Consider the following 57671-nt stretch of genomic DNA (forward strand, 5'->3'; position numbering starts at 1 on the left):
CGGATCTCCTGACCCCGTGACGTTATCGCCCCGTACGGGCATTAGACTGATGGTGTTCTGGTGAACATCCCCCCAATTTTGTTTCCAGAACACCCCCTGTGGCCCGGCATCACCCCCCCGATGCCGGGCCACACCCCTGCGCTAGCGACAACGAGAAGATCGGCCCCACGGGTGGGGTCCGGCCGCGAGTTGACGCCTCGCCAGTGTGCTGGATAACTCCGTTTTGATCGACAAACCCATCAACCGCAAGAACTTCCGCAGCGAAGAACCTCCCCTCACCCGGCGAGGGCCCCAGCGAAAAGACGCAACGCAATGGCTACTTCGCGATGGACATCTACACCCACCATCACGACCGGCGCCGGCTCACCGACGAGGCAGGTGTCCTCACCCCGGCCACCGCGCTCGGCGACGTGCTCGTCGAACGACTGCGCGGTGCAGATGTGGAGATCTCCGCCCAAAAGCTCTGATGCGCCTCCGCTGACGAGGGACCACACGCTCAGAACTCGCCCACCCAACACCTCCCGATTGCACGCATTGTCTGCATTGCTGGCAATAAGAGCAGTCCTGCCCGACGGTGGCGTTCCTCGGGTGGGTAGCGTGCGCGAAGACCCTGTGGGAATGGAGGTCTCGCGTCAGCGCGATCTGAAGCTCACCGTGCGGCGTCGACGCGTTCTCGTGCGATTGCGGCCGCTTCGGCGACGGATCCGTGGTGGATCGGCCCGTGTCCGGGCAGGAGAATGTCGGCGTCCAACTCTCCGATGATGCGCAGTGACTCCGCGGCCATACCGCGGTCGTGGTCGAACCACTGCGGCAGCAGTTGGGGCCCGGAGACCGTTGAGGTCAGGTGCCCGGTGATCAGGGCGTCCCCGGAGATCACCACACCGCGAGCGGGAAGATGGTAGACGGTGTGACCGGAGGTGTGGCCGGGCACGAGAACCGGGACGGGGGCACCCGGGCAGGTCAGGGCGCCGGGTACGGGCATCGGCGTGGGGGAGTCGACGCCGTACTTGGCCGTGCCACCCAGCCGGACCAGCTTGACCGCCCACGGCAGGACCCCGGGTCGCCAGATATTGCTGAGCACATCCCACGGTGTCGCGACCTCATGGCATTCACGCCGGGCGTGAGCCGCCTCGGCAGGGTGTACCAGTACCGGCGCCCCGTAGGTCTCGGCGAGATACTGTGCGCTGCCGACGTGGTCGACATGCGCGTGGGTGATGAGCACGGCCTCGATGCCGTGAGGATCCCGTCCGATAGCCCGGATCGATCCCTCGACGTCGTCACGCTGCCCCGGGTACCCGGTGTCGATCACGGTCACCGCGTCACCGTCTGTGAGCAGTACCCAGTTGACCATCTCGGAGTGCACAAAGAACACGCCGTCGGCGATTTCGACGGGCTTCATCGGGTGACCACCGTCGACACGCCGAAGTGTCGCGCGTCAGTCCTGATCTGCGCGCCGCCCAACCCTCGGCGATAGGCCATTCCGTCGTGTTTAACGAGCGTTTCGTGCACCGATCCGACCCCCATACAGTTTCTCCTCCTGCGCGCTTGCTCCAGCGGGCAGGGTACGTGGTCAACCGTGTCGAGGTGAACTGACGCGGCGTAGCAGGGTCGATCCGACGCCGAGTCGACGGCCCGGTCACCGTGTCAGCGCAACCGGCGTGGGCTACTCGACGGTTTCAAGTGTGGAATGCTATTTGCCCGCGATTTCAATGCGCCTGGTAGGACGTGCCTGAGGAGATCGTGGCGTTCGTGTTCGCGTGATGGGACTGTGGGCACTTGTTCTGGTCAGCGTCGGCGGCACGGGCCTTCTTCTCTCAGATGCCTGGCATGCGGGAGTGACATCCTGCGGAGCCATGCGGAGCACGTGATCGCGCGGGCGGTCTACGGCCATGTCGGGACGCGCGACGACGGTCGCCATGCCACGTGCCGTCACTGCCTCGCCGAGTCGGCACTGAATCCCATCGGCTCCCGACGACGCAGATCGTTCTCGCTGCGGCCGCTGCGTCGAAGACGTCCTACCGATTGGCCGCGGGGACGTCGACGTGAGGTTTTCGCGCGCACGATCGGCAATGAATGTGCGCGAGATCCGCCGCTAGGCAGCGGCATGTGGGCATTGCCGTCGCAAGCCAACAGTTCCTTGCGGTTCGAGGAGGGACGCACGATGTTCCGGGACGTGTCGTGTCCCCAGCTAGAGGGATCCTCCAAGGATTACCGAACCTTGCAATCTATCGCTGTAGTGTTGGAACGTGTGGACCGCTACCAGACCCCCGAACGTGTATGCGGGCATTACAGCACGCCGTTGTATGGTCCATCCGAGGGAAGTCTCGCGCCGCCGTGCGTCGTGTCGCGGCCGGTCGACAGCCGTACTACAAACCGAACTGCCACCCGCATCGTCGACGGGCATGAACAGGAAGGATTCTCAACCGATGGCGAACCCACATCGATTGACCACCGATCAGGTCATCGACCTGATCAAGGAGGAAACCGGTACCGATCTGTCGGTCTCTACGTTCCGCGGGTACGTCTCCCGTGGGCAAGCGCCGGCGCCGGTGGAGAAGATCGGCCGCACTCCGCTGTGGAAGCGCTCGGAGATCGTCGAGTGGGCGAACAACAGGCCGGGCCAGGGTGCGCGCACCGACATCCGTAAACCGCGTCGGCGCCGCGCCGAGTGAGCACCTTTCCTTCTTGCGACGCCGAAGGCCTGGACTCCCGTCCGCCGGAGTTCGCCCACACCTGAAGGCCGGGCCGCACCACGCCAGCGGAACTACTGCGCGGGGGAGTGGCGGTGGGCACAGCGGAGGTAGGCGCATCCCTACGTGCATCCGGCCCGACAGGATTCCGTTGGTGCCGCAGGTGTAGGTCGAGAGTGCCTCTGCAGCTTCATGGGTCGGTCGTCGATCGTGTGTGACCGAAGGGGCGGTACGGCGACCATCGCTCGAATTGCATCACGGTGACGAAAGTGACGAGGGGGTCGACACGTTGGGTCGACACGTTGGTATCTGATGAAAAGCCGATTAGCGCAGTTGAGGAGGAGCCTCAAAGGATCGCCGGCGGCCGCTCGCAGGGTGCTGTGCGCGGAATGATCGTCAGGATCTGATACTTGCAATCCTAGCTAGCGTAGTTAGCAGTAATGCAATTGTCTGGTATCGGGACCGTACGACCACCCCGAAAGTCGTTTACGTCATGAGTAGGGCTGTGGGCAACTGGTCGGTGCCATCGACGGACTCGTGTTCGTCGATCCGGGCGAGAGGATCAGTTGCACGTCCGAGGGGGCGAGTGCGATCGGTTTCAATGATGAGTACGCCAGCGAGTTCCGCGAAACCCCTCGACACATCTTGGTGGTGGGGAGAGGTCGGTGAGCGCCGCTCATCTCGTGACCATTCCGCGTCGGGACCGTGCAAACCCACGGCGCTCAATGCTCCTGCAGTAACGTCTGGGGATCGGTGAAGGACCGCGCGGCGCCAACTGAGGTCTGTCGTGGTCGATGGCGCGCCGCTGTTCGGGTGCATGATGTTGTCAGCACGGGACTCTGGGGCTCTGGGGCTCTGCTTCGTCGGTTGGCTGTGCGATGCTGGTGCCACGGTTCGGATTCGGTGACGTCGCGAGGGTGACATGACTGTGCAGGTAATCCAATCCAGTGGACACAATGGATGGGCGGTGCGGTGCGATCTGTGTGAGCACCGATTCGAGGCCGCGGTCGCCGGACAAACGGCGGCGGTGGCCTTCGCCCGGATCAACGGGTGGGTCGTCGGCGAGACCACCCGTTGCCCGATGTGCGCGACTGCCCGTATCGGCTGAGCGTCGCCTGTGTGCGGTACCGGTCAGTTCCGATAACCAGGAACCGTCAACAGCGGCCCGGGCATTCACACTCGTCGAGCACAGTCGGACACCGTCACCGACGGGCATCGGACCCGAAGGTGGTGGGGAAGGGGCTGGGTCCGAGCGTGAGGGTGACCGAGGTGGGGTGGAGTCCGACCTGAGGCCAGCTGGTGGTGACTGTCAGCGATCCGGTGGCCGGGTAGGTGCCGATCCAGTACTGCGGCGTGGTTCGGTACGGCCCGGATCCCTCCGGCCCGGAGGCAGAGTCGGAGTCGGGGACCGGGTGGAACGGGTCGGCGGGGCCGCCCAGGTCGTCGGCAAGGATGCGCACGGCCAGGTAGGACCACTGCGCCGACCAGTCGTGGGGGTCGGTCAGGGGGCGGGTTTCGTAGCGCGCGAAGTCGGCGCGGACACCGGTGACGGATAGCGTGAACCGCAGCAGAAGCCCGGACGCAAACGCGGTCGCGGCGGACAGTTCGAGGGTGAGGTCTTTCTCGGCCGCGATCGGCATGCCCGCGTGCACGGTGATCCCTCCGGTGGTGGGCGGCGCGAGGGCCGGCCAACGATGGCGGCGCATGCTTCATCGTCGCATCACTTGGCCCCACAGTGGCTGTGAATCTCCTGAGAGTCCCACCCTACGAAAACGATTCGAGTACGAGACCTACCTCGAGGTAACTGAGAACAGGTTGTCGACACCCTCGGATGCGTGGTGTTACTGGGGAGCGCAGGGTCTGTTCCGGGTCCATCGAGGCGCGACGAACGCAGGACGGGGTGACACTGCGCCCATCACCGGAACACACACGCCGGCGGTGTTGCGGGCAGTGTCAGAGGGCGGCGGTGACCAAGCCGGCAATGCCGGCGACCGCGACGAGCGCGAGAAGGGCCAGCGGGAAGGACCCGAGGACGGTGCACACGAGGGTGGTCAGCAGCGCCAGGCCGATGGTCACGGCGATTCCCGCTTCCCAGGACTCGAGGAGCGCCTCGCCGGTCGACGCGGGGTCGTCGCGACCGGTGTCGAGGGTGGTCTGTGTGATGGGCAGGTGGGAGTCGGGGACGGCGGTCACGGGTTGGTGCGGATCCTTCCAAAAGTCGAGGACGGGGCGTGTAGGGGCTGGTGCGCGGGTCATAGGTACTCCAGCACCGGAAAGAGCGCAATCGCGGACACCGTGATCCCCGCGACTCCGGCGACGACGCCGAGCAACGCCCGCAGCGATGCGGACTCATCGTCGATTACGCCGGACCGGGCTGTGGCGAGAGCACCGCACCCTACGGCGCTCACGCCCAGGACGAACCCGAGTCCGACCACCCAGAACGACGCGATGGACAACGCCCCCAGGGCGATCGACACGGAGGGCAACCGCGATCCACCGCGCGGCGTTCGCCGGCGTGCGCGCCCGGAGGAACGCCCGCCACTGGTTACACCTGATGGTCGCGAGGTAGCGGGGGTCATGATCCTCCTCCAGTGTGTCGGGTGGTCCGGTCGTCTGTGGTGCGACGCCCGGATGTGCCGATCAAGGGCAACCTTCCATCACTGCCCCGACCCGGTAGCAATTTGCCGTGCACCGGGACCAGCGACTGTGACTGGGCCCAGCGGCTTCTCACGGGGCCGTGCCATCGATTAAAGAGAATTTAGCACTCTCAATGGTCGAGTGCTAATGATTTGTCCGGTCGGCTCGGCGACCATCGGGTCGGAATCAGTCAGCGGGTGGGGCATCGAGTTCTCGTGGATCAGGTGGCAAGGCCAGTCCTCGTCGTTCGGCGTTTCGTTGTCGGTAGAGCTCGAGTTCCCATCGGACGAAGTCGTCGAGATTCGGGTCATCGGGGCGCATCGTCATGCCCGGTTGGACGCGCGCAGCAGCAGGCCGGTTCCTTCCTTGTAGAAATTGTCCAGCAGCTTGCTGGACAAATTTCGCACGTCCCCTCCCCACCCTCCTTCTCGAGCAGCTTGGGGTTAGCCTCGGATAGTCAGGGTGGTTGCGTCACAGTGAATGTGGGATGGGAAGAACGGTGATCCCGGTGTCCTGTTGAAGTTCCTGCATCAGGTCGTCGCGCTCGATGAGGGTGCTGGTCGTGACGACCGAGTATGCCGCGACTTCTTCCCCTTCGGTGGGGCGGGCGCCGGCGGTATCGAACAACGCGAGGCACGCGTGGGTGTGGGCGAGGTCGTGCCGCGCCCAGTACCGGATGCCGTCGAACCCTGCTGAGTGGAGAGCGGATGCCCACATCTGGGTCAGGTGGTAATTCCCGGTCGTGAAGATCTCGGCGGTGACCCCGAACTGGGCGGCCGTGTTCGAGGTCAGGTCCGCCAGTATCCGGTCGGTGGTCACCTGCATGCGGGAGACCGCGCGGGCGCTGAGTTCGGTACTCGGGATCACTCGCATACCACCCCAGGTTTCGAGGAGGGTGATCTGCTCGGATTCGGCGGTGTAGCAGGTGCCCTGGGTGTCGGCGAGGTCGAACCTGCCATACCCGGCGTTGGCGAACCACAGCGGTCCGTGTTCGGCGCCGTGACACCGGAACACCTCCGTCCCGGCCGGGCAGCGCCAAGACGGGAACCGGTCGTGCAGGTGTTCCGGGGGTGGGGGTGCGAGCAGGTGCAGGGCAGTGCGGGGTGAACTCACGCAGCGAGCCGCCCGGTGGCCGCACGAGCAAGATCGACCACTGAGGGCCCGTCCCCGTCGAGCAGCGCCTGCCGCGGCGTCCTGCCGCCGAGTTCGGGTTGTTCGGTCATCATCCAGGACGCGGCCATCCACCCGGTACCGTCGGCGTCCGCCCACACCCGCAGGACATCCTTGACCCCGAGGATGGGGCGGGCCGGAGCGGCACCGTCGAACCCCGCGACGGAGTATCCGGCGGAGCCGTCCTCGGCCTCGAGGCGCAGGACTCGATGATCACGCACCGCCTGGCTCAGGGCCTGCTTCGTCCAGCCGGTCACCTCGAGGACCTGCTTGTGGGTGAGGATCGCCCCGATGTGGTTCTCCCAGGCGCGGCGGGCCTTCAGTCCGGAAAGCACACCGCGGATCCCGTTCTCGACATACGCGGCGTCGCCCGGGTTCAGCTCAGTCTGGTCGAGACCGCTGGCAGCGAGCTCGGCGGCCACGATATCCCGCAGTGGTGTGCTCATGCCTTCATCATCCTCGGTCAACCAGGTCAAGTCAACCAGGTCAATCTGGAGTGGCGTGCGGAGTAGGCGTTAGAACTTTTGCAGAGGGAACCGAGCATCAGGCGGCCCCGAGGTGCCCGGTCGCAGAGTGTTCGGTCTCGTCGGGCACGCACCGAAACATCCGACAGCACCGGCCGGCTCGGTAACGCTGCGTCACCCGCGTCCCGCCTCAGTCAGTAGCGCTCACACAGTTGTCGGAGGCACCCGCAATACTTGCGATCACACCAGCCCCACCGGTAACAGGAGAACAGACACATGCGCCATCGCCCCCGGACCGCCTTCCTCGCCCTCGGTGCGGCCACCGTCATCGGCCTGACCGGGTGCTCGGCCATCGCCGATGCCGATCCGGGCACCGGGTCACTCGGGGGCGCCCCGGCCGCCCCCGCGCCGGTATTCGATGCGGCACCGGCGTTGGCGAAACTCGACACCCTCGCGGTCAAGGGCCGCGCCCCCAAGACCGGCTACACACGAGAACAGTTCGGCCCATCGTGGTCCGACGACAACAGCGTCGAGGGCGGCCACAACGGCTGCGACACCCGCAACGACATCCTCCGCCGCGACCTAGTCGACCTGACCTACAAAACCAGCACGCGGGACTGTGTCGTGGCGACCGGAACCCTGCACGACACCTACACCGGCACCACGATCGCGTTCGTTCGCGGCCAGGACACCTCCACGGCGGTGCAGATCGACCACGTCGTATCCGTCACTTCGACGATATATCCCCGAATAAGCCCAGGTCATAGTGTCATCGACATGCCGATGACGCCGGAACCGGTCGTAGGTAAGCGCGGCATCGAGGCATTGCCCTGGCCGATGGGGGCCGTATGACCGCCGTGTAGTTAGAGCGGTCTGAGCTGGGCTATTTCGCGGCGGAGTGTGAGATTCTCGCCGTGGGCGGCGGCGAGGGCTTGGCGGAGCGCCAGCACTTCTGCGTGGTGGCGGCTGCGGATTTCCTTCAGCTGGGTGGCCAGTGCGCGGACTGCGGAGGATGTGGTCGGTTGCTCGTCGGGTGCTGCGTCGGGGCCCGTGCTGCGGTGACCGGTCGAGGTGCGAAGGTCTTCGATCTTTCGGCGGAGGTCGCTGTGCTTGTAGAGGAAGTCGGTCGAGAGATGGGCCCTGCGGGCGACACTCACGAAGGTGATTTGCTGGCCCGCGGCGGAGAGCTCGCGGAGTGCGTCGGTGGCGCGTGCCATGGCCTGGTCGTGTCGGAGGCGCGCAGCTCGCTGGAGGTGTTCGGACATGTCGACTCCTATCAGGCGGTCTGGTCTCGGACTCCGGCGCCGCGGATTCCGTGTTGGTCGGCGGTGTCGGTGATCGCGAGCAGGATCTGGTTGAGTGAGGTGACCTCGTCGGTGCGGCCTTGTAGCCAGACGTTGTCCTCGCTCATCTGCGTTCCGTAGCGGGCCGCAAATGTCTCCTTGCGGATCTCGATGAGCCGCTGGGTTTCCTCGAGTTGCCGGGAGAGTTCGGCGGCGTGGGTGGCATCAGTGACGAACTTCGGGCAGGTCAAGCACGCGTTTCCCTTGTCGCAGGATTGCCTCGGTGGGAGGGTGCACCAACCGTTCGGCAGAACGCGATCGGCCCGGCTGTCGAGCTTGAGGAAGTCGTAGAGATCCGAGGTGTCGATCCCCGGGGTTCGGCCGTCGCTGGTGACCTTCTTGTAGCGCAGGAATTCACGCTCCTGGGTTTCCGACAGCGTCACCGCATAATGCATGGTCATTTCCGGGCTGACGTGTCCGAAGTATCTCATCACCACGTGCAATGGAACGCCCGCGTTGAGCAGGTTGGTGGCGGCCGTGTGTCGGAAGCGGTGTGTCTTACTGATCATTACCGGGTGTCCGGCACTGTCGGTGATCGCCAAGCGATCCGCGAGTGCGGCCAGGTGCGTATGCAACGTGGGCATCGGGTAGGACGCGGTGCCGTTGCGGTTCTGAATACGTCTCAGGAAAAGGTATCTGGGGGTCTGATCTGGTCTGCCGACTCGCGCCATGTGCTCTCGCGCGACCTGTTGTTGAGCCCTGATGACGGTGACGATTTCGGCGTCGACCGGGATCGAGGCGGGGTGTGCGGATTCGATCTTCGTCTGTTGGTAGCGCAGGCGGGCCACGAAGTCTGCGCTGTCGACCGTGTCGGGAGGCGACTTCGATGTCCTCTGGAGTGGGATCAAGGGGTCAAAGTCCATCATGAGGATCTCGTTGACTCGGCGTCCGGTGCGAATGAGGAGCATCAATATGTGAAAGGCCTGAATGTCACCGAGGCCACCCTCGGTGCGTGGCTTCGCGAGCAGTTCGGCGCCGGCGGCGATTCTGGTGACCACCGCGTCTTCGAGGACCATGTCATCGTCGTGTCGCTTGTTGGTCAGGCGTGGTTTGTCTTCGGGCCGGAACAACACGCAGTGCTCGGGGCGCAGCAGCCGCCATTCGGGTTGGCCCAGCGTGTGGGACGCTTCGTCGCGATGGTCAAACATCCATTGGTAGAACTGCTCGATTGCGGTCATGATGTTTCGGCGCGGATTCTTGCCCAGGAGCTGGTTCTTGTTCTTTCCGGTGGTGACGGTGTGCGTGCGTAGCATCTCGCAGAATCCCCGCACGAACGGCCGGAAAGCGGAGGGGTCGCTGGTCAGGGTGGGGCCGGCGTCGCCGACCGTGTCGAGATGGCGTTGAAGCCATTTGAGTGCGTCGAGACGCGATTTGATCGTGCTCCAGCTGTAGCGGCCGTTCTCGAGGTTCTCCGAGAGCCATAGTTTGGCTCCCTCACGGAGCCAGTCACTGCTCAGTCGACTGAAGTTGGCGCTGTGGTGGCTCATCGGTTCGTGTTCACGCTGGGGAACGCGGGGGTCGAGTTGTGGATTCCACAGGTTCAGCTGCCACCACGGGCCCTGATGGTAGGGGTAGACGAGAATGTCCTGCAGGCGACGCAAACGGTGGAGAGCCTTGCTGTCGTTGCTGGTCCCGCGCTGCAGGCCGCGCAACTGCGCCCGCTGCGCCTCTCTCAGCCACTGTTCGGGGGTGAGGTGCAGCAATGACTCCGCTGACCGGGCAGTCTTCCCGCCATAGCCAGTAGCGGCGCGCAGGATTCCTGTGGTGGCGTTGAAGTGCGTCGGGTGGATAATTCTGCCCAATTCCACCTCCCGGTGGATCAGCCAGGCCAGCTCCCAGGTCATCGGTTCCGGCAGCGAGCGAAAGTTCAGGGCTACCGACGTCCATGGTCCTCCTCCCACACTGCGCTCGGCGACCGCGGGGGCGTAGATGTCGGGCATGTTCTTCTTGTCGAAATGATCGCTGCGGCATGGCTCGGGCAGTGAATCCCACAGCTGCCGTGCCCGAAGGGGGTCGAACATCTCCGAGACAGGCAGCCGCAGGTCGCGGCCTTCGAGACGTTTAGGTTCTGGCCTGGGCTCGCGTCTTGGGCTACGGGACATCGGTTTTCGTCTCCCATCCCGATACGACGTCGCGCCAGTTCGCCAGCGCTTCCAGCTCAGCGTCCTCGGTGACGTGCCCATACCTGTTGATCGTGGTTTGCACGTCTCGGTGCCCAAGGCGCCTGCTGACCACATGCAGAGGTGTTCCCGCGAGCAGCAGTGCGGTGGCGTGGGAATGACGGAACCAATGCGGCGTCATCGCCTCCGGTAGCTGCGGCACCTTCCGCTTCATCGCCCGCAGGTGCGCATACACACTTTCGCCGCGCAGCGGTGCGTAGAGCGGTTCGCGTCGGGTGTTGCAAAAGATGTATCCACTGTCCCAGTCGTCGATTACACCGTCTGCGCCGTGCTCGCAGAGCCACCACACGAAATCGCCGTAGAGGCGGTCGAGGCGGCTGCCGACGAAGACCTTGCGGTAGCCGGATTTCGGTATCAGTCCGTGGGGGTGTGGTCGTGGCACGATGGCAACCGATGCCGTGTCTCCACGGCTGGTGTTCCAGTCTCGATGCTGAAGTGAGAGTGCTTCACCGATTCGCATGCCGGTCTCGGCCAGCAAGGTCCAGAGAAATCGGTACCGCAGATCTCCTGACCAGTCGCCGGTCGGCGCGCAAGATGCCTCGGCTGCGATCAGGGCATCGATGGAGTCCGGCTCCAGCAGTGGAGTCTGCCGGTTTCGGAGTCTCACGCGGATAGCTGTCCGTCGCTGAGCATTTCGACGAGCAATATGTTCGAGAATCGGCATATACCTAGCCGGTCGTGATCGCACGTGCTCGTAGAGGAACGATGCGGCATCGACGCCGAACGCGGCATGGTATCGGTAGAAGCTCATCACCGGTCGTATGCGGATCGCCACGGTCGCTTCTGTGACAGTCGCTTCCGGATGAAGTTGCCGGACGAACGGGTCGAACTGGCCGGTGCGCACGGCCATCAGGAAATGGCCGAAGTCGCTGAGCTGGACCGTATCCCACTGCCGATCGGACTTCTCCAGGTAGGACCACCAGAGCGCTAGACCACGCGCGTACGTTTTGATGGTGTTTGGAGAGAACTCCGATTGACGAGCGAATTCCAGATACTGCTCGATCGGTTCGACGAGTGTGTGGGAATCGGACACCACCGTCCACGTCGTCTCTCCACCGGTCATCACACGTTGAGTGGACGCCATCTGGTCTCCTTCGACGTGACCACGCTAACGCGCTCAACGCCTCGGTCTCGGGATTGCCGTCCGGTGTGTCAGCGATGTCGTCGGCATCGCATGCCAATGTCCGATACGCGTACCAGTGACGAGGATGGCCAACGAACTACACCCATGTCGATGATGTGAACGGCACAACACTCCTAGTACCGGATACCACGTCGTCGCACTCTCGGATGCGTGGCAGAAGGGCGCCCAGCAGCTCAGCCCGGAGCAGCGCCGCGACCTGGCCAACGACCCCCGAAACCTGCAGGCCGTCGACGGGCCCACGAATTCGAAGAAGTCCGATTCCGACGCCGCATCCTGGTTGCCGCCGAACAAGGCATACCGGTGCACCTACGTCTCGCGGCAGATCGACGTCAAAGCCCTCTACCGGCTGTGGGTGACCCAGGCCGAGAAGGACGCGATGAGTCAGGTCCTGCACTCCTGCTAACGACACCCACCCCTGGGTTCGGCCGCGGGGGCAGTGGTGGCCACCATCGCTGCCCCCGACGTAAGAGAGAACTCATCCGACTGCGGGAATGGATGTGCAGCCAGCGGATTCGCGCTCAGCTCCGCGCTTGAGCCGAAAGCCGCCGGTCGCGGCGATGGACTCCCGATCCGGTGTGCTGTGCCGACGTTCGCGGCCCCCGCGGCCGTGGACCGGGGGAGACCCCGAGAGCGGCGAGCGGACGACGCTCCTCGTCGGGCAATGCGCCGGCCCGCCATTTTTTGACCGCCCGATACAGCCACTGACCTACCTGTTCGCCGTCGGCGGTGACGTAGTTCGCGGGCACCAGCGCGTTGCCATGCTCTTCGCGGTACGCAGCGATTTCGGTGAGCATTCGCCGCTGCTTGCTGTCGGCACGTGACACAGCCGGCACGGGGACATCGTCGTCGTCGCTCCACAGGAACCCGATCGCATCGAGTTGCGCGATGCGTTGGGGCGGCAGAGTGCCGAGCATGCGAGCAACTCGCTGACGCTCTTGCCAACGCCCCAGTCGGAAGCCGTCTTCGGTGACGTAGTCGGCCGGGATCGCAGTGCGAGGATGTTGACGCCGAAAAATGCGGTAGTGCTGCAGGGGAGAGGCTGCGGACTGGGTGGCGCGCATTGATATCGCATCCTTCCGAAAACCGTCGCACGTCTTCGAATTTGTCATTATTTCAAGTATGTCAATCGGTTTGACGATTCTGCAAGAAAGCAGGACTATCCCACAGAACGTAAGGGGATGCGCTGCTGGAACAGATCCCTACGGCCGATGGCCGGTGATGTCTTATTCCTCGGAAAAACTGCAGGGTGATCAGTGCGATCGCTGGGGTGATCACCAGGTTGCATCCCGTGTTGTCCTCGATTCAGCGGCCAGACCCGTGGCCACGGCCGACAATTCCTACTGCCAATAGACTCAGCCATGGCGGGGCAGTGCATCGGCAAGAACTCGGCTCGCACCGACGTGCAGTCGTGCGACGACCTCAACCTAGGCATTCCCACGATTTGGCTCAGACGACGGACATGCCCACCATCGGGAATCCTGGTGGCGGGCTTTCACATCAGCGGGATGCCTGCAGCCACCACTCGGTGGCGCTGGATTCGATTTCGAGAGCGTGGGCGGGCCAGTCGGGATCGGCGATCAACGTGTGGATTTTTCGTGCCATTTCCGGTGCGTTGCCGTCGATGTCGAGTCTGGTGAGGAGTCGGGCGATCCGAGTCTGTGTGGCTGGCCACCTGCCGCCCGTTGTTTCGACCAGCGCCGCCACCAGGGTTGCGCACTCATGGTCGCTCAGCGGTGGCGGTGTGCGTGTCATGCCTCGTAATCCGCGACTGCCGTCGGTGAGCCACCGATCGCTGGCTTCTTGTCGGATCCGGTTCCAGTACAACGGGCCACGACTGCTGAGATATGAGCGCACTGTCCGACGGTAGCAAGGGATGTCGGCAGATCGGTCCTGGTCGGCGGGCGGTGACGGACACGTGCCGGGGCATCGGGGTGAGGCGCCGCTCCTGGAGCGTCCGGGCCTGCACGGGTCAGATCGTGGTCAGTGGGTGTCCTTGGACGGCGATCGGCATCCGGAGGTCTCCACCGCGGTCTTGACGCCCGTTTCGCGACGCCCGTCGGATGAGTGTGGCTGTGGCCTCGCCGTTGTCGGCGAGGCCACAACCACAGGGTGCGGTGTCAGCTGTATCCAGCGTTGGCTATTCGGCGTTCTGGTCAGCGTGCTCGAGGATCAGGTACTGAGCGGAGATCTGCTGATCGACGTCCTTCTTGTTGTCGGTACCGCTCGCTTCGCCGACGTAACGCCCGTTGGCGACCATGCAGTAGTCCTGGGTGCCGTTGACGGTGTCCTTGGTGGCGCATTTCGCGTCGGGCAGGCCCTGCGGGGTGGGGGCTGCGGTGAAGCCTTCGGCGAGAAGGTCGTTGTAGAACTCGGTGAGGATCGTCTCGGCGCCGGCATCGTCTTTGGCCCGGTAGACGGTGGTCTTGTAGACGGCGTTGTGGTCGGATCCGGCGTCGGTGAGGATCTTGTAGGTCAGCGGCGGGTTGGTGGAGCGGTGCGCCATCCCGCGGGGCCCGTAGGCGGCCATGTCGTCGCCGAGTTGGGCTTGGGCGTCTTCTTCGGGGAGGGCGTAGATCAGGACCTTGTCCTGGTCGATCATGGGCAGCTGCGCGGACTGTCCACCGTTCTGGGCGCGGGTCGGGGTGGCCGGGAACTGGTCGATCAGCGGTTCTTGCAGTTGGAGGGACTTCGCGACGGCCTTCGCGGTCCAGTCCTTGTCGGCGGCGGGGGCTTTCGCCCAGGTGTAGAGCAGGTAGTCCCCGTGGGGGGTGAACGCGTTGACCGAGACCTCGGGTCCGGCATCGAAGTTCGTCTGTCCGGTCGAGACCAGGGTGTTGGGCAGGATGTCGATGTTTTCGGCGGTCTCGAGGCCGGTGCCGTCGTCGACGGTGAGCAGGTTCTGGTGGATTTCGCGGGCGGTTGCGGCGGCGTCCTCGGGGTTGTTGAACCGCATCACGGCTTGGACGACGGACCGGGACGGATCGGTCGTCTTCGTGGTGGGGGTGGCGGCGGTCGAGACGTAGCCGTAGAGCATCTGGTGGTTGTGGGCGATGTCCCCGGCGGCGTCGCTGAGGACGACACCGAGGTTCTTGCCGCTGCGCATCACCATCGTGGGCATCTTCACCGAGGTCAGTTCCGGGTCGATCTCGAAGGGAACGACGGTGAACTCGGCGAGCCGCTGCCCGTCGACGTCGAGGATGGTTTCCTGGGTGGCCCGCCCGAACTCGGGGGCCGGGCTGGTCGGGTAGCTGCCGGTGTCGAGGGCGGCTGGATCGACACTCGCGGTCGCGGTTTGGTCTCCGCCGGATTTACCGGTGGGTTCGGCGGTGGTGTCGGTGCTGCTGCAGCCGGCCAACAGCACTGCGGTGGCGAGCACTGCCGCCGGCATCCACGTGGTTGTCCTCATCGTCTTGTTGATCCCTTCCCTGTCTCACCCCCCGCGAGTGTCGGCGTCGCCGGGCGGGAGCGTGTGGTCTTGGTAGTTGGAGGCCGCGACCGCCTGGAAGGTTCCCACACCCCTTTGGTGGCCTTCGTCACACCCGCCGCTCTTGGGGGAGGTGGCCGGTTGGCGATGCAGGCCCAGGCCCGGTCACGCTAGGGTTCGACGGCGCCCACACCCGGGCGCACACAGATCGACGACGGGAAGGGGAGAGGGCGTGGAATCCGCAGCCCAAGCCGGGCAACCGGCCACCGTTGCCTCCCCAGCCGCCGAGACGCCGCCGCGGGAGCGCGCCGAGGTGCTGCTGTCGTCGATCACCGACAAGATCCTGCGCCCGTTCGGGTACGACGCAATCAGCGACCTCGCCGAACAGCGCGCCCAAAGCAGGGAACAGACCCGCTCGGTGGTCGTGGTCGGCGAGGTCAAGCGGGGAAAGAGCTCGTTAGTCAATGCGCTGGTCGGCTGGCGCGGCGCCTCCCCAGTGGGGGTGGACGTGACGACCTCGACGACGATCAGCTTCGGGGGGGCCACCGCCGAGCAACCCGGCGGCACGGCGCAGATCCTGTTCCCGGACCGAACCGAGCAAATCCCGCACGCCGAGCTGGCGGACTGGGTCTCGTGCGAGGGCGCCCATGTCACCGACAGCCGGATCGAGGAGTTGCCCACCCGGGCGATCGTCCCGGTGGCCGGCAGCCGGCTCGGTGACGTCACCGTGATCGACACCCCCGGGGTGGGCGGATTGGACCCGTCCTACGCGGTCCTGGCGGAAGCGTCCGCGTCGCAGGCATGCGTGTTGGTGATCGTGTGCGATGCCACCACCCCGCTGACGGCGCCGGAGATGGCGTTCATCGACAAGACAGGGTCCGCGGTGGAATCACTGATCGTGGTGGTCACCAAGACCGACAAGAACATCCGCCGCTGGCGTCCGATCGTCGACGAAGACCGCGAACTCTTGGTCCGGCACCTGGGCCGGCAGATTCCGGTGGTCGGGGTGTCGAGTCTGCGTGCGGTGATCGCCGCCGAGATGGCACCCGGCCCGCAGCGCGACCACGCCGAGGCACGGTCCGGGATCGTCGAGCTGCGCACCCTGATCGACTCGAAACTCGCCATCGCTGAACATCTCCCGGCGATCACCGGTCTGCGGACCGCGGTCGACGGTTTGCGTACGTTGGCGACGGATCTGCGCACCCAAATCGCGGCGATCACCCGCAGCGGCGAGGTCATCCCGGATCTGACCGCACAGCTGGCCGAATTGCAGGGCCTCAAGGACCACTCGACGCAGTGGGAGCAGTACCTGCAACGGGACCTGACGTTGATCCGCCAGCACGCCACCGACGACCTCGACCGCCGCCTCGACGACATCCGGCAGAAGTGGACCACCCGAATCAACAAGAACGGGATGGCGGTGCTGCGCCGGAACCCGCAACATTTCACCGCGGAAATGGAGCGCGATTTCCAGGCCGCGATGGCGGGGTCGGTCAACCTGTTCCTCGAGCAGCTCTACACCCAGATCGTGCAACCGCGGTTCGCCTCGGAGGTCATCTGGCACGAAATCTCCGAGCAGGTCCTCGCGACGTTGTCGAACCGCACCCTCGAAACCCACCAGGTCGCCGGCAAACGGCAAGGGCTGCTCGATCCGTCGATGGTCACCATGGGAGTGATGGGCTCGTCGATGCTCGGCGGTCTGATCGGGGTCTCGGCGATGATGGGCGTCGGGGCAGTCGTCGGAGTCGCCTGGGTGGGATTCAATCTCGGTTTCAAGGCGATGCGGACCGGGAAGACGAACCTGCTGGGCTGGCTGCGGGAGACGATCGCGACCACGAAGACCACCACCTCCCGGATGCTCGAATCCACCCTGGCGCTTGCCCGCCCGGAAATCGTCATCCGCTACCGCGAACACGTGAAAGCCTCGATCGCAACCCTGCAGGCGCAGATCAAAGACGCCGAGGACACCGCCCGGGCCGACAAGGCAACCCGGGAGAAAAAGCTGACCCGCCTACAGAACAACCTGCGGGTGGTCGAAAACAACATCACCCGCGCCGAATCCCTGATCGCCGAACTGTCCACGCACACCACACCCTCGGCCGACGCGGGTGGTGATCCCCGGTGACGGCCACCCCCACCGCACCGGCCTGGGATCCGGTGCGCGCCGGCCTGGACCGGGCGCTGCACGCACTCGCCGGCCTGGCCCCCGATCTGGCCGCGCACGCCAACCGGATCGGCCAGATCCTCTGGTCCCCGCCACGGATCGTGATCGTCGGCCGACTCAAGGCCGGCAAGTCGACACTGGTCAACGCCCTGATCGGGGCGCCGGTCGCCGAAACCGCCGCCCTCGAGGCCACAAGCATCGTCGCCGTCTACCAGGACGGCGCCCCCTCCCGCGCCCAGGTGGTCCTACTCGACGGCTCCCGCCGCCCGCTGCACCTGTCCCGCGGCCACACCGCCGACCTGGGGGTCGACCCGGAACAGGTTGCCTACCTGCACCGGTGGCTACCCTCGGCGGCGATCCGCGACTTCACCCTGGTCGACACCCCCGGTCTGGCCACGCTGACCGCCGAGAACGAGGCCCGCACCCGCCGGGTACTCATCGACGGGTTCGAGCAGACCCGCACCGCCTCCGTCGACGCCGACGCCGCGGTGTTCCTCTTCGACTCCGCGCCCCGCGCCGACGAGATCTCCTTCCTCAAACAACTCGGATTCACCCCGCTGAACACCCTCGGCGTCCTCTCCCGCGCCGACGGATTCGGGGAAGGCGCACTGGGGCAGCGCAATCCGCTCGAGCACGCGATCGCCCACGCCCGGGTCCTGGCGGATCGGCTCGCCGACACCGTCATGACGGTGATGCCGATCGCCGGGCTGCTCGCCGAGACCTCCCACACCGGGGCCCTCACCGAGGCCGATGCCCGCGCGCTGGCGTCGCTGACCGGGTACGGGCCGCTCGAGGTGCTCGACCTCCTCGACACCGATACCCCCACCGTGGTGCCCGAGGCGGTGCGCGATCGGCTCCTCGATCTGGTCGGCGAATACGGAATTGTCCATGGCCGCGACGTCGCCGCCCGCGGGGCCGCCACCCTGAACGAGTGGTTGACCGCGCACTCGGGGATCCCACAGCTGCGGGGAGTGCTCTCGCAGCATCTCGGCCGGTTCGCCGCCGTGCACCGGGCCAGCCGGATCATCCGCGAACTCGACCAACTCGCCTTCACCCACCCCGCCCGGGACCAGATCCGCGGCGTCGTGGACCACCTGCGCCGCGACCCCGCCCTGCACACGGTGGTGCTGTTCGAACACCTCAAGTCCATGCTCGAGGCCGATCCCCGTTCCCCGGTCACCACCGAACTGCGAAGGCTCCTCGAACATCACACCCCGGCCGGGCAGCTCGGGCTCCCGGACAGCGCGGGCCCGGACCAGGTGCGGGCAACGGCGCAGCAGAAGCTGAGCTGGGCGCACATGCAGGCGCTGTCGACGATGACCGCGGCCGAGGACGCCGCCCTGATCGTGCTGGCGCACACCTACGGCACCCTCGCGGCCACCTGACCCGAACCCCCAGACGGCAGCCCCATGCGAATCAGTGGGGGTGGGGCGGGAACCTTTCGCCTGCGACGCGCATCGAACTATCAACCGCCGACGCACACCCCTGTGGAAGGACCAACCCGTGATGTTCTACCGAACGCCGCAGCCACCGCCCCCGCGCCGCCGTGACATGATGCCCGGGCGCGGCCGCGCTGCACAGGCCGCCGGGCGTAATCCGTGGGGCTCGATCACGAGGGGTATCAATGTCTAGGCCGGACTGGCTGCTGGGGATCGACTTCGGCACCTCCAACACCGCCGCCGCACACACCGGCGCGGTCAGCGGCGCCGTGGAAGCACTGCAACTCAGCCACAACCGCACCACCATGTCCTCGGCGGTGTTCGTCGAATCCCCGCACCAGATCGCGGTCGGAGACGTGGCCACCAACCGCGCCGAAACCAACCCCGCCGCCTACATGCCCTCACCGAAACGGGTGATCGGCCAGGGCGTGGTGAACGTCAACGGCTACGCGATCGCATCGTCGGTGCCGGTCGCCGCGGTACTCGATTCGGTCATGGCCCGGGCCCGGGCCGCACACGCCGGGCAGGCGCCCGCCCAGCTGGTGCTCACCCACCCGGAGGCCTGGTCCCCACGCGAGATCCAGGTACTCCTGGATGCGGCCGCCCAACTGGGGCTGGACCCCTCCCAGGTGACCACGGTGTCCGAACCACGGGCAGCGGCGCACTACTATTCGCGGTCGAACACCCTGCCCGCAGGCGCGAAGATCGCAGTGTTCGACTTCGGCGGCGGCACCCTCGACATCGCCGTGCTGGCCGCCAACGACCACGGCACATTCGACGTGGTCGCCGCACGCGGCGACAACGGTCTCGGCGGCAAGAACTTCGACGCGTACATCCGCCGATGGGTCGACGAACAACTCGACGCCCGCAACCCCGAACTGGGCGATTACCTACGATCGGCGCCGATCGACATCCGGCACGCCCTCGACGATTCGATCCGCCGCGCCAAGGAACTGCTCTCGGAAGCGCCGTCCGCGACCATCACCGTCGCCGGCGGCGGGCACACCGAGAAGTTCCAGATCACCCGCGAGGAGTTCGAGGAGCTCATCACCCCGGCATTGGAGAAGGCGGTCACCCTCACCCGGGCAACCCTCGCCGACGCCCACGTCACCGACCCCACCGGGCTGCACGCGCTGTATCTGACCGGAGGCTCCTCCCGAATCCCGATCGTGCAGGAACACCTCAAGGCACTCGGGCCGATCGCCACCCTCGACGACCCGAAGACCGTCGTCGCGCAGGGGGCGATCGCGGCCGCCGCCCCGATCGTCCGCGGCCTCGGCAACACCGCCGCCGCGGGCGGAGTCGGGTCGCGATACACCCATCCCACCCCACCGTCGCAACCGTCCCGACCCGACGGCCCGGCGGCAACGGCACCCATCCCGCCGTCAGGTCCAGACCGAACGACAGCGACATGGCAACCCACACCCACGCCGGCGCCAGCGGGCACCGGTACGGGTAAAAAGAAGTGGGTAATGATCGGCGCCGCGGCCGCCGCCGTGGTGGTCGTCGCCGGCGTCATCGGAGCGATTGCCCTCACCGGAGACAAGGGCGCAACTGATCAGGTGCCGCCCGCCGACACCGCAGCCGCCGCCGGAGACACCGCCAACGCGGAGCAGGCCGGCGCCTCCGGAACCGGAAACACACAGGTTCCGACCACGAAAGAGGCTGTACTGGCAGCCCTTCCGGCAGCATTGCGAACAGATCTGGAGAACTGCAAAACCAACGGGGAAACCGAGAACGGTGGCCTCCAGATGCAATGCACCCTGAAAGAGGGCACCGCGTTGACCGCCGGGATCTCCGACCAGGACTACCAATCGATCATCGTCAGCGTCGACCCCGCCGAAGCAAAGAAACGGGTCCTCGGCATCCGGCAGGGCTTCCAGAACGACACCACCTCGACCGACAACGAGATCGTGGAGAACATCCCGCGGACCGCGGCCGCACACATCGACGGTCCGGGCTACGCGAACACCTACTCGATCTGGTACGCCAACAGCTCAACCGGGGTGATGGCCAGCTTCAGCGACGCCCAGGGCCTCGACGGGGCGAAGACGTTCCTCTCCCGCGCCGGCCTGATCAACTAACCTCCACCGCCGCCGCAGAGACTGCGCCCGCCCTTCTTTCGGGGCGGGCGCAGTTGTCTGTGCAGGCCTTTCGCCCCAGGTCGCGGCCGGTCGCAAAGTTTTTCAGGAAGTCCGGGAACCTTTCGGACCATTCACCGCATCTAACTCTCGACAGCACAGGGAACTTTTGCTTCCCGGCCAATACCTTCGACGGACAAGGATTCGAGATGAGCAACCCCCGCGGCGCACACGACAACCCGACCACCACCGGCACCACCTCGCCCAGCCCCAACCTGACCGGGGACCCGCAGGACGCCACCTACACCCCCACCGCCCCCGCCGCAGGCGAGCAGCCGCCGGTGGCAGCCGATCCAGTCGGAGCCGGTACCGCTCCGGGCCCCATCGCCGACGACACCGACCCGGGAACCGGCACCGCCGGCGAGACCGATCTGGGCGCCGGCACCGGCGGGGAGTACTACTCGCCGCGCGACGTCGACGGCGACGGAAACGTCGACCTGATCCACACCCGCATCGAAGCGGTCGAAACCATCACCCACATCGACGAGGACGGCTCCATCACCCTCGTCGAGCAGGACACCGACGGCAACGGCACCTACGAAACCGGTATCGCCCCCACCGCCACCGGGATCCGCCTCGCCGAGGACCTCGACGACGACGGAACCGTCGACCTCGCCACCCACCTCGACCCGACCACCGGCGCACCGCTCCGCCAGGACGTCATCGAGGACGGACGGATCACCGACACCCGGCTCGACACCACCGCCGACGGCAACCCGGACGTGCACCTGATCGACAGCAACGGCGACGGCCGCTTCGACACCACCCTCCTCGACACCGACCTCGACGGCATCACCAACGACACCCTGGTCGACACCAACGGGGACGGCACCTTCGACCTGCGCACCGCCGACACCGACAACGACGGCACCCAGGAGTCCTTCGACACCGCCACCGACGGGCACCTCGGGTCGATCGAGCAGTTCGAAGCCCTCATCCCCGCAGAGGACCACTACCACGAGCAGGCCGACACGTACCCGACCGAGACGCCGGCCGACCAGACCGCCACCGACCTGGCCTGACCCCACACCTGGGCGCCGCGCGGGCGGCGCCCACCAGACTTTCAGCGGCCGATGGGTGCAGTACACCCCGCACCCACCCGACTTGTATTGCGGCCGAACCTCACACCGGGAGAGCACCGAATGGATGACATCGCCGCGGACCTGGACGCAGCAGCCTGGTCCGCCAGCCCACTCGACGACGACACCTACCTCGGCGAACCGGTCCCGATCGACGAGAGCCTCGACGCGATCCCCGAACAGGTCTTCGAGGACGACCCGTTCGTCGAGGCCGCCGACGGGACGGGAACGGTGGACCTGTCCGTCATCGACCTGAGCACCCTCGACCCGGAGCTCGCCGAGCCCCCGCCACTCTCCCCGCCGCAGGACGCGACCGAACCGGCGGTCGACCCGGACACCGCACCGGATTCCCCGGTCGACCGCGCGGGCGGGGACGGGGTGTACGGGGACCCGGTGGAATGGTCGGTGAACTGGTTCTTCCAGCAGGTCGACGGCTACTGCGGACCATCGAGCGCCGCCCAAATGATCGCCCAGTACACCGGCGTCGTCATCGACGACCCCGAACAACTCGTCGACCGGGCCCTCGAACTCGGACTCATGCAGGACGGCGACCCCGCACAGGGCATGACCTTGCCGAACCTCGAGATCCTCCTCGAGGACCAAGGGGTGCCCTGCACCGTGCAGGACAGCTCGATCGACGACCTGAAAACCAAGCTCGAGGACGGCTACGGGGTGATCGCAATGGTCGACTCCGGGGAGATCTGGAACCCCGACCAAGAAGCCGGGGAAGACCAGACGGCCGACCACTTCCTCATCGTCGCCGGCATCGACGAAACCCGCGGAGTGGTGATCCTCTCCGACCCCGGCGCCCCGAACGGCAACCAGCTCGAAGTGCCCATCGACCAGTTCGAGGACGCATGGGCGGACTCGGGCCGCAAAATGCTGGTCGCCGACACCCCCGATCCGGACCTGGCCGACCACCCGGACCCGGTGGCAATGTCGGTGGCCGCACCCGATCGCCGGTGGGCGATGATCGACCTGTAGCGGTTGTCGCTACCCACCGACAACAGGTTGGGCGTGCACACTGGAGAGGCCATCACCGACATCGGGTGGCGGTGCTCCGAAAGATGCGGGCGGCTCGGCGGGAACCTTTCGCCGGTCCGATGCATCCAACAAGTGGGGGCGTCCGTGTCGGCGCCGACATACTGAGGGAAACGAGGTGAGAGCAGCAGTGGACGACGACTCCGTCCTTGCAGCACTGGGGGTATCGGGCGCGCTGCCGCCCGTGTCCGACGAGGTGTGGGCGCGCGCCCTCGAGGTCGCCCTCGACCCCACCACCGCACCCGTCGACACCGACCTCGTCCCCGACATGGACGACGTACCGGTCGTACCCGAGGACGACGACATCATCCTGCTCGACGACGACACCGATGGTGACGACGGCAACGTCCCAGGCCCGGAACTCGATACCGACGCCGACGCCGACACGGATCTAGACCTACCCGCCGGACAGGACTTCGATCTCGGCGACGACAGCGCCGACCCCTCCACCCTCGGCGCCGACGACCCCACCGACCTCGGCATCGACCTCGGCGGGCACCACGACATCGACCCGCTCTAACCACCAGCACGTCCCCACCACCCCGGGCGCGGTCGGACACCAAAATCCTGGCTCGGGCGGCTGTATGTGACGGCGGGTACGATTCTCCCGGCGCCCAGGGGGCGGCAACGACAGTGATCACGGCACGGGGGGACAAGGACATGGACGACGCGGACCTGATCGCGGCGTGCAGAGCCGGCGATCACCACGCCTTCGCCGAACTCGCCGGCCGCTACCGCACCAACGCCTGGCACGTGTGCCTGCAGATCACCGGCAACACCCACGACGCCGAAGACGCCCTGCAGGACACGCTCACCGCCGCCTGGCAGAACCTGCCCAAATTCCGCGGCGACGCCCGCTTCCACACCTGGCTGCACCGCATCGCCGTCAACGCCGCCCTCGCCGTCGTCCGACGCCGCAAGAACACCGACAGCCTCGACGACACCGACGGCGAATACGGCATCCTGCTCGAAGACCCCACACCCCGATTCGACGAGCAAATCACCACCATCGACGCGGTCCGCCGCGCCCTCGCCCAACTCCCCGAAGACTTCCGCGTCGCCATCGTGCTCGCCGAATTCGCCTCCCTGCCCTACGCCGACATCGCCGAACACCAAGGCGTCACCGTCGCGACCGTGAAAACCCGAATCCACCGCGCCCGCAAACAACTGGCCACACTCCTCGCACCCGCAATCGACCCGTGAGCCGACCAAGCATGATTCGTCCGCGAACGTACGCGTACGCATCGGCCCGTGCCGAACCCTTCGTGCTTCCGGTCAGTACGAGAGGATGAGCCGGTGAGTGACTCCGGACTGCTCCCCGACGACTACCGCGACTTCCTCGAGCACCTCAAAACCCAAGTCCGACAGGCCCGGGTCCGTGCCACACGAGTGGTCAACACCGAGTTGCTCCTGCTGTACTGGGACATCGGCCGCGCAATCCTGGACCGCCAGGCAGCCGAGGGGTGGGGGAGCAAGGTCATCGACCGACTCGCCGTCGACCTGCGGTCCGAGTTCCCCGAGATGCGCGGATTCTCCCGCAGCAACCTGCACTACATGCGGAAAATCGCCTCAGCATGGCCCCGGAGCGCATTCGTCCAACAAGCTGTTGGACAAATCCCGTGGGGACACGTGACCATGCTGATCGACCGCCTCGACGACCAGCCTGCACGCGACTGGTACGCGGCCGCGGCGTTCGAGCGGGGCTGGTCCCGCAACGTCCTCTCCCATCAAATCCGCAACCGACTCGACCAACGGATCGGGGCAGCACCCTCGAACTTCACCGACCACCTGCCCACCGGTGACTCCGACCTGGCGCAGCAACTGGTCCGCGACCCGTACGTCTTCGACTTCCTGGATCTGACCGACCGGGTCGCGGAGCGCGAACTCGAGGCCGCGCTGATGGCCCGATTGGAACGATTTCTGCTCGAGCTCGGGCACGGCTTCGCGTTCGTCGGCCGGCAGTACCACTTCGACGTCGACGGCGACGACTTCTACATCGACCTGCTGTTCTTCAACTGGATCCAGGCCCGCTTCGTCGTGGTCGAGCTGAAGGTCGGCCGGTTCGAACCCGAGTACGTCGGCAAACTCGGCTTCTACGTGTCCTGGATCGACGACAACCTGCGCGACCACAACCAGCACGCGCCGACCATCGGGATCCTGCTGTGCGCCGGACGCAACGACAACGTCGTCCGCTACTCCCTCGCTGGAACCACCGCACCGTTGGCGGTCGCCGACTACACCTACGACACCCTGCCCGCACCGGTGAGGGAACTCGTCCCCACCGATGACGAACTCGCCTCCGCAATGGGGGAGACCCTCACCCACCTGGCGGAAACCCCCTCATCACGTGCCGACACCGAGCAATGAACCCGCTGATGCCGGCCGACCGGGGACGAGCCAGCGATATGAATGAGCTATCCGACCCGGATGGCGACATAACAATTCAACATTGTAAGGTTGGTGACATGACGGAACACGCGCAGAACAACGACGAGAACCAGACCCAGCCCGCCGACGATGCGCCGCAGCACACCGAGAACGGCTTCGGCACCTACGAGTGGGATCCCGAGTGCGGAATCGTGTTCCGCATGGACCTCGACCAGTTCGGGACCATCGGCGGCGTTCCCGTCAGCCAGTACACCCCGCCGCCCCCGCCCCCGTACACACCGCTCAACCTCTCCTGATTCAGTCACACGCCCGCGACCGCCAGCACCCGCCCCCCAGATGCTGGGCGCAAACTATCTCGCCGCCACCGGGCTCGCCGGGACGCACTGCCCGAGTATGGCGGCGGCAGGTGCCATGGGGTGCGAATCGAGGTCCCCGGACGTACCCGGAACAATGGCCGGTGATGAGCGAGACGAACATGGGCCGGGTACCGGTGGGGGATCCGATCCCGCTCCGGTTCGACCCGAAAACTAAACAACGCCTCGAGGAGTTGGCCGCCGACATCGGCCCGCGCCGCTTCGGGGCACTGGTGCGAGTGGCCGCACGACGACTTCTCGCCGACCCCGACCGGGTTCCGGAGGCACTGGACCAATCCCGCCGCGCCTCCGCCGACGCCCGCCGCATCACCTGGGCGGAAAGACCTCTCGACCTCGACCCCGCCACCAGCACTCGCCTCCACGAACTCGCCCAAGAGTTCCACACCGACCGCAGCGCGATCGTCCGCGTCGCTGTGCACCGCTTCCTTACCGGTGCAGGCCGATTCCGGCACCCGGTGCTCCGTGAAGACGCCCGCACCGATCTGAGCTGCCGCACCCGCGTGTACCTCAACCGCTCCACGCTGCTCCGCCTCGAGAAGCTGCTTAGCCGCAACGGCGACGCCCCCACCGCCGCGGCCATTCGGGTCGCGGTCCGCCGACTCCTCGACGACCCCGGAGACCTCGCCGCCGACCTGGCCACGATCGGCGCCGCCCGCGACCTGACCCCGGAAACTCTGGGCCCGCGCACAAATGTGCACTTCGACGACGAGCTGCGCGACCAACTCGACGCCCTCGCCGGTCGGCTCGACTCCGACCGCGCCGAAATCATGCGGTTGGCCGCCCGCCAGCTCCTGGCGAACCCGCGGGACCTCGATCAGGCGGTGACCGAGGAGATCTACCGCGGGGACGCCAACCGGGACCTGCTGATCGCCCGGAACACCCGCCGCCAGCAGGCCGCTGACCAGGCCGCCGCCGCGCCCGCCGTCCGCAAGGCGCCGAGCCCGCAAGGGAACCCGTTCGGGAATCGGCATGTCTTCCGGTTCGATGAGGACACCAAACGCCGGCTGGAGGAGCTGGCGGACGAGTACGGTCCCCGCCGGATGTCCGCGCTGCTCCGCGTTGGGATTCGCCGACTCATCGGGTCCCCGCGCGCCGATGTCGATCTCGCGCAGGCCCGCCGTGTCGCCGCCCAGGCACGGGCGCTGCCGCACGACCCGGTCACCCTGAAACTGGACTCTCCGACGGCGGCCCGCTTCCTCGCCCTGGCCGCCCGCCTTGAGGCGTCGCCGCGGGACCTGGTCGCGGTCGCGGTGCACCGCTTCCTCGCCGCCCCCGGCCACTGCCGCGCGACCCTGATCAGCGAGGCGGCCGCATCGGGGCTCGATGAGAAGTTCAAGGTGTCGCTCCGCCCATCAGTACGCCGCGACCTCGAGCGGCTCGCCAACCGGCAGGGGAGTCGGTTGGCCTCGGCGTTGGTGCGGGTTGCGGTGCGCCGGCTCCTCGACAACCCCGGGGACCTCGCGGGCGACCTGGCGACCGTTGCGCCGGTGCATGACCTGCGACCGCCACCGCCCACCGCTCGGGTCGACGTCGCCCTCGACGACGAACTCCTCGTGCATCTCGACGCCCTCGCCGACCGGCTCGGCTCGGACCGTCAGGAGCTGGTGTATCTGGCGGCCAAACGCATCCTCCGCTTCCATCACAACATCGAAAACCGGATGCTCGACGAGATGTTCCGCGCCCAGAACAACCGCAAGCACATGCTCGCGAAGCATGCCCGCCGCGAGCGGATTCGTCGGAGAGACCGCGGCAGCGACACCTGACCCGCGAAAATGGGCGGTGGGTCGGGCCCGCACCACCGGAGGATGCCATGTCACGGTTTCTGCGCCTCACCCTCGCCGCGGCGGCCACAGCGGCTGCGGCGATGTCCCTGACCGCAGCGCCCGCACACGCCGCACCACCGCCAGTTCCGAGTGGGTGCGACATACAGTTCTTCGTGGTCGGTGCCATGTCGACTTGCGCACCCGGATCGGTGAACACCCACCAATTGGAACTGGTGTGCTGGAACCTCGGACTTCCTGCCAGGCTGTACGCATGGGGGCCGGAGGTGCCCACCTTCCTGCCTTCCATCGCACTGTGTCCGATCCTGGGGTACACCTCGCCGGCCCCGGTCACCCGGGTGCACACCCGATAGGGCAGGACCCCGGCTGCTCCTGCGTCGTATAACCGGCAAGTTGACCCGCGGAAATGACACGTCCCCGGGGTCGGTCTGCCCGATCGGCTGCGGCCGCCAGTAGGGTTCTGCCTGCTGAATTGGCACAATACGTGAGAGATCGGGGAACTGTGGCGCGCAAGGTAGTTGTCGAACTGGTCGACGACATCGACGGAACGATCTTCGGCGAGGACGGGGAGAGCATCACCTTTTCCGTCAACGGGGTGGACTACGAAATTGATCTGAAAGACAAGCACGCCAGCAAGTTTCACAAGCAGATCGGATTCTTCATCGAACACGCCACCCGGGTCGGTGGCCGCAAACGACGCTCGGATCGCCCCGTCGTCGCGGACGCCCCGGTGCGGCGGCGCGGGAACGTCAAGGAGATCCGCACCTGGGCGGCCGAACAGGGCTACGAAATCTCCTCGCGCGGTCGCATTCCCACCGAGATCGAGCAGGCGTTCCAGGACGCCCACTGACGGCGGCGCGCTTCGGAGGTGGTGGCCCCGGTGCCCGGGTCAGGCGGTCGTGGGGATGGTGATCTCCGCTCGGCTGTCAAGCGTGGGCAACAAGTAGTGCGGGCAGGTGACCACCTGCCCGGGGGACGGTGACCACCCGGCGGTCGGTGTTGAGGTAGAGGCGTTAGGCGAGCTGCCCGCTCCGGTGGATGCCGGTCTCGGGGTCGACGGCGCCGAGGAAGTACCCCTGCGCGGCGTCGACAGTGGAGAAGATCGCCCGCGCCCACTTGGCGGGCTCCGTGGACGGCAGATAACGTGGGCGGCCCGTATGCGCGTCGACGATGTGCACGATGACGGTGACGGCGAACCCAGCCGCGGCGGGGATCCATCGCTCGGCCGCGACATCGAACGGGGCGAGAGTCGTGTGGATCCGCAATTCGATGTCGGTGCCGGTCCGGGCGGGCGGGCGTGATGATGTGGGGATCCGCCGCGGCATCCAGCGCGACCAGGTTCGGCAGAGCCGGATCGTCGTCGGCGCGGAGGCTGCCACGTTCACCGGACACGGGGTAAGAGTACTGGGCGCGCCAGGCGGGCGCCGCGGCCGACGCCGTCATCGATCAAACGAGAGCCGATCCGTCGAGGGGCCGCCCGTCGACGTCGATGGGCGGAATCATCGCGCCTCCCAGCGTGTGAAATCCCTGGTCAATCGACTCTAGAATTTTTGTAGTGGCCACTGTAGACATCGAGGATTCGTCGTTGTAGAGTTTCTCTCGTCGCAAGGAAAGAGTTCACGAGGTGCGGGAGAGAATGAACTGCCCGCAGAGAAGTACCGCAAGACCAGGATGTGCCGGGTAAGGGTTGATGTGAGTGTGTAAGGCCCCAGCACATCCGGCCGGCGGCCGGGCAGCACGAAGGCCCGACAGCCGGAAGAAGCGCAGTGAACAAGGAAGTGAAACCCGCTCCGGCCCCCGGTGCCTCACGGCGCCGGGGGCCCTGTCCGTCGGAAAGGTATCCCCCATTCAGGAAGATTCGCCCGACCGTGACCCTGCCGGGAAGTTCGACGACGAGGACTACCCGGCCTACAGCATGGGTCACGCCGCCGAGATCCTCGGCGTGACACAGGCATTCCTGCGCAGCCTCGACGCCGCGAAGCTGCTCACCCCCGGACGGTCAGAGGGCGGCCACCGCCGCTACTCCCGATACCAGCTGCGTCTCGCCGCCCGAGCCCGCGAACTGATCGACCAGGGCACCGCACTCGATTCCGCGTGCCGCATCATCATCCTCGAAGACCAACTCGCCGAGGCCCGCCGCATCAACGCCGAACTCCAGCACACCCACCGTCCCAAGTCGGATCAGCCCCGCCCCGCATCCGGCTAAAACACCGCTGCCCCTTCGGAACACCAGTCGAGGTCCATTCCGCGGACGCCGCCATCCGCTCGGTGATCTCACCTCGGGCGTTTGCGAGAACGGAATGTCCGCATCAGCCCAGACCACACCATGCGAGGCATCGGCGTGCGGTCCCGCTAAACCATCGCCGACCGAAAACCGATCCTTGGCAACTCCGAGCGCTACCTACCGATTCGTTCGACGCGCCAAGGTGGGATCTCCCGCCGCGGCCTGACCTTGATCGCACGGAATTTGTATCCGTCCTGATCGATGACCGACTCCCATTCGAAGTCGACCTGCTCGCCGACGTCGAGACCACGGATTCCTCCGCCGATGCTGAAACTGTCGCCCGGCTGGGCATTGATGACTTCATCGGGGTGTAGGGCGCTGTAGAAGGTCCAACAACCGCCCGGTGTGTCCGCAGAGTCGATGACTCCCCAGCCTTCGTCGTCATTCCACGTGGTAACGACGCCGCTCGCTGGGGTGCCGATCCGGGGCGGGATCGTGTCGTCGAGGTCGGTAATCTCGTGGGCACTGCCGTCGGGATCGATATGCCAAGCCCTGGAGCTGAACGGCCCCGGCCGCGTGTAGGGCTCGGCGCCGACTGGCCATGCGCGCACCGTGTGAAAGTCGTAACCGTCTGCCGGCTCGTCGAGTTGATTCCACTCGAACTCGACTTCCTGACCTTCAGCCAAACCGGGGAACCCAGGAACCGCTACGGATATCCATGGAGTCCAGCTACCGCCGGGGGTGTCTGCGGAGTCGATCACGCCCTGCATACCCCGCACGTCCCAACTGCGGACCACTCCACGGCTCGTCATGACCTCAGTATGTCCAAGACCGCTGGTGGCCAGCGAGCGGAACCCGAAAGCCGAGCCTGCACCGGGACGAGATCGGCGCCCAGCACGCACTCGCAATGGTCAGCGCTCGTCCCGAAAGCGGATCCCCTTGCGGTGTCTCATGAGGCCAGCTCCCGCTAACGACCATTTCGGGGGCACCTCCGATCCGAGCACCGGCTCTCCCTCTCGCTGCGACCGCGCGGAGTAGAACGGGGAAGATGGGCAGGCAGGCAGCGGTTGTGCTCTACGTGCTCGCGCTGGTAGCCGTCGTGGTCGGCGTGGACGTCCGGTTCTTCAGGCACCACTTCTGAGAGCGGCTGCTGGTGAACGTCGGCATCGTCCTGGTGTTCGCGGCGTTCTATTTGAGGTTCCTGAAGGGTTCATGAGCGCAGCCGCCGCAATTACAACCCGAAGTAGCCACACCTATCCAGGGCAGATAAACCGGTGCACCGTTAGCCCCCATTGGGCCAGGCCGAACGAGGCTATAGCCCCGGCTCCCTCATCGTCACGCTCGCCGTCGCGGCGATCTGGTCGGTCTTCCAATAATGCGTGACGTCCTCGACGAGGGATCGCGAACGCGAGCGGTTCGCCTGACTCCGCCCTACTAGGAGCCCTTGAAGAGAGAGTTCTTCGTCGAGGAAGCCGGCACGACCTCCAGCCGCTGTAGCTCAGCACCGGCACCGGTGACGTCACCGTCAGCTTGGTCGAGTATTTGCAGGCCTTTCTCAACTGCGCGCCAGTCCGCTGACAGATCGAAATATCCCAGGAGATCAACGACCTCGGCGACCCACCGTTTCGCGCCGCGTCTGTCACGTCGCAGCTGGGCGTAGTAGGTCGCCATGGCGTCGCTCACCGACTTCTTGCGCTGCCCCCACTTCTCGCCCTTCCGGGCCGCCTCACTGGCCAGTTGCCACAGCTGTGCAACGTCGACGTGCCGATCCAGCACCGGTTCCCTCACACCTGGCACAGTAGCGTGGCCTGAGCGAGCGGATCGAGCAGTGATGACCCCGTCGGTGAGGGCGTGAGGTATTGGATGCAAGCCCGCCCCTGCAGCCAGGGCTGGTGCGTCAGAGAACTACGTTCGGTGTCCACTGAAATCCAGCCCACAACGTACGGCACCGCCGACGAGATAGCCCAACTCGTCGCCTGGCTGTTGTCGGACGACGCGTCCTTCGTCAACGGCGCGGTCTACACCGCAGACGGGGGCACCAACCGCGTAGAGCAGCCGGACGAATGTGGGGACTGCAGCGCGGGTTTCTTCGCGGCGGCGGCGCAGCTGTCTATGGTGGGGCGAGTTGCTGATGACGTGCCGAGAGCACGGAGTATGGAGAATACGATGACGTCCCCGGGTTCGACCGGCGCAGCGCCGCCTGAGCTGCAATCCATCGTCGACGACCTCGCCGGCCAGATCGGTCGGGCGGTGGTCATCAACGATCTCGACCTGCGGGTTCTGGCGGCCAGCGCGCAGGGTGAACCGATCGACCGGGCCCGTATCGAGTCGATTCTGACCCGGAAGACGCCCGAGCCGATCAAGGAGTACGTGTTCGGCCTCGGCGCACTCGAGACCGGCGAGCCGACGGTGGTCGAGGCGAATGCGGAGCTGGGGATCTTGCGGCGTCTGTGCATCCCACTGCGCAGTGCGGGCACCCGCTACGGGTACATGTGGTTGATTCTCGACGACCACGAGTTGACGGCCGACGATCAGTCGAACGTCTCGGTCAGTCGACAGCGCGCGGTGGACGCCTTCGTCGACCACCGTGCAAACGTGGAGAACGACCAGGACCTCTGGAATCACATCCTCGACGGACTGATCGCAGCGGACCCCACTGCCAGGGATGCTGCTGCCGAGGAATTCCACCGCATCTTCCCCGTCGAGTCGCGGCAGCCGCTGCAGGTACACCTGTTCCGTGCAGCGGCGCCGCCGACTCCACAATCGGCGGCTGCACTCAGCCAGTGGCAAGCGTCTGCGAAACGAGTGCCGGGGTTCATGTTGATCTCCTCGTCCGATGCCGGAACGACTGTTCTCACCCGGTCGGCGGAGAAGACGGGTGTAGCCACACAGGAGTTGCTCGGGTCCTTTCCCGGGTCGATCTCATGCGGTGTGAGCGGCACGTTCACGGATGTTCGGAGCGTGAAGGAGGCGCTGGACGAGGCCCGGTACGCGGCCTTGCTCGCGGCGCTCGTGCCGGCATTCGACGGTTCCGCTCACTACGGCGAGTTGGGTGCCTGGCTGCTCCTGAAGAATGTTCCGTGGACGCCCGATTCGGTACGTGCGATCTCGCCGGCGGCCGCGGAACTGGTGGTGCCGGGCCGCGAGATGCTGTTGACGACGGTGACCGAGTTCCTGGACAACGCTGGCGATGTATCCGCCACCATCGCCGGGCTGCACATTCATCGGACAACGTTCTATTACCGGATGGACAGGGTCCGCGCCGTCGTGGGTGATGTGCTGACCGACGGGTGGGAGAGCGTGGCGCTGCAGGTGGCGTTGCGCCTGCACGCGCTCATCGAGGCCGCGGGCGACGACCGACGAAAGCGTTGATTCCACTCTCCTACAAATGTAGGAGAGGGTCTCGACGTCCGGCCGATGACCTGGCTCACACTCCGCCGATACTGTCGTCTGAACGACAGAGGAGCAGAGCTCGTGACAGTGAAAAGCACAGACGCACAAGCGATGACGTCGACAACCGAGCATGGTGCGGCGATCGCGATGTCTCAGATCACCAAGGTGTTCGGTAGTCGAACGGTCCTCGACCACGCCGATCTCGTCGTGGCCCCCGGCGAGGTCATTTCGCTCATCGGCCCGAGCGGGTCCGGCAAGAGCACCCTCTTGCGCTGTATGAACCTGCTGGAACGGCCGACGAGCGGCAGCATCGATGTGCTCGGCCAACGCATTGTCGACAACGGGGAGTGCCCGTTGGGGCGGCGTGATCTGCGTCGGATGCGGATGCGCGTCGGGATGGTCTTCCAGTCCTACAATCTCTTCCCCAATATGACTGCACTGCAGAATGTCTCGTTCGCCCAGGCGCGCTCGTTGGGCCGGAGTAAAGCCGAGGGGGACGAGCGGGCCGACACACTGTTGCGCCGGGTCGGTCTCGGGGCCGTCGTCGGGAATTTGCCGTCCCAGCTCTCCGGCGGGCAGCAACAGCGTGTCGCGATCGCGCGGTCGCTGGCTATGGACCCGCAGGTCATGCTCTTCGACGAGCCGACCTCCGCGATCGACCCGGAACTCCGTATCGAGGTCCTCGAGGTGATGAAGGATCTCGCCGAGGGCGGGATGACGATGGTCGTCGTCACTCACGAACTCCGCTTCGCCGAACGCGTCGCGTCCAAGGTCGCGTTCCTCGCGGACGGCAGGATCGTCGAATCCGGACCGTCCGAGCAGATCTTCCGGGCGCCGACGCACGGACGCACCGCCCGGTTCATCGCGGCGATCAGTGAGACCGAGCTATGAGCATCCTCGACATCCTCCAAGGCTTGTGGAGTGGAGTACCCGTCGCGCTCAGCCTGTGGGCCAGTGCGCTGGCCCTCGGCATCGTCCTCGGCGCCCTGGCGACCGCCGCGCTCCGATCGCGCTACCGGATCGCGAGGACGGTGGCGGCGGCCTGGGTGGCACTGTTCCGCGGGATCCCGCCGCTGGTGCTGCTGTTCGCCTTCTTCTTCGGCGTCACGCTGGGGGAGTGGAGCCCCGACGCAATGGGAGCCGCGATCCTCGGGCTCGGGCTGGTCGCCTCCGCGTACCTGGCGGAGATCTTCCGTGAGAGTCTCGACGCGGTACCTGCGACGCAGGTCGAAGCCGCACGCTCGCTGGGCGTCACGAGAGTCGACACCCTGCGCTTCGTGTTGCTGCCGCAGTCGATGCCGCTGATCATGGCCGCGAGCGGATCGTTCGCGATCCACTTGCTCAAGGACACCGCCCTCGCGTCGCTGATCGGCGTCGTCGACATCACCTACCTGGCCAACTATCACGTCGAGCGCGGCGCCAACGGACTCGCCGAATTCTTCGTGGTCGGGTGCCTGTATCTCGCGTTGAGCAGCGTGATCGCCGTGGCAGCACGGTTGTTCGGTAAGCGCCGGGACGTGGCGGTGGCCCGATGAGCCTCGAGAACGCCCTCACGCTTCTGCCCGGCCTGGCGATGACGCTGTACCTGTGGGCCGCGGTGATGCTGATCAGCATCCCCGCCGGCCTGCTGCTGGGCTACCTGCTCAACGAAGGTCCGGCACCGGTGCGCTGGCCCATCGTCGTCGTCACGCAGATCGGCCGGGGATTCCCGGCGCTGGTGACGCTCTACCTCATCTACTTCGGGCTCCCCGAATTCCATCTCACGCTGTCTGCGGCTGCTGCCCTGATCGCCGCGTTCAGCCTCACCACCGCAAGCTATCTCGCAGAAGTCTTCCGATCCGCCCTCGCCGCGGTGCCGAAGGGTCAACGCGAGGCCACACTCGCGCTCGGCGTACCCGGGTGGAGCCGAATGATGTTCGTCATCGTCCCGCAGGCCGTGAAGATGGTGGTCACGCCGGTGATCGGGTTCGCGGCACTGGTCCTCCAGGGCACCTCTCTCGCCTACAGCATCGGCGTGCGCGAACTGCTCGGCGTCTCCTACAGCGAGGGTACCGTCACCTTCAGCGTCTTCGACTACCTGGTGCTGGCCGGAGCGTTCTATCTCGCTGCCTATCTCGTCCTCACCTGGGCCGCTGCGGCGGTGCGACGCAGAACCGTCGGTCAGCCGGCACGCCAGACCGTCCGAATCCTGGACTGAACCCACCTTTCCAACCGACTGCCATCGCTTCCTGCGGCGGAATCTCGAAGGGCTCTGAGAACATGAAATCACTACTGTCGGCGGGCGCCGCGTGCGCTCTCCTGCTCACCGTCACCGCATGCGGCGGCGCCGGCACCTCCGCGATCGACGAAAACTGCCAACCAGCATGGGAATTCGCCACGGTGAAGCCTGGCGAACTGGTCGTCGGCGCTGTCCAACAGCTTCCTTCCATCGACGTCTCCCCCACCGGCGACGCCGAGGGCATCGATTCCGTCCTCTTGCCCGCCTTCGCCGAGCAGGCTTGCCTGAACATCACGTGGGAGCCGCTTGCCGGCCCGGCGGCCGTCGCGGCCCTGACCGAGGGCCGGGTCGACGTCGGTGGCGGCGGCTGGTACAAGACGCCCGCTCGGGGTGAGGTTGTCGGGCAGAGCACCACCACCTGGTTCGACAGCCCCGCCCTCGTCTCCACGGAGGGCTACGACGACCTCGAATCCCTGCAGGGCAAGAAGGTGGGCGTCGTGGGTGGTTCGTTGTTCGAGTCTCCCATCAAGAAGGCCTTCGGCGATGCCAACGTCAGTGTCTTCCAGTCCATCGATGCCGTGTTCCAGGAACTCGACTCCGGGCGCATCGCCGCCGGGATGGGCAGCGGAGCCGTGCTCACCCACCAGGTGGACTCCCGTCACTCCGACGCCGACGTGGCACTGCTCGCGCCGGATCCTCGCTACCCGGAGCTGACCACCCCCGGAGAACCGAACTACCCGTACACCAAGACGAACACCCAGCTCGGTGCCGCCCTGGATGCCTTCATCGCCACCGCCCGCGAGGACGGAACCCTGAAAAAGGCACTCGAGGACAACGGGCTCACCGAAACCTCCTACTTCACAGGACCGCAGTCATGACAACACCTGAACACAACCTCGCCTCCCCGGATGCACCCCTGAGCGGACGCATAGCGCTGGTCACCGGGGCGGGCGGAGGCGAGGCGGGCGGCATCGGCGCCGGGATCGCCCGCTGCCTCGGCGCCCAGGGGGCGACCGTGTGCGTCAACGATATCGACGCCACCTCGGCCCAGCGCACCGTCGACGAACTGAACACCGCCGGGGTGAAGGCCTTCCCGGTCGTCGGCAGCGTCGGCGACTCCGAATCGGCCGACGCCATGATCCGCACCGTCGAGGACACGATCGGACCGCTGGACATCCTCGTCAACAACGCAGGGATCGTCGGCCGCAGCTCCGTCGCCAACACCTCGGACGACGAGTGGAAGCGAGTCCTCGGCGTCAATCTCGACGGCCCCTTCTACATGTCCCGCGCCGCGCTGACCGCGATGCGGCCCCGCGGCTACGGACGAATCGTGAACATTGCATCGATCGCCGGGATCCGGATCAGCTACCTGGGCGGAATCGCATACACCGCGTCCAAGTCTGGGCTGCTCGGACTGACCCGGCACATGGCCGCGGAAGTCGCCCAGCACGGGATCACCGTGAACGCCGTCCTCCCCGGCGTCACGATCACCCCGCTCGTCGAATCGGCGACCACCGAAGAGTCCCGCGCCGCCATCGCGGAGTCGGTACCGGCCCAGCGCGCCGGCCGGCCCGAGGACGTCGGCTGGACGGTCTGTTACCTCGCGTCCGACCACGCCGCCTACATCTCGGGGACCAGCGTCCCCGTCGACGGCGCGATGACCGTGCTCCCCGGCGACTTCTCTGGATACCGGTCGAACTCCCACAAGGACATCGGCTAGCCGTATCGGCTGCCGGTCCTCCACCGATCACAGGAGCGCCATGCACACCCAAGCCCTACGTGACCCCCGTCCGGTCGCGCGTGACACTCACGGGCAGTGGCTCGTCGCCGGTGTCCGCTGCACCGCATGCGAGTTCGCGAGCGTGCTCGACACCCGCCGCTGCCCGGCCTGCACCGCCGCCGTCGCCGAGCAGGAATTCGGTCCGGAAGCAACGATCTGGAGCCACACCGTGGTCCGCATCCCCTTCAACGACCGCACACCTCCGTACGCCATCGCATACGTCGACCTCGACGGCGGAGGTGCGCGGATACTGGTCCACCTCGACGAGGACGGCGCCGTGAAGCCCGTGCGGGTCGGCGGACGCGTCCGATTGACCGGAAAGACCGGTCACGGTGATCTCGCCGCGGAGGTGATCTCCTGATGTACACCGACGTCGTCATCGCCGGGGCCGGCACGTCCCACTTCGGCAAGCAGGACGCCAGCCTCGAACGACTCGCCTGGGACGCGGTCACCGAGGCACTCGAGTCATCCGCCACCGCACCCGACGAGATCGACGCGGTCGTGGTCGGGACGGTGTTCAGCCACCCCGGAGTCGCGCATCGGGTGCTGCGCGCCGCCGGCATCGCCGGAGTCCCGATCATCACCGTGGAGAATGCTTGCGCCAGCGGCACACTCGCTGCACATTCCGCTTTCGAGTACGTGCACCGCGGGCAGTACGCCACCGTCCTCGCGCTGGGCATCGAGAAGATGTCCGACTCGATCTCCGGCGCCATCCCCTCGGACCCCGGTGACCTCGACGGGGCGAGCGGCCTCGCCTTGCCCGCGATGTACGCGATGACCGCGCAGCGGTACATGCACGAGCACGGGGTCACCGTCGAACAGCTCGCCGCCGTCTCGGTGAAGAACCACGAGCACGCCATCGCCAATCCCCGCGCCCAGTACAGCCGCTCCTACTCGATCGATCAGGTTCTCGAGTCACGGATGATCGCGGACCCGTTGACGATTCTGCAGTGCAGTCCGATCTCCGATGGTGCCGCCGCCGCAGTGGTTCGCAGATCTCGATCCTCTGACGGCGACAACGTGATTCGAGTCCTGGCCAGTACCCTCGAGAGCGGAAGTCCGTGGCCCGCCCCGGACGGGCACGTCTGGAACTTCGAGCTGATCCAGCGGGCAGCGGACCGGGTCTACGCCGCGGCGGGGCTCACCGCACAACAGGTGGATGTGTTCGAAATCCACGACGCCTTCACCATCGGGGAGATCGTCACTATCGAGGCGCTCGGCATCTCCCCTGCCGGCAAGGGCGCTCACGCCGCGGTCGACGGGACCACGTGGCGGGCGGGGGTATCGACGGTCAATCCGTCGGGAGGTCTGCTCTCCCGCGGGCATCCGCTCGGTGCCACCGGGATGGCGCAGGTCGCCGAAATCTATTGGCAGCTCACCGGGCAGGCCGGCAGGCGCCAGATCTCCGGCGCCCGGACCGGTGTCGTGGAAACCATGGGCGGCAACGTCACCGGCCTGAACGGCAACGGGTGCGTCGTCATCGCCCTCCAGGCTGCTTGAGCAGCTCACTACACACATCGCATGAGGAAGAGAAACATGAACACACTTGACCGGCCGTGGAACCTCCTGAGCCAGAGCCTGACCGAGAATGCAGACCGCACCGCTGCCCGCTTCGGGGACACGCCGCACACCTACCGGGAGCTGGACGGGGCGTCGGCGGCGCTGGCGGACGGGCTGTCCTCGACGTTCGCAGTCGGTGACCGGATCGCGCTGCTCGTCGGAAACCGCTTCGAATACCTCGTCGCGGACGTCGCGATCATGCGCGCCGGTCTCGTCAAGGTGCCGCTGAACCCGATGCTCCCGGTGCAGGACATCATTCACATCCTCGAGCACAGCGGGGCTCGGATGGTGCTCGTCTCGTCGATGCTGTCAGTGGTGACGCCGACACTCGTGGCGAAGATCGAGTCCGCGTGCCCCGCCGTCGAGGTCGTCGACGTCGACTCCCCGCGCTACGCGGAGCTGAGGTCGAAGGCCGTCGTGACCGAGCGTCCGGTGGCCGCGGCCGACCCGGCCGCCATCTACTACACCGGCGGAACCACCGGACTACCCAAGGGCGTGGTCCATTCCCAATCCTCGGTGGCCACCAACCTCATCGCCCATGTACTCGAATCCGAGATCCGGCGCGACGAAGTCATGGTGCTCTCCACCGCCCTCTCCCACTCGGCCGGCGCATTCGCCGCGGCAGGACTGACTCGAGGCGCCACCCTCGTCGTGCTGGAGAAGTTCACCCCCGAACTGTTCTGTGCGGCCGCGGCGCGGTTCGCCGCCCGCTGGGCCATGGTGGTCCCCACCATGCTGTACCGGCTCCTCGATCACCTCCAGTCCTCCGGCACACCGGCACCCGCGCTCGACACCTTCGTCTACGGCTCCGCCCCCATCACCCCGAGCCGGCTGAAGCAGGCCATCGACCTGTTCGGGCCGGTGTTCATCCAGCTGTTCGGACAGACCGAATGCCCCAATTGGGGAACGACGCTGACCAAGGACGACCACCGGAACGCCGCGGACCGCCCGATCCTGCTCGAATCCGCCGGCCGGCGCAGCGCCATGGCCGGTGTTCGCGTGGTCGACGACAACGGCAATCCGCTCCCCGCCGGGCAGATCGGCGAAATCTGCCTCACCGCCCCCTACACACTGGCGCGGTACCACGACAACCCCGAAGCCACCGCCGCAACGCTCGTGGACGGCTGGGTGCACACCCGCGATGTCGGCTACCTCGACGACCACGGCTACCTGTTCCTCAAGGACCGCACCTCCGACATGATCATCTCCGGCGGGTACAACGTCTACTCCTCGGAGGTCGAGGCCGTCATCGCTGCTCTGCCCGGTGTGGTCCAGGTAACGGTCATCGGCATCCCGGACGCCGACTGGGGCGAATCCGTCTGTGCGATCGTCGTCCACGATCGTGCCGGTGCGGTCGGCGAGGACGAGTTCCGGGAGACCTGCCGCGCCGCACTCGGCGGATACAAGTCTCCGAAGGTGGTGCGTTTCGTCGACCAGATTCCGATGACGCCCTTCGGCAAGGCCGACAAGAAGGCCCTACGGGCACCGTTCTGGGCCGACCGGAACCGGGCGATCTGACATGGCACCGACAACCGCCGAACGCGTCACCGTCGAATGCGCCGGGCACACCGTACTGCTGGCGGACTCGGTCTCGTTCCTCTCCGAGGCCGACCGCGGAGGTGCAGTGGTCTCGGCCTCCCATGGCGGGGTCAGCGCCGCCGAACACGCACTCCGGTTCGAACCGGCCGTCATCGCCTTCAACGACGCCGGCGGCGGCAAGGACGACGCCGGTTTCGCAGCGCTGGAGATCCTGCAGAAGCGCGGCATCGCCGCACTCTGCGTTGCACATGAGTCCGCTCGAATCGGCGATGCTGCCGATCACTGGACGAACGGAATCATCTCTCGTGCCAACCCATTTGCCGCAGCCCACGGTGTACGGGACGGAATGACCGTGGCGGAGGCGTTCCGCTGTGTTCTCGCTTCCGCTCCACGAAGCGAGCCCTGACGGTCGGTGGAGTGCAGGATTGCGGGAACCGGGTCGCGGACCCCGCCGCTGCATCCTCACCCGAGCGCCGGGGGCGCTCCGCGGACTTGATCGCCCGTATCGGCGTCTGCTCTACCTGTCTACTCAGGAGATGAAAGTGGCCACGCTGGCTGCTGCTCCTCGTGATGTCGTCGATGGTGGCGCTTGCCGTCGTGTGGGTCGGTGCCCGCCGCGCTCCGGACAAGATTGCCGACATGGCAGTGCACTGACCACATGCGGCGGTACGACCGAGAGGACGGCGATGGCGATGGCGACAATATCCGCATCAGCGGAGCGCATCTGCGCCATTGCCGTCGCCCACTTCGCCGAGGACGGGTTACGACGCGTCCTCGCTGAACAACATTGCCGCCGAGGCGGGTATGAAGAAGCCGTCCCTCCATGCACATTTCGCCGCGCGGATCGATGCGAGAATTCGGGACGCCACTTGCCTCGCTGCCCTCCGCATTCTCTGTCGGAAATCATGCCGACGACGCACGAGACACTGCTCGAGCGGAATCATCATGTCTAGCCAGGAAAAACAGGCCGTACTTCGCTGACACTGCCCGCGCACGGTCGCGCCTCGATGGTCGGCGGCCGGGTGCGGGCTCTGCAGCTGGATCGAAGGGAATAGCATCATGGAGCACCGGACCGCGCACGAGATGTTCGCAGCCGATACGGCATCGCAGAAGCTCGGAATCGAACTGATCGATTTGAGCGACGGTCACGCGCGGATGTCGATGGTAATCACCGCTGACATGGTGAACGGTCACGCAATCACACATGGCGGCTACGTGTTCCTGCTGGCAGACACGACGTTCGCGATGGCCTGCAACAGCTATGACGAGCCGGCCGTCGCGGCACGCTGCGACATCCGGTATCTCCGTCCCACCACGGCGGGGGACGTGTTGATCGCAGATGCTGTCAAACGCGCTCGATTCGGTCGGAACGGAATCTTCGATGTAACCGTGACCAGTGGGGACACTGTGGTAGCGGAGTTCCGAGGCGATAGTCGCACAATCGCGGCCCCGAGCTGACTTACACGATGCCCGCGTGAGTCAACACTTTGGGCCGGGCGCGCCGCACTCCGCTATCCAGGTTCGCTACCCGATTCGCCGACACTGCTCGACGAGCCGCGGAGGAAGTCAAGTCCGCCATGCACTCGTAGAACTTCTTCGCGAACGTCGCTGATGGCCTGAGCTATCTCGGCTGCGTAGTCGTCCTGCTCCGGCGAAACTCCATTAGCAGCGCTCGCGTCGCGCAGCCCGATGTGCTGGCGTATCTGGCATCACCGATGCCCGGGTATGGGCGGCGTCCGAGCCTGCGTCTTGCTCGCGCAATCAGTATCGTGGCTATGTCGACTCCAGGTCCCAGCCATGACAGGCTCGGGTGCCGTCCTCGATGTCGGCCTTGCGCAGCGGTTCTTCAGGCAAGTCTCGGAGATCCCGAAATCTTTCGCGATCTGCTCCAGCGGGGCTTCGCGTTTGCGGGCCACGGCGACGACGTCGCGGCGGAACTCCTCGGGATACGGCTTCGGCATGTCGATCATCCTTCCACCGTGAGGGCGGATCCCTCACAGGTCATCCCTGAAGGAGCGGGGCCTTGTCAAGGGTCGCGTTTTACGTGGTTTCGGCTCCACGTGGGCAGCGCCGGGTGAGGGCCGGGGTCAAGACACAGCGCCCGCAGCGTGAGCGAGGACGAATGGTCTTGACGGTGGCCCGGGCCGGCGCAGACTGAAATGAGCCGAGAACAGGTCGAGGACCAACGACGCGATTCGGTTTCGTTATGTGGTTGTGGTGCAACGTCTCCAGTGTGATGCGTGTGGGGTTGGGCAGGGCCGAGCTTCCTCGGCTGCCGGTCATCCCTTCGCCCGGCGGTGCGGGCATGGAGCGGTGCGCTGGCAACACACGGGGTCAATCAGGTGGGCGACCACGCCGTAGGCACGGGGGTCAGACCTGTGCACGGCCGCGCGCGTGTTGCGTCCGGGGTGCTCACGCCACCGCCTTCTGGTGGGCCAGGGCGCGGATCTCTCCGTCGCGCAGCCCGTAGTAGACGAGGGTGAGCAGTTTGCGGGCCGCGGCGATCTTGGCGATGTTTCGGCCGCGGCGGGCCTCGATCCGTTTGCGATCGGTCGAGATCTTCGTGCCGGCGGGATGCCGTTGGATGGCCTCGACGGCCGCCCAGCGCACCAGTTTGCTGCCCTGCTTCGTGATGTGCCCGCGCCGCACCACGGCGTCGGACTCGCGGTGCTTGGGCGTCAAACCGGCCCAGGAGCACAGGTGGGCGGGGTCGGTGAACCGGTGCACGTCCCCGATCTCGGCGACGAACACCGCGGCCAGGGTGGGCCCGATGCCGGGCAGCGCCTGGATCGCCGTATACCCGCGGTCGTTATGTAGCTCGGTGGCGATCCGGGCGGTGAACCGCGCCTCGTGCGCGTCGAGGTCGTCGATCAGCTCGAGCAACGAGATCACCCGCCGCGCGTACGCGTCACCGAGCGGCACCCGCGCCAGCTTCTGGCGGCCGGTGACACCGAACAGGTCCGACACCGGGATCAGGACTCCCGCCTTGGCGAGCACGGCATGCACCTGCGCCTTGAGCCCGGAGCGCAGCGCGACGAGCTTCGCCCGGTAACGCACCAGTTCCCGCAACTCGCGTGTGGCGGGCGGGGCAATCCACGCCTCGGGCAACCGATGCATCCGCAGTAGATCCGCCAGGTCACCGGCATCGCGGACGTCGTTCTTCACCCTCCGGTATCGGAATCCCTTGACACCCAACGGGTGCGCCAGATGTACGTCCGCACCCGCCGCGTGCAGCGCATCGACCGCCCAGTACCAGCCGTAGGTCGCCTCGAGCACCACCCCGGGGTTCGGGCCGGCCTGCTCGATCTGCAACCCCAACGCCACCGGATCGTTGACGATCCGCACCGCCGAGAGCTGCTCGCCGGTGTCGGACTGGCGGACGATCACCGATCGTTGCCGGTGCAGATCGATCCCGACGAACTGTTTTCCGTCATACTCACCCATCAGGGGCCTCCCTTTTCGTTCGGAAGTGAGTACTCCCAGCATTCGCCGGGAACCCTCGAGGAGCGGAGGCCCCGCCCCTTCATCGCATCAGGTGTCAACCAGAGCCGGGGCAGTCCCGGATGTCTGCGTGGCGTGCGTGTACCCAGTGGATGAGGGCTGTGCCGATGCCTCGTTGCCGGCAGTGGGGGTCGGTGGGGTGGGTGCAGCAGCGTCGTCCGATCGGGTGCGGCGCTGTATCCGATCACACCGAGCGGCCTCTGTGGTGCTCGGGCGACGGCGAGGACCGCGGATCCGGTCCGATAGGGAAGGAGCGCCACGTCGAGGCGGTCCCGATCTTCCGTTCCCACCGTGTACGTCAGGAGCGCGACAACTCCGTCGGCGTCGACTTCGGTCTCGTCGATGGCGATACGCGTTGCGCTCACGTGACCACGTTAGGCCGGTGTTCTCGACGCGCTGTCGACGGTACCCATCGATTCGAATCTCCCCGCGATTACTGCGCGAGTAGTGGTGTCGATGATCGACCCTGACCAGCGGTGAGCCCGTCCGTCTCGGTGACGTACGGCGTGCGACCGTTGTCGGTAAAGTCGATCGCAAGAAGGTGATGGCCAGCAGCTGGTCGTGAGTCGAACACGGTTGTTGCGTCCTCTACGGCTCTCTAGCGGATCCGCGGATTCGTCGGTGTGGGCGTGGCACCAGGATGCCTGCCGGCCAGGTGGCTAGCCTCGGGGAGGTGAGCGGGAGCGAGCGGGTGGTGATGGTCGACATCGACGGTGGTGTGGCGGACCTGTCGGCCTTCACTCACCCCTGATCGCCGCTAAGTCGGATGGGAGCCGCCGGCCGGGGTGGCAGAGGTTCTTCGACAATGTCGGACAGGCGGCAGTTGTCGAGGCGGGCCGGGATGTGGTGGAGGCGGTGGCCGGGCTGGGGTTCGTTGTGGTGTATTCGACGACCCGGCCAGTCTCGTACGCGGAGCAGACCCGGATGTGGCTCGGGGAGAACAGATTTCCAACGGTCGAGCACTGTTGACCGCAGTCAGAACAACCCCGGGGATGGGAACTTCCTGGAGGTGACCGCTAGTTCCGGTGCGCGCTGGGACCGATCTCGTCCCGCTGCAGGTTCCCTTCCGTACGCACATCCGCTTGGCGTGGTGGGCCGGCCCTCGGTGGCCTGAGTGGCAGTGGTAGTGGTAGTGGTAGTGGTAGACCATTCCCGATTCGTCGGACGTGCCGATGGTGATCAGAACTGTCACACCAGGAAAGTGGGATGGTCTCGGGTGTGTCAGCTGGAGGTGTCGAGTTCGAGCGCTTTCGCCTTCTCGGCTTGGAGGAGAACTTTCTCGAGTCGCTTTAGATGTCGAGTGATCTCCGAGATCGCCTTCTCTGCATCACGGGCCCGTAGGTGATTGAGGACCCGGCGGCGGACTTTCCCGATGTCCTTGTTGGGCTTAGGCCCGGCCCGATTGAGTCGCAGATGGACAATCTGGGACAAGGAATCGGTCAGTATGACCAATACTTCGTTGTGCGTCGCACTGGCAAGGATGTGGTAGAACTCCATGATCTGCGCGGTCCGCTCGACCCCAGCCTCGGTGCTGGCCTGCTGCTCGGTGAAGGCTATGTCCTCGTCGAGCTTCTGAAAGTCGTCATCGGTGGCCCGCTCACACGCCATGCGGATGATGTCGGACGTGAGGATGATCCGCGCCTCGAGCAGGCTCGAGGGCGATAGGGCACCGAGTGAGGCTAAGTCGGTCATCGCCCGCGACACCACGCGGGGGTCGCCCTCGCGAATGAAAACTCCACCGGCCACTCCGAGACGGGACTCCACCAGGCCGGATGCCTCAAGCGCGCGCAGCGCCTCGCGCACGCTTTGCCGAGCGATCCCGAATATCTGGGCCATATCCCGTTCCGAGGGCAGCCGATCTCCGGGCTTGAGCTGTCCTTCGGCAATCGCGTTGCGAATCTGCTCGTAGATGTACTCGAACCCGCGGCGGGTGTGAACTTTCGTAAAGATCGGTGAACCTGCGACGCCTTGCTGGAATAGGGCAGTGGGCTCGGTCATGTTCCCATCCTATCGCGTCTAATGTTTTGACCATTGTCCACATATTATCGTGGGCCGAAGGGCGGGGCATGTCCGTTCTCGCGGACATAGACGGCGTTGCCTTGCACTGAATTCGCCTACCCGTAATTTCGGCGACCGACACCGCAGCGGCACGCAGGGTATAGTCCGATGTCTGATAAGAGGACGTGGCTGGTTCATTCTCGTCTCGGACCGTCCTAAACACATTCCGCCCTTTCGGGTCCTCCTGCATCCGTCGACGTCGCCCTCGTCGGCAAACCTGGGAGCCCTTCAGGACTTCGAGACTGGTTCTCGGTTACGAGCGTGCCTTGTTGGGTGGCTTCGTTGAAATCTGGCCCCCACTTGACCGACTGTGTCGACGTCTGCGGTGTGCTTGTGGCGTTGTCGGTGAGGTTCGGTCACTGTGGGGTGGACGTCTCGATCGCTTCTATCGAGTCCGGCGCGCGAGACGATTTGGTCGATAAGCAGGGCCAGCAGCGGGTGTCGTAGTCGTAGCCCCTTATTGTCCGCAGCCTTCACGATCTACGACGGCGGGGAGCGCGCCGTGCCCTCCCTCCGGGGTCCGGGTGACGATTGCCGGTAGCAAGGTGCTGGCACGGTTCACCTGCTAAGTCATCCCGAACCAGGGGTCGTAGCGTCGGAGGCGGTCGGCTCGATCAGTGATCTCTTTCGCCCGAAACAACGGCAGCGTCCGGCCCCACTGTCCTACTCCACACGCGGGAGCCGCCGATTCGGACGCGGAGCGGCGTTCTGGGACGGATCGTTTCTGCGACAGCACTGATGTCACCCACACCTGCCGCCGCGCTCGTCTGATATCGACTGTCGCGGTCCGGCCCGGCCTTGGTGGCCGCGAGCCTGCTGTGCGCTCCACGATGTACGACCTGTCAACCGCCAACCGACACGACCTCGGGGGACTAAGCGAATACTAAATCCTCCGCGTGTGTAGCCAACTACGTCACCTTTCGGTCATCTCCTATACCGACTGCGCTACCGACACGGGCAGTGCTCGACCCGCACTCGAAGCACAGTGAAAACTAAACCCCGGTTAAGCAGGGACTTCGAAGTTGAACAGGCCCGAGTCGAAGTCGTTGTACCCCTCGTAGTCGACGAGATCATAGAGCCTTGAGCGCGTGAACATGTGCGGCACGGACGCTTGCTGTGTTCCGTCCCGTTGGATTGTTTGGAGGGTGCGTTCCATGGCGCCGAGGGAGGCCCGGAGGAGAGTTACCGGGTAGATGATCATGTTCACACCCACGTCCTGAAGCCTGTCTACGGTGAATAGATCCGATTTTCCGAACTCGGTCATATTGGCCAGGATCGGCACGTCGACGGCTGCCCGCAGGGCTTCAAATTCAGTGAGGTCGGCCATAGCCTCGGGGAAGATTGCGTCCGCACCGGCGTCCACTAGGACTTTCGCGCGGTCGACGGCCGCGTTCAGGCCCTCGACGCCGCGGATGTCGGTGCGAGCCATGATGAGGAAGTTGGGGTCTCGGCGGGCCTCGACGGCGGCGCGGATGCGCTGGGTGGCGGTGTGCAGGTCCACGACGGTCTTGCCGTCGAGATGTCCGCAGCGCTTGGGGTTGACCTGGTCCTCGATGTGGCAGCCGGCCAACCCCGCGTTCTCCAGTTCCTGGATGGTGCGGGCGACGTTCATCGGCTCCCCGAAGCCGGTGTCGGCGTCGACAATCGCCGGCAGGTCGGTGATCCGGGCGATCTGCCCGGCGCGGGCGGCCACCTCGGGGAGCGCGGTGAGCCCGATGTCTGGAAAGCCGAGCTCGTTGGCGAGTACGCCGCCGGAGATGTATACGCCCTCGAAGCCCTGCTCCTCAATCAGGCGTGTGGAAATGGGGGTGAACGCACCGGGGAAGCGGGCGATCGATCCGGAGGTGAGGATCTGTCGGAGCGTGAGGCGCTTGGTCTCGGCAGTGAGGGGGGAGAACAGCATGGTGGGTCGTTCCTCTCGTTTCATTAGCAGCGGATGGCTGCAGTCTTGAGTGCTCCGGGCGCCGCCGGTGGGCGCCGCTGCGGTACGTGGTCAACATCGGGGGTCCGCCAGCCGGCGTTCAGGTCAGGTAATCCTGGAACCCCGTCGTGAAGGCCCTTGCCGACGAGGTACTGGATATGCGCGGCTGTTCACCGAGGGCCAGGCGGAAGGCGGTGCCCTTGAGCGACGGCCATCCCCGGGACCAGGTGAGTACGCGGGCGATGTCGTGCACCGACGTGGCACCTCTCTCCAGAGCGTCGTGCACTTCGCGGATCCGGGCCAACGATGCGGATTCCAGTTCATTTGCGCGACGTGCCATCCCGCGGAAGCGGTACTCGTGTGCGGGGCAGACCTCGTAGTCGTCGTGTCGGGCAATGCGCCGCAGGGACTCGAGGTATCGCTCGAGGGGGTTCGTCTCGCTTTGGCTGGATAGCGATACGTTGGGGGTGATGCGGGGGAGCACGTGGTCGCCGGAATAGACCGTGGAACCGGGGTGGTCCCAGAAGCAGGTATGTCCTGGGGTGTGGCCGGGTGTGGCCATGGCCGTCAGCGTGTGGCCGGCCACGTGGGGGATTTCCCCTTCTTGAATGCGAATGTCCGGCGTGGCCAGATCGGCCAGGCCCTGAAGCATCTGTTCGGACATTGCCGCTTCGGCAACCCTGTCTTCGGGCACGCCCCAGGTGCGCATGCGGTGCTGATCCAGGCGGACGACGTCTGCGGCACAGTCGAAGGCGTTGAGGTGGTGGCGTTCGTGCTGGCCCATGGCGATCCAGGCGCCGGATGCTGCGGCCACCCGTCGTGCCAGCCCGAGGTGGTCGATGTGAAAGTGCGTGGCGATGATTCCTGTGACGTCACTGATGCCGAGGCCGAGTCCTCGTAGTGCGGCGCCGAGTTGGTCGAATCCGGCGTCGCTTGCGAAGCCCGGGTCCAGGAGGACACAGGTGCGGGCATCATGAAAGATGTAGCACAGGGTGTAGCGCATCGGGTGCCGAGGAAAGACCACCGGGACGCTCAGGATTCCGGGTGTGAGGGTTTCGACCTTCGGATAGGTTCGTGCCTGCCACGCCTCGTGCTGGGCGGTTCCGGTGACTTCGAATGGTGGGGGTGGCATTGTGGTCAGATCCCCATCAGTTGCGCGGCCCGTTCCCGGTGGTCGTCAGGGGTTCCGAACAGTGCTGCGTTTGCCTTGGCCCGCCGAAAGTACAGGTGTGCCATGTGTTCCCAGGTGAACCCTATTCCGCCGTGGATCTGGATGGCGTCGTAGGCCGTGGCGACGTAGGCGTCGGAGGTCAGGGCGTGGGCCATTGCGACTTCCACGCCGGCGGCGTCGTCGCCGCTGTCGATCGCCCGCGCCACCTGATATGCGGCCGAGCGGGCGAGTTCGACATTAAGGAGCATGTCCGCGGCCTTCTGCTTGATGGCCTGGAAGCTGCCGATGGGTCGGCCGAATTGCTGTCGGGTCCGTGCGTAGTTGGCCGTTTCCTCCAGCAGCCGCAGGGATCCGCCGACGTTTTCTGCGCAGACGGCGGCCGACAGTCGTCGGTCCATGTTGCCGAGGTACTCGGCGGCGCCGCCCTGCCGTCCGATGAGAATTGCTGGCGCGGAATGGAATTCGACCGTCGCTTGCCGCCGGGTGAGGTCCAGCGTCTGCAATGGTGTTGTCTCGACCGCTGGCGCGGGGGCATCGACCTCGAAGAGGGAGAGTCCCTCGGAGGTCAGGGCGGTGACCAGCAGGGTTGAGGACTGGTCGGCGGCCAGAACATGAGTCTTGACACCGGACAGGCGCCACACGCCGTCTACGCGCGTGGCCCGGCTGTCGATGTCGGCGGTGCGGGCGCGCGGGGCTGGTTCGCGGTGGGCGACGGTGGCGATCCGGGATCCATCGGCGATGCCGGGCAGCAAGCGCTCCCGGGCGGCTTGATCATCGGTGGCCAGCAGGAGGTTGGCGGACATCGCCACCGTGGACAGGAAGGGTGCAGGCGCCAGGGCGCGTCCCAATTCCTCTATGACGATGCACAATTCGGCGTGGCCCGCACCCGCGCCTCCGTACTCTTCGGGAAGGGCGATGCCTTGCAGGCCGAGTTCGGTGGCCATCCGTTCCCAGGCGGTCTTGCGGAACCCGGAATCGGATTCGACGTCCCGCCGGACATCCGTCTCGGAGAAGTAGTCGGTGCAGTACGCCCGCACCATGCTGCGCAGTTCGGACTGCTCCTCGTTGAATACCGCGGCCATGGCCCAGCTCCCTTCAAGAGATCGACGCGTTTCGGCTAACTTCCCAAATCAATTGGTTTGACCATTATGCACGGAGGTGTTCGGAGTGTCGACCATGCTGGACGAACCCGCGCACGGTGCTGTAGACCTAATGGTAGAACCAATCGATAAGGAGCGACATGGATGAGATGATGCCACACTCCCACCTCCCCGCTGTAGGAGTTGCGGATGACGAGCCCTCCCTGGCCGGGGTGATAGCCGAGGACGTCGCCGCCTGGTGCCGACGGCTCTCGAGCACGCTCTTGGAGGAGACGGGTGAAAGTTTGCTCGGCAAGCTTCGGGCCGAGGCGGATATTCTCCGGACTCTCGTTGATGGGGAGGGATCCGTTGTGGACGGGCAACCCCAGGCTCCCCCGTATCGGGACCGGAAGGGTCGACTGCGTAATCAGACCAACCCGGTCACCAGCGCCCGCAACCCCGTCGCGCCTCCGATGGCTCTGGTCGGATCCGATGGCGAATCGGAGTTCTCCGTGGTCCTGCCGATCCAGTACCAGGGGCCCCCGAAGACCCTGCACGGGGGATACGTATCCGTCCTGCTGGACGAGACCATGTGGCACGCGGTGCGCACCGCGTTGGACGGGATCAGCTTCACACGAGAGCTGACGGTCACCTACGAACGCCCCGTCCCCCTCGGCGTCCCCCTTACCGTGCGTGGGCGGGTGACCTCGACCGATGGACGAAAGACTTTCGCGGAGGGGGAGGTGCTCGCCGGCGGAGAGGTCTGCGCCCGCGCGTCGGGTCTGTGGATCGCTCCGCGGCGCTAGCGCAGAAAAATGCTCGACCAATTTTCACTGAATGAAAACGTGGCGTGTGGCCCAGGTCATATCTGTGAGCATGGTCGAGACCCGCAGCCGAGCGGAGTCGGTACGGAAGCGATGGGCGCAGAAGCCGTATCAGCAAGCCAATTTCATCCAGCAGACCGACCCATCGGTTTTATAGGAAACTCGGGAGGCGCGATGCCCAAAGACACCATCATCATCGGTGGCGCCGGACACGCAGGCGTGCAGGCCGCAGTCCGGCTGCGTGAGCTCGACTGGCCCGGCCGCATTTTGATGATCGCCCCGGACTCCGAGGCCCCGTACGAGCGTCCCCCGCTGTCGAAGGATTTCCTCAAGCCGGGATCATCAGACGACGCCGTGCCACTGCGCAAAGCGGGCTACTTCGAGGACAAAGGCATCGAACGAGTTCAGGGCCGCATCCATCAGGTCGTGCGGGATGGGCGCCATGTCCTCCTCGAGGACGGATCCCGGCACGACTACGTCAAGCTCATCTTGGCTCCGGGATCGAAGGCGCGGCGGCTGACCGTGCCCGGAAGTGACGTGGACGGTATCTACCAGCTCAAGACGTGGGAGGACGCCGCCGCCGTGAAGGGCGCGCTGGGTCCTGGGACGCGCGTCGCCGTGATCGGCGCCGGATACATCGGCCTGGAAGTCGCAGCAGCGGCCGCCTCATTGGGCTGCGAAACAACGATCCTCGAGTTCCAGGACCGGGTGATGAGCCGGGTCACCAGCGAACCGGTCTCCCGGTTCTTCGAACGGGTCCACGAGACGAAGGGCACGCGGCTGGTCTTCGGTGCGGCCGTCGCTGAGGTCCGCGGCGACGACAGAGTGCGGGAGATCGTCACCTCGGACGGGACCGTCTACCCCGCCGACGTCGTCATCGTCGGCATCGGTGTGGTGCCCCTCCAGGAACTGGCGCAGGACTGCGGCCTGCGAGCCGAGGACGGCATCATCGTCGACCGCGACGGCCGCACCAGCGACCCGGACATCTACGCTGCCGGTGACGCAACTCGACTCGTCGACGAGGGTGAAGGAATCAATCGTCGGCTGGAAAGTATCCAGAACGCCGTCGTCCAGGGCGCCAACGCCGCCAACCACATCATGGGTGCCCCCACGGACAAGCGCGAGGTGCCCTGGTTCTGGACCGTGCAACACGGCGTCCGGCTCCAGACCGCCGGCGTGCGCGACCCCGACGACACCGTCGTCGTCCGCGGATCCGAGGGTGAACAGTTCTCCGTCCTGTACCTGCGTGAGGGCCGACTGGCCGCCATCGACACCGTCGGATCTCTGCGGGACTTCAACCCCGGCAAGAAACTCATCGCCGCCGGCGTCCCACTGGACCCGGAACGGGCGGCGGACCCCTCCATCAAATTGTCCGAAGCGGCCAGGGACCTGGCCACGCGCAAAGCCTGAAGGAGCTCGAAAGCAATGTCGGAGACCGGAACCGTAATCGGAATCAAAGTCACGGACCGAGATGGAAACGCCCACACGACGGACTGGGAACCGGGACAGTCCCTCATGGAGGCCTTGCGGGACAACGACTTTCCCATCCTGGCATCCTGCGGAGGAAACGCCTCCTGCGCCACCTGCCACGTCTTCCTGCCGAAGTCGGTGGTGGAGCGGCTCGGCGAACGGAGCGAGGACGAACTCGAGCTACTCGAGGAGACCGAGGACTATGACCCGGAACGGTCGCGGTTGGCCTGTCAAGTGAGGCAGTCGGCCGAGCTGAACGAACTCGATGTCGTCATCGCCCCCGAAGAGGACTGACGGTCACTGCCCCGGCCATGGGCCGAGGCGGGGTACGCACAACGTAGGACGAAGGAGCTGGAATAGCGTGGGACAGTTGGACGGACGGGTGGCCTTGGTCACCGGAGCCAGCCGGGGAATCGGCGCCGCAATCGCAGAAGCACTGGCCCGGGAAGGGGCATCGTTGGTGGTGACGGCCCGCTCCACCGATGACGCGCCGGGCAAGCTCACCGGAACCCTCGACGAGACCGTGGCCGCGATCGAGGACGTCGGCGGGGAAGCGTTGGCTGTCGCGGCGGACCTGACCAACCCGGTCGATCGTGAGCGCATCGTCGCGGTCGCCACCGACCGGTTCGGGCACGTGGACATCCTGGTCAACAATGCCGCGGTCACCTTCTTCCGGCCCGGCGGTGAGCTGCGGCAGTCGCGGGCCCACCTGATGTTCGAGGTGCAGGTCATGGCGCCACTGCACCTGAGCCAGCTGGTGTTGCCCCGCATGAAGGCCCGCGGCGCCGGATGGATTCTCAACATCTCCTCCGTCGAGGCCGAGGACCCCGCCATGCCACCCAGCAGGTTCAACTCCAAAGGCACCACCACCGTCTACGGCATGTGCAAGGCAGCCCTGGAACGGATGACTAGCGGCCTGGCTGCAGAAGGCTTCGGCCACGGCGTATCGGTGACCGCGCTACGGCCCGGCGGCATCGTTCCCACACCCGGACTCGTCTTCCACGGCGTCATGAAGAAGGACGATCCCGCGGCGGAGGACCCGCAGCTGATGGCGCAGGCGGCGGTGCGACTGTGCAGCTCACCCGCCGGCGACTACAGCGGCGGCGTCTACGAATCCACATCCCTGGCCGAAACCGTCGAAACGAGGAACTGAAATGAACACCATGAGTCCGCACGGGACGACACCGGTCATCGGGGACGTCACCATCCTCGACGGCATGAAGATCGTGGAGATCACCACCGCCGTCTCCGCACCCCTGATCGGCCGGGTCCTGGCCGAGATGGGCGCTGAGGTCGTCAAAGTCGAATCCCGCGCCAAGGTCGACGTCAACCGCGCCCGGGTGCCCCGACCGACCGACCCAGAGGGTTTTCCCGCACACGAGGCTTTCCAGCTGCTCCACGAAGCCAGCGCCAGCAAGGAAAGCGTCACCCTGAACATGAAGACCGACGAGGGACGGCGGCTGTTCCTGGAACTACTCACGGACGCAGACGTTTTCATCGAGAACTTCGTACCCGGATGGCTCGACCGGCTCGACCTTCCCATCGAGCAGCTGCGCGAACGATTCCCTCAACTCGTCATCCTCTCGGCCAGCGGATACGGTCAAACCGGCCCGCTGCGAACCCAGCGTTCCTACGCGCCGGTGATGACCGCCCTGGCCGGCATCGAGGGCCTGATCGGCTACGAGGACGGCCAGGTCATGGGCTGCTCGGCCCTGGCTCTCGCGGACCTGAACTGCTCCTTCAACGGGGTCTTCCTCGTCATGGCCGCGCTCGTCGGTCGGCAGTCCACAGGCCAGGGCGTACACATCGACCTATCCCAGATCGAGGCCGCCTCCACCCTGGCGGGAGAAGCGTTCGTCGAACAGCAACTCCGCGGCACCCGGCCCGGACCCCTGGGTAACCAAGATCCCGACGGGACACGCTGGTCGCTCCAGCATGCGTCCGAAGACGAGACCTGGGTGGCAACCCGCACTGCGGCACCTGAATCCGGCCCGTCCGGAACACGGCCCCCCCGAGCCGAGCTGCTGAAAACGCTGCGCACGAGAGGAATCGAGTCCGCCTCCGTGCTGTCACCACAGCAGGTCGCGTCCGACGTGCGTTTCACCAGCCGCGGATACACCCAGGACGTCGGGCACCCACACTCGGCCATCGGGCAGCTGACGATCACCAGCGTCCCCTGGCGAGTGGAGGGAACTGTGCCGAGAATCCGCCGCGCAGCGCCGATGATCGGCGCGGGCAACGCAAAAATTCTGGGCCGCTACGCCGACACGGCTCAGCTGGCCGAACTCGAAGAACAAGGGGTGCTGAAGTGACGAACGCCTTCCTCGACGGATACCTGGTGGTGGAAATCGGGCGCAGCAGGGCAGCCGCCAATGCCGGCAAGCAGCTCGCCGATGCCGGGGCGCACGTCGTCGCCCTCCAGGACACGCAGCGCCTGGACAACCTCGGTGCCGACGCGCGAACCTACCTGGATCCGGCCAAGGACGTGGTCTCCTGGAATCGGCAGGATGACGCAGTCCTGGTCGACGAGCTGATCGCCCACGCCGACGCCGTGGTCACCGACCTGCCCACGCAGGAGCTGAAGGAACGCGGACTGGACGCAGACACCCTCCGGAAACGGTGGCCGAAGCTGAGCTACGTGGCCCTGACATCCGTCGGCTGGGATACTCCCGAGATCAGTCCGGCCGGCGAGTTGACCATGCAGGCCGAAAGCGGCCTGATGCACATGGTCGGCCACCCGGACCGCGAACCGCTGTCCCTGCCCTACGGTATGGGTTCGCTGCAGTTGGGCCTGCACGGCGCCGCCGCCGCGGCAACCGCGCTCTACGTTGCGACCACTACCGGACGCGGCCGCCTCATCGAGATCTCCGGGGTCGACGTACTGGCCTCCTATGTGCGCATCTACGGGGCAGTCGCGAACTACTACAACATCCCACTACGTCGTGACGGCCGGCGTGCACCCGGTTCCGGTGGCCGCTACCCGTTCGGACTCTTCCCCTGCAAGGACGGCTACGTGGCCATGATTTGCCGGGCCGACCGCGAATGGGCGAGCTTGCTGGAGATGATGGGCAACCCCGAGTGGTCCCGCACGGCTCGGTACAGCAACCTGTACGCCATCGCCATGGAATACCCGGACGAGGTGGACGCGCTGATCGAGCCCTGGCTCATGAAACGCACCCGGGCCGAATTGCTGGAGCTGGCACAGAAGTTCGCCATCCCAGTCGCTCCCGTGAAGACGATCCCGGAAGTCGCTGAGGACCCGCAACTACGGGAGCACCGGCACTTCTTCGACACGATCGTGACCGACGCCGGACGTGAGGTGGTGGTCCCCGGACGTCCCTGGGCCAGCCCGGAACGTCGGCTGACGCAACGTCCCCCCCGGCCACTGGCCGACGTGGTGGGCGACCTGGCCGGCGCAGGACGCCGGATCACCGAGATGGAGGCAGTGGCACGATGACCGAAAACGGAGCAGGACCGGCGGTCCTGATCGAACGCAGCGGCGCAGTCGGGCGGCTGGTCCTGAACCGGCCGAGCAAGAGCAACGCCCTCACCTTCGACGACGCACAGCTGCTCAAGCACTGCCTGCGTGAACTCGAAGAAGACGACGACATCAAGGTCATCATCCTCAAAGGCCGCGGAAAATCCTTCTGCTCCGGCCACGACTTCGACGACGTCGTCCAGTCCTACGGGCTGGACCGCAAGGACCAGAACGGCCGCCCCCACCGGATGAGTGTCCGGGAACGGTTGATCATCGATCGGCGACTGGCCGAAGAGTATCTGGCGTTCCAGTACTCCCAAAAACCGGTCATCGCCCAGGTGCAGGGCGCCGCCGTCGGATTCGGGATGTATCTCACCGAACTGGTCGACCTGGTCATCTGCGCCGACGATGCCCGCTTCAGCCACGCCGAACAGCGTCTCGGTTTCGCCGGCAACACCTGGCACTTGAACATGCAGATCCTCACGTACGGGCCCAAGAAAGTTCGAGAGATGCTGTTGCTGGGTTCCCAGTTCAACGGTCAGGACGCGGTCCGGATGGGCCTGGCCAACGCCTCGGTTCCGCTGGACGAGCTCGACGCCACCACCGAGCAGTGGGCCGAACGGGTGGCCCGCAACCCCAAGGATGCCCTAGTGACCGGGAAGGCGATCCACAACATGGCCATCGATTCCCTGGGCGGGACCCAACAGTTCTACCGCGGCGCCGTCGGTCACACCCTCGGGACCCTGCTGCACTTCGAACCGGACGAGTTCAATTTCTTCCGGGAACGCCGGGACAGCGGAACCAAGGCGGCCTACCAGAACCGCGACGCAACCTTCGAGGACACCACTCCCCGCTGACCCTCCGCCAAGAGAACCCACCCCCATCCACGCCACACAGAACGCAGCTGATTCGGAAAGGCTCTGGTCTTCCTCGGCGGCGAGCTGAGTGACGATGTCGGCGGGCAGGACCATCCAGGAAGACGACGTCTTCACTGACACGACCTGCCTCGGCTGGACACGCCAGGTTCCTGCACGGAGTGGAACGAGACCCCACCGAACATCCGCTCGCAGACACTCGAGCTCGAGGAGGACATCATGAGCATCAACACCATCCATCAGGAACTCGTCGACGAGCACGCGATCCTGGCCACCACACCCACGGACCTTCTCATTGGTGGGCAGTGGGTGCCCGCATCGGACGAAAAGACCTTCACCGTCTACGATCCGTCCACTGAACAGCCGCTCACCGAGGTCGCCGACGCCTCACCCGCGGACGGTCGCCGTGCCCTGGATGCGGCCGTCGCCGCACAGAAGGCCTTCGCCGCCACTACGCCCAAATCGAGGGCCGACATCCTCCGCGGGGTCGCGGACATTCTCCGGGAACGCATGGAGACGATCGCGCGCGTGCTCTCCATGGAGGCAGGCAAGCCACTGGCCGAGTCCCGCGCCGAAATCAACAGCGGCATCGACTTCATCGAACACTTCGCCGAGGAAGCGGTTCGGACGGAGGGTAACTACCAGGTCAATCCGGTCAGCGGGGGCCGCATGATCGTGATGAAACAGCCGATCGGTCCGTCCATCCTGATCACCCCCTGGAACTTCCCGTTCTCCCAAGCCGCCCGGAAGCTGGCGCCCGCCATTGCTGCGGGTTGCACGGTCGTGGTCAAGCCTGCGGCCGAAACCCCGCTGGTGTTGCTGGCGTTCGCGCAAGCCTTCCTCGACGCGGGCGTACCCGCCGGCGTTCTCAACGTCGTCACCACCCGATCCTCCAACGACGTCATGGAGCCGCTGATCCAATCCGGACTGGCCCGCAAGCTCTCCTTCACCGGCTCCACCCCGGTAGGGGTCAAGCTGCTGAAACAGGCGGCGGACCAGGTCCTCAGCACCTCCATGGAACTCGGCGGCAACGCCCCTTTCATCGTCTTCGACGACGCCGACCTGCAGGTCGCCGTCGACGCCCTGATGATGAACAAGATGTGGAACGCAGGACAGACCTG

The 57671-nt window shown here is 65.9% G+C and carries 56 protein-coding genes and 4 pseudogenes (1 of these 60 cut by a window edge); 38 read left to right on the forward strand and 22 right to left on the reverse strand.

Annotated elements, in window-relative coordinates; all coding sequences use genetic code 11:
* Positions 1-269: 269 nt before the first annotated feature.
* A pseudogene (locus tag CJ177_RS33810) lies at positions 270-467 on the forward strand (saccharopine dehydrogenase); the annotation flags it as partial.
* A gap of 182 nt (positions 468-649) precedes the next feature.
* Here the strand turns inward: CJ177_RS33810 and CJ177_RS33815 are convergent.
* The gene (locus tag CJ177_RS33815; protein WP_095869662.1) at positions 650-1399 is read right to left on the reverse strand and encodes an MBL fold metallo-hydrolase; all 750 of its coding nucleotides are present in this window, start codon (positions 1397-1399) and stop codon (positions 650-652) included.
* Positions 1400-2426: 1027 nt separating this feature from the next.
* Here CJ177_RS33815 and CJ177_RS33820 point away from each other — a divergent pair.
* Together CJ177_RS33820 and CJ177_RS46990 are read left to right on the forward strand one after the other, a co-directional pair.
* Positions 2427-2672: an AlpA family transcriptional regulator gene (locus CJ177_RS33820; protein ID WP_005255831.1), complete on the forward strand. Its 246-nt coding sequence runs from the start codon at positions 2427-2429 to the stop codon at positions 2670-2672.
* Between the two features lie 940 nt (positions 2673-3612).
* Entirely contained in the window at positions 3613-3798 is a 186-nt protein-coding gene (locus CJ177_RS46990) for a hypothetical protein (protein WP_143548746.1), read from the forward strand.
* 94 nt (positions 3799-3892) lie between these two features.
* Here CJ177_RS46990 and CJ177_RS33825 read toward each other — a convergent pair whose 3' ends face one another.
* From CJ177_RS33825 to CJ177_RS33850, 5 genes are all read right to left on the reverse strand, one after another.
* Positions 3893-4396, reverse strand: coding sequence for a hypothetical protein (locus tag CJ177_RS33825; protein WP_095869663.1), 504 nt, complete (start codon positions 4394-4396; stop codon positions 3893-3895).
* 247 nt (positions 4397-4643) lie between these two features.
* Positions 4644-4946 carry a hypothetical protein gene (locus CJ177_RS33830; RefSeq protein WP_257014805.1) on the reverse strand — a complete coding sequence of 101 codons (303 nt, stop codon included), beginning with the start codon at positions 4944-4946 and terminating at the stop codon, positions 4644-4646.
* Positions 4943-5167 carry a hypothetical protein gene (locus CJ177_RS33835; protein WP_005255836.1) on the reverse strand — a complete coding sequence of 75 codons (225 nt, stop codon included), beginning with the start codon at positions 5165-5167 and terminating at the stop codon, positions 4943-4945. Before CJ177_RS33835 ends, CJ177_RS33830 begins: the two co-directional genes overlap by 4 nt.
* Positions 5168-5798: 631 nt before the next feature.
* Positions 5799-6440, reverse strand: a complete 642-nt coding sequence (locus CJ177_RS33845; RefSeq protein ID WP_257014806.1) for an RES family NAD+ phosphorylase — start codon at positions 6438-6440, stop codon at positions 5799-5801.
* Positions 6437-6943 carry a hypothetical protein gene (locus tag CJ177_RS33850; RefSeq protein ID WP_005255841.1) on the reverse strand — a complete coding sequence of 169 codons (507 nt, stop codon included), beginning with the start codon at positions 6941-6943 and terminating at the stop codon, positions 6437-6439. The genes CJ177_RS33845 and CJ177_RS33850 overlap by 4 nt, the downstream gene beginning before the upstream one ends.
* A gap of 294 nt (positions 6944-7237) precedes the next feature.
* On the opposite strand from CJ177_RS33850, the gene CJ177_RS33855 reads away from it, so the two are divergent.
* Positions 7238-7813, forward strand: coding sequence for a hypothetical protein (locus CJ177_RS33855; protein WP_257014807.1), 576 nt, complete (start codon positions 7238-7240; stop codon positions 7811-7813).
* Positions 7814-7824: 11 nt separating this feature from the next.
* On the opposite strand, the gene CJ177_RS33860 is transcribed toward CJ177_RS33855, so the two are convergent.
* The 3 genes from CJ177_RS33860 to CJ177_RS33870 form a co-directional block, all read right to left on the reverse strand.
* Complete coding sequence (locus CJ177_RS33860; protein ID WP_061042815.1) at positions 7825-8226, reverse strand: DUF6262 family protein; 402 nt, start codon at positions 8224-8226, stop codon at positions 7825-7827.
* Positions 8227-8237: 11 nt separating this feature from the next.
* Positions 8238-10244 carry a site-specific integrase gene (locus tag CJ177_RS33865; protein ID WP_197487936.1) on the reverse strand — a complete coding sequence of 669 codons (2007 nt, stop codon included), beginning with the start codon at positions 10242-10244 and terminating at the stop codon, positions 8238-8240.
* A 151-nt stretch (positions 10245-10395) separates the two neighbouring features.
* Positions 10396-11568: a tyrosine-type recombinase/integrase gene (locus CJ177_RS33870; RefSeq protein WP_061699545.1), complete on the reverse strand. Its 1173-nt coding sequence runs from the start codon at positions 11566-11568 to the stop codon at positions 10396-10398.
* A 187-nt stretch (positions 11569-11755) separates the two neighbouring features.
* Between CJ177_RS33870 and CJ177_RS33875 the strand changes: the two are divergent.
* Positions 11756-12031 (forward strand): annotated as a pseudogene (locus CJ177_RS33875) (HNH endonuclease family protein); the annotation flags it as partial.
* Between the two features lie 115 nt (positions 12032-12146).
* Here CJ177_RS33875 and CJ177_RS33880 read toward each other — a convergent pair.
* From CJ177_RS33880 to CJ177_RS33890, 3 genes are all read right to left on the reverse strand, one after another.
* Entirely contained in the window at positions 12147-12689 is a 543-nt protein-coding gene (locus tag CJ177_RS33880) for a helicase associated domain-containing protein (RefSeq protein WP_095869666.1), read from the reverse strand.
* A gap of 436 nt (positions 12690-13125) precedes the next feature.
* Positions 13126-13380, reverse strand: coding sequence for a hypothetical protein (locus CJ177_RS33885; RefSeq protein ID WP_095869667.1), 255 nt, complete (start codon positions 13378-13380; stop codon positions 13126-13128).
* A gap of 385 nt (positions 13381-13765) precedes the next feature.
* The gene (locus tag CJ177_RS33890; RefSeq protein WP_257014808.1) at positions 13766-15034 is read right to left on the reverse strand and encodes a hypothetical protein; all 1269 of its coding nucleotides are present in this window, start codon (positions 15032-15034) and stop codon (positions 13766-13768) included.
* Positions 15035-15284: 250 nt separating this feature from the next.
* Here CJ177_RS33890 and CJ177_RS33895 point away from each other — a divergent pair, with 250 nt between their 5' ends.
* From CJ177_RS33895 to CJ177_RS33950, 12 genes are all read left to right on the forward strand, one after another.
* Positions 15285-17177 carry a dynamin family protein gene (locus CJ177_RS33895; RefSeq protein ID WP_095869668.1) on the forward strand — a complete coding sequence of 631 codons (1893 nt, stop codon included), beginning with the start codon at positions 15285-15287 and terminating at the stop codon, positions 17175-17177.
* Positions 17174-18601, forward strand: a complete 1428-nt coding sequence (locus CJ177_RS33900; RefSeq protein WP_095869669.1) for a GTPase — start codon at positions 17174-17176, stop codon at positions 18599-18601. The genes CJ177_RS33895 and CJ177_RS33900 overlap by 4 nt, the downstream gene beginning before the upstream one ends.
* Before the next feature lie 239 nt (positions 18602-18840).
* Entirely contained in the window at positions 18841-20739 is a 1899-nt protein-coding gene (locus CJ177_RS33905; protein WP_095869670.1) for an Hsp70 family protein, read from the forward strand.
* Positions 20740-20945: 206 nt separating this feature from the next.
* Positions 20946-21818: a hypothetical protein gene (locus CJ177_RS33910; RefSeq protein ID WP_095869671.1), complete on the forward strand. Its 873-nt coding sequence runs from the start codon at positions 20946-20948 to the stop codon at positions 21816-21818.
* Between the two features lie 120 nt (positions 21819-21938).
* Positions 21939-22859 carry a C39 family peptidase gene (locus CJ177_RS33915; protein ID WP_095869672.1) on the forward strand — a complete coding sequence of 307 codons (921 nt, stop codon included), beginning with the start codon at positions 21939-21941 and terminating at the stop codon, positions 22857-22859.
* 175 nt (positions 22860-23034) lie between these two features.
* Positions 23035-23436, forward strand: a complete 402-nt coding sequence (locus CJ177_RS33920; protein ID WP_257014809.1) for a hypothetical protein — start codon at positions 23035-23037, stop codon at positions 23434-23436.
* Positions 23437-23576: 140 nt separating this feature from the next.
* Positions 23577-24119 carry an RNA polymerase sigma factor gene (locus CJ177_RS33925; RefSeq protein ID WP_095869985.1) on the forward strand — a complete coding sequence of 181 codons (543 nt, stop codon included), beginning with the start codon at positions 23577-23579 and terminating at the stop codon, positions 24117-24119.
* A 93-nt stretch (positions 24120-24212) separates the two neighbouring features.
* Complete coding sequence (locus CJ177_RS33930; protein WP_095869674.1) at positions 24213-25283, forward strand: YhcG family protein; 1071 nt, start codon at positions 24213-24215, stop codon at positions 25281-25283.
* A 98-nt stretch (positions 25284-25381) separates the two neighbouring features.
* Entirely contained in the window at positions 25382-25600 is a 219-nt protein-coding gene (locus tag CJ177_RS33935) for a hypothetical protein (protein ID WP_095869675.1), read from the forward strand.
* Between the two features lie 164 nt (positions 25601-25764).
* On the forward strand, positions 25765-27441 hold the full coding sequence (locus CJ177_RS33940) for a CopG family transcriptional regulator (RefSeq protein WP_095869676.1): 1677 nt from the start codon (positions 25765-25767) through the stop codon (positions 27439-27441).
* A 47-nt stretch (positions 27442-27488) separates the two neighbouring features.
* Entirely contained in the window at positions 27489-27812 is a 324-nt protein-coding gene (locus CJ177_RS33945) for a hypothetical protein (protein WP_095869677.1), read from the forward strand.
* Positions 27813-27961: 149 nt separating this feature from the next.
* Positions 27962-28309, forward strand: a complete 348-nt coding sequence (locus CJ177_RS33950; protein ID WP_095869678.1) for an Lsr2 family protein — start codon at positions 27962-27964, stop codon at positions 28307-28309.
* 39 nt (positions 28310-28348) lie between these two features.
* Here CJ177_RS33950 and CJ177_RS33955 read toward each other — a convergent pair.
* A pseudogene (locus CJ177_RS33955) lies at positions 28349-28851 on the reverse strand (N-formylglutamate amidohydrolase).
* Positions 28852-29281: 430 nt separating this feature from the next.
* On the opposite strand from CJ177_RS33955, the gene CJ177_RS48655 reads away from it, so the two are divergent.
* The gene (locus CJ177_RS48655; RefSeq protein ID WP_373560073.1) at positions 29282-29665 is read left to right on the forward strand and encodes a MerR family transcriptional regulator; all 384 of its coding nucleotides are present in this window, start codon (positions 29282-29284) and stop codon (positions 29663-29665) included.
* A gap of 191 nt (positions 29666-29856) precedes the next feature.
* Here the strand turns inward: CJ177_RS48655 and CJ177_RS48660 are convergent, their stop codons facing one another.
* A complete protein-coding gene (locus CJ177_RS48660) occupies positions 29857-30453 on the reverse strand; it encodes a hypothetical protein (protein ID WP_257014811.1) in 597 nt (198 codons plus the stop codon).
* Positions 30454-31117: 664 nt separating this feature from the next.
* Positions 31118-31471 carry a hypothetical protein gene (locus CJ177_RS33970; protein WP_095869680.1) on the reverse strand — a complete coding sequence of 118 codons (354 nt, stop codon included), beginning with the start codon at positions 31469-31471 and terminating at the stop codon, positions 31118-31120.
* 126 nt (positions 31472-31597) lie between these two features.
* On the opposite strand from CJ177_RS33970, the gene CJ177_RS33975 reads away from it, so the two are divergent.
* The 12 genes from CJ177_RS33975 (at position 31598) to paaI (ending at position 41631) form a co-directional block, all read left to right on the forward strand.
* The gene (locus tag CJ177_RS33975; RefSeq protein WP_179443347.1) at positions 31598-33055 is read left to right on the forward strand and encodes a CdaR family transcriptional regulator; all 1458 of its coding nucleotides are present in this window, start codon (positions 31598-31600) and stop codon (positions 33053-33055) included.
* Between the two features lie 132 nt (positions 33056-33187).
* Positions 33188-33967: an amino acid ABC transporter ATP-binding protein gene (locus tag CJ177_RS33980; protein ID WP_095869682.1), complete on the forward strand. Its 780-nt coding sequence runs from the start codon at positions 33188-33190 to the stop codon at positions 33965-33967.
* Complete coding sequence (locus CJ177_RS33985; protein ID WP_095869683.1) at positions 33964-34611, forward strand: amino acid ABC transporter permease; 648 nt, start codon at positions 33964-33966, stop codon at positions 34609-34611. Before CJ177_RS33980 ends, CJ177_RS33985 begins: the two co-directional genes overlap by 4 nt.
* Positions 34608-35273 carry an amino acid ABC transporter permease gene (locus CJ177_RS33990; protein ID WP_095869684.1) on the forward strand — a complete coding sequence of 222 codons (666 nt, stop codon included), beginning with the start codon at positions 34608-34610 and terminating at the stop codon, positions 35271-35273. Before CJ177_RS33985 ends, CJ177_RS33990 begins: the two co-directional genes overlap by 4 nt.
* 62 nt (positions 35274-35335) lie before the next feature.
* The gene (locus CJ177_RS33995; RefSeq protein ID WP_095869685.1) at positions 35336-36172 is read left to right on the forward strand and encodes an ABC transporter substrate-binding protein; all 837 of its coding nucleotides are present in this window, start codon (positions 35336-35338) and stop codon (positions 36170-36172) included.
* Positions 36169-37014, forward strand: coding sequence for an SDR family NAD(P)-dependent oxidoreductase (locus tag CJ177_RS34000; protein WP_095869686.1), 846 nt, complete (start codon positions 36169-36171; stop codon positions 37012-37014). Before CJ177_RS33995 ends, CJ177_RS34000 begins: the two co-directional genes overlap by 4 nt.
* Before the next feature lie 40 nt (positions 37015-37054).
* On the forward strand, positions 37055-37435 hold the full coding sequence (locus CJ177_RS34005; RefSeq protein WP_095869687.1) for a Zn-ribbon domain-containing OB-fold protein: 381 nt from the start codon (positions 37055-37057) through the stop codon (positions 37433-37435).
* On the forward strand, positions 37435-38574 hold the full coding sequence (locus CJ177_RS34010) for a thiolase family protein (protein ID WP_095869688.1): 1140 nt from the start codon (positions 37435-37437) through the stop codon (positions 38572-38574). The genes CJ177_RS34005 and CJ177_RS34010 overlap by 1 nt, the downstream gene beginning before the upstream one ends.
* A 36-nt stretch (positions 38575-38610) precedes the next feature.
* A complete protein-coding gene (locus tag CJ177_RS34015; RefSeq protein ID WP_179443348.1) occupies positions 38611-40152 on the forward strand; it encodes an AMP-binding protein in 1542 nt (513 codons plus the stop codon).
* A 1-nt stretch (position 40153) separates the two neighbouring features.
* Positions 40154-40579 (forward strand): hypothetical protein, encoded by a 426-nt coding sequence (locus tag CJ177_RS34020; RefSeq protein WP_095869690.1) that lies wholly within the window; start codon positions 40154-40156, stop codon positions 40577-40579.
* Positions 40580-40905: 326 nt separating this feature from the next.
* Positions 40906-41154: a TetR family transcriptional regulator gene (locus CJ177_RS49520; RefSeq protein ID WP_218835148.1), complete on the forward strand. Its 249-nt coding sequence runs from the start codon at positions 40906-40908 to the stop codon at positions 41152-41154.
* A 78-nt stretch (positions 41155-41232) separates the two neighbouring features.
* Positions 41233-41631, forward strand: coding sequence for a hydroxyphenylacetyl-CoA thioesterase PaaI (paaI, locus tag CJ177_RS34030; RefSeq protein ID WP_095869691.1), 399 nt, complete (start codon positions 41233-41235; stop codon positions 41629-41631).
* Positions 41632-41985: 354 nt separating this feature from the next.
* Here paaI and CJ177_RS49525 read toward each other — a convergent pair.
* The 7 genes and pseudogenes from CJ177_RS49525 to CJ177_RS34070 form a co-directional block, all read right to left on the reverse strand.
* A pseudogene (locus CJ177_RS49525) lies at positions 41986-42134 on the reverse strand (IS3 family transposase); the annotation flags it as partial.
* A 451-nt stretch (positions 42135-42585) separates the two neighbouring features.
* Complete coding sequence (locus tag CJ177_RS34040; RefSeq protein ID WP_095869693.1) at positions 42586-43617, reverse strand: IS110 family transposase; 1032 nt, start codon at positions 43615-43617, stop codon at positions 42586-42588.
* Entirely contained in the window at positions 43617-44039 is a 423-nt protein-coding gene (locus tag CJ177_RS34045; RefSeq protein WP_257014812.1) for a hypothetical protein, read from the reverse strand. Before CJ177_RS34045 ends, CJ177_RS34040 begins: the two co-directional genes overlap by 1 nt.
* An 856-nt stretch (positions 44040-44895) precedes the next feature.
* Complete coding sequence (locus CJ177_RS34055) at positions 44896-45672, reverse strand: FadR/GntR family transcriptional regulator (protein ID WP_095869694.1); 777 nt, start codon at positions 45670-45672, stop codon at positions 44896-44898.
* A gap of 1063 nt (positions 45673-46735) precedes the next feature.
* Positions 46736-47635, reverse strand: coding sequence for a methylisocitrate lyase (prpB, locus tag CJ177_RS34060; protein ID WP_095869695.1), 900 nt, complete (start codon positions 47633-47635; stop codon positions 46736-46738).
* 118 nt (positions 47636-47753) lie between these two features.
* Positions 47754-48785 carry an MBL fold metallo-hydrolase gene (locus tag CJ177_RS34065; protein WP_095869696.1) on the reverse strand — a complete coding sequence of 344 codons (1032 nt, stop codon included), beginning with the start codon at positions 48783-48785 and terminating at the stop codon, positions 47754-47756.
* A gap of 5 nt (positions 48786-48790) precedes the next feature.
* The gene (locus CJ177_RS34070) at positions 48791-49906 is read right to left on the reverse strand and encodes an acyl-CoA dehydrogenase family protein (RefSeq protein WP_095869697.1); all 1116 of its coding nucleotides are present in this window, start codon (positions 49904-49906) and stop codon (positions 48791-48793) included.
* Positions 49907-50064: 158 nt separating this feature from the next.
* On the opposite strand from CJ177_RS34070, the gene CJ177_RS34075 reads away from it, so the two are divergent.
* From CJ177_RS34075 to CJ177_RS34110, 8 genes are all read left to right on the forward strand, one after another.
* Positions 50065-50709: a PaaI family thioesterase gene (locus CJ177_RS34075; protein WP_095869698.1), complete on the forward strand. Its 645-nt coding sequence runs from the start codon at positions 50065-50067 to the stop codon at positions 50707-50709.
* A gap of 192 nt (positions 50710-50901) precedes the next feature.
* The gene (locus tag CJ177_RS34080) at positions 50902-52137 is read left to right on the forward strand and encodes an NAD(P)/FAD-dependent oxidoreductase (protein WP_179443349.1); all 1236 of its coding nucleotides are present in this window, start codon (positions 50902-50904) and stop codon (positions 52135-52137) included.
* A 15-nt stretch (positions 52138-52152) separates the two neighbouring features.
* A complete protein-coding gene (locus CJ177_RS34085) occupies positions 52153-52491 on the forward strand; it encodes a 2Fe-2S iron-sulfur cluster-binding protein (RefSeq protein WP_095869700.1) in 339 nt (112 codons plus the stop codon).
* A 67-nt stretch (positions 52492-52558) separates the two neighbouring features.
* Positions 52559-53350 carry an SDR family NAD(P)-dependent oxidoreductase gene (locus CJ177_RS34090; protein ID WP_306453417.1) on the forward strand — a complete coding sequence of 264 codons (792 nt, stop codon included), beginning with the start codon at positions 52559-52561 and terminating at the stop codon, positions 53348-53350.
* 1 nt (position 53351) lies between these two features.
* The gene (locus tag CJ177_RS34095; protein WP_095869702.1) at positions 53352-54509 is read left to right on the forward strand and encodes a CaiB/BaiF CoA-transferase family protein; all 1158 of its coding nucleotides are present in this window, start codon (positions 53352-53354) and stop codon (positions 54507-54509) included.
* Complete coding sequence (locus CJ177_RS34100) at positions 54506-55654, forward strand: CoA transferase (protein ID WP_179443350.1); 1149 nt, start codon at positions 54506-54508, stop codon at positions 55652-55654. Before CJ177_RS34095 ends, CJ177_RS34100 begins: the two co-directional genes overlap by 4 nt.
* Positions 55651-56532 carry an enoyl-CoA hydratase/isomerase family protein gene (locus CJ177_RS34105; protein WP_095869704.1) on the forward strand — a complete coding sequence of 294 codons (882 nt, stop codon included), beginning with the start codon at positions 55651-55653 and terminating at the stop codon, positions 56530-56532. The genes CJ177_RS34100 and CJ177_RS34105 overlap by 4 nt, the downstream gene beginning before the upstream one ends.
* Positions 56533-56769: 237 nt before the next feature.
* A protein-coding gene (locus CJ177_RS34110) for an NAD-dependent succinate-semialdehyde dehydrogenase (RefSeq protein ID WP_095869705.1) crosses the window boundary here: on the forward strand, positions 56770-57671 show its 5' portion. Its footprint extends 583 nt past the window's final position; the window shows 902 of its 1485 coding nt (coding positions 1-902); the start codon lies at positions 56770-56772; its stop codon lies off the right edge, out of view.

The organism is Rhodococcus sp. ACPA1, assembly GCF_002300195.1.
Taxonomy (GTDB): Bacteria; Actinomycetota; Actinomycetes; order Mycobacteriales; family Mycobacteriaceae; genus Rhodococcus_F; species Rhodococcus_F opacus.

Coding starts and splice junctions, on each gene's coding strand:
- CJ177_RS33815 (WP_095869662.1), bottom strand. CDS start 1,399: ATGAAGCCCGTCGAAATCGCCGACGGCGTGTTCTTTGTGCACTCCGAG.
- CJ177_RS33820 (WP_005255831.1), top strand. CDS start 2,427: ATGGCGAACCCACATCGATTGACCACCGATCAGGTCATCGACCTGATC.
- CJ177_RS46990 (WP_143548746.1), top strand. CDS start 3,613: ATGACTGTGCAGGTAATCCAATCCAGTGGACACAATGGATGGGCGGTG.
- CJ177_RS33825 (WP_095869663.1), bottom strand. CDS start 4,396: ATGCGCCGCCATCGTTGGCCGGCCCTCGCGCCGCCCACCACCGGAGGG.
- CJ177_RS33830 (WP_257014805.1), bottom strand. CDS start 4,946: ATGACCCGCGCACCAGCCCCTACACGCCCCGTCCTCGACTTTTGGAAG.
- CJ177_RS33850 (WP_005255841.1), bottom strand. CDS start 6,943: ATGAGCACACCACTGCGGGATATCGTGGCCGCCGAGCTCGCTGCCAGC.
- CJ177_RS33855 (WP_257014807.1), top strand. CDS start 7,238: ATGCGCCATCGCCCCCGGACCGCCTTCCTCGCCCTCGGTGCGGCCACC.
- CJ177_RS33860 (WP_061042815.1), bottom strand. CDS start 8,226: ATGTCCGAACACCTCCAGCGAGCTGCGCGCCTCCGACACGACCAGGCC.
- CJ177_RS33865 (WP_197487936.1), bottom strand. CDS start 10,244: ATGCCCGACATCTACGCCCCCGCGGTCGCCGAGCGCAGTGTGGGAGGA.
- CJ177_RS33870 (WP_061699545.1), bottom strand. CDS start 11,568: ATGGCGTCCACTCAACGTGTGATGACCGGTGGAGAGACGACGTGGACG.
- CJ177_RS33880 (WP_095869666.1), bottom strand. CDS start 12,689: ATGCGCGCCACCCAGTCCGCAGCCTCTCCCCTGCAGCACTACCGCATT.
- CJ177_RS33885 (WP_095869667.1), bottom strand. CDS start 13,380: ATGACACGCACACCGCCACCGCTGAGCGACCATGAGTGCGCAACCCTG.
- CJ177_RS33890 (WP_257014808.1), bottom strand. CDS start 15,034: ATGAGGACAACCACGTGGATGCCGGCGGCAGTGCTCGCCACCGCAGTG.
- CJ177_RS33905 (WP_095869670.1), top strand. CDS start 18,841: ATGTCTAGGCCGGACTGGCTGCTGGGGATCGACTTCGGCACCTCCAAC.
- CJ177_RS33910 (WP_095869671.1), top strand. CDS start 20,946: ATGAGCAACCCCCGCGGCGCACACGACAACCCGACCACCACCGGCACC.
- CJ177_RS33915 (WP_095869672.1), top strand. CDS start 21,939: ATGGATGACATCGCCGCGGACCTGGACGCAGCAGCCTGGTCCGCCAGC.
- CJ177_RS33925 (WP_095869985.1), top strand. CDS start 23,577: ATGGACGACGCGGACCTGATCGCGGCGTGCAGAGCCGGCGATCACCAC.
- CJ177_RS33935 (WP_095869675.1), top strand. CDS start 25,382: ATGACGGAACACGCGCAGAACAACGACGAGAACCAGACCCAGCCCGCC.
- CJ177_RS33940 (WP_095869676.1), top strand. CDS start 25,765: ATGAGCGAGACGAACATGGGCCGGGTACCGGTGGGGGATCCGATCCCG.
- CJ177_RS33945 (WP_095869677.1), top strand. CDS start 27,489: ATGTCACGGTTTCTGCGCCTCACCCTCGCCGCGGCGGCCACAGCGGCT.
- CJ177_RS48660 (WP_257014811.1), bottom strand. CDS start 30,453: ATGCAGGGCGTGATCGACTCCGCAGACACCCCCGGCGGTAGCTGGACT.
- CJ177_RS33980 (WP_095869682.1), top strand. CDS start 33,188: ATGACGTCGACAACCGAGCATGGTGCGGCGATCGCGATGTCTCAGATC.
- CJ177_RS33985 (WP_095869683.1), top strand. CDS start 33,964: ATGAGCATCCTCGACATCCTCCAAGGCTTGTGGAGTGGAGTACCCGTC.
- CJ177_RS33990 (WP_095869684.1), top strand. CDS start 34,608: ATGAGCCTCGAGAACGCCCTCACGCTTCTGCCCGGCCTGGCGATGACG.
- CJ177_RS33995 (WP_095869685.1), top strand. CDS start 35,336: ATGAAATCACTACTGTCGGCGGGCGCCGCGTGCGCTCTCCTGCTCACC.
- CJ177_RS34000 (WP_095869686.1), top strand. CDS start 36,169: ATGACAACACCTGAACACAACCTCGCCTCCCCGGATGCACCCCTGAGC.
- CJ177_RS34005 (WP_095869687.1), top strand. CDS start 37,055: ATGCACACCCAAGCCCTACGTGACCCCCGTCCGGTCGCGCGTGACACT.
- CJ177_RS34010 (WP_095869688.1), top strand. CDS start 37,435: ATGTACACCGACGTCGTCATCGCCGGGGCCGGCACGTCCCACTTCGGC.
- CJ177_RS34015 (WP_179443348.1), top strand. CDS start 38,611: ATGAACACACTTGACCGGCCGTGGAACCTCCTGAGCCAGAGCCTGACC.
- CJ177_RS34020 (WP_095869690.1), top strand. CDS start 40,154: ATGGCACCGACAACCGCCGAACGCGTCACCGTCGAATGCGCCGGGCAC.
- paaI (WP_095869691.1), top strand. CDS start 41,233: ATGGAGCACCGGACCGCGCACGAGATGTTCGCAGCCGATACGGCATCG.
- CJ177_RS34040 (WP_095869693.1), bottom strand. CDS start 43,617: ATGGGTGAGTATGACGGAAAACAGTTCGTCGGGATCGATCTGCACCGG.
- CJ177_RS34055 (WP_095869694.1), bottom strand. CDS start 45,672: ATGACCGAGCCCACTGCCCTATTCCAGCAAGGCGTCGCAGGTTCACCG.
- prpB (WP_095869695.1), bottom strand. CDS start 47,635: ATGCTGTTCTCCCCCCTCACTGCCGAGACCAAGCGCCTCACGCTCCGA.
- CJ177_RS34065 (WP_095869696.1), bottom strand. CDS start 48,785: ATGCCACCCCCACCATTCGAAGTCACCGGAACCGCCCAGCACGAGGCG.
- CJ177_RS34070 (WP_095869697.1), bottom strand. CDS start 49,906: ATGGCCGCGGTATTCAACGAGGAGCAGTCCGAACTGCGCAGCATGGTG.
- CJ177_RS34075 (WP_095869698.1), top strand. CDS start 50,065: ATGGATGAGATGATGCCACACTCCCACCTCCCCGCTGTAGGAGTTGCG.
- CJ177_RS34080 (WP_179443349.1), top strand. CDS start 50,902: ATGCCCAAAGACACCATCATCATCGGTGGCGCCGGACACGCAGGCGTG.
- CJ177_RS34085 (WP_095869700.1), top strand. CDS start 52,153: ATGTCGGAGACCGGAACCGTAATCGGAATCAAAGTCACGGACCGAGAT.
- CJ177_RS34095 (WP_095869702.1), top strand. CDS start 53,352: ATGAACACCATGAGTCCGCACGGGACGACACCGGTCATCGGGGACGTC.
- CJ177_RS34105 (WP_095869704.1), top strand. CDS start 55,651: ATGACCGAAAACGGAGCAGGACCGGCGGTCCTGATCGAACGCAGCGGC.